This is a genomic window from Ruminococcus sp. (genome assembly GCF_016287535.1).
GTDB lineage: Bacteria > Bacillota > Clostridia > Oscillospirales > Ruminococcaceae > Ruminococcus.
The window spans coordinates 1-46,637 of the sequence record NZ_JAEFAJ010000026.1 but is presented as its reverse complement, the minus strand read 5'-3'; the positions used below and the strand labels follow the sequence as shown (position 1 = coordinate 46,637).

The 46,637-nt window shown below is 48.4% G+C and carries 42 protein-coding genes and 1 other RNA gene; 18 read left to right on the top strand and 25 right to left on the bottom strand.

Annotated features, from left to right (window positions below):
• The first annotated feature begins 446 nt into the window (after nt 1-446).
• On the top strand, nt 447-1,199 hold the full coding sequence (locus tag QZZ36_RS09980) for a DUF2461 family protein (RefSeq protein WP_295080903.1): 753 nt from the start codon (nt 447-449) through the stop codon (nt 1,197-1,199).
• A 198-nt stretch (nt 1,200-1,397) separates the two neighbouring features.
• On the opposite strand, the gene gpr is transcribed toward QZZ36_RS09980, so the two are convergent.
• Complete coding sequence (gene gpr / locus QZZ36_RS09975) at nt 1,398-2,246, bottom strand: GPR endopeptidase (protein WP_295080900.1); 849 nt, start codon at nt 2,244-2,246, stop codon at nt 1,398-1,400.
• 230 nt (nt 2,247-2,476) lie between these two features.
• Between gpr and rpsT the strand changes: the two genes are divergently transcribed.
• Nucleotides 2,477-2,737 (top strand): 30S ribosomal protein S20, encoded by a 261-nt coding sequence (gene rpsT, locus QZZ36_RS09970; RefSeq protein WP_295080897.1) that lies wholly within the window; start codon nt 2,477-2,479, stop codon nt 2,735-2,737.
• 183 nt (nt 2,738-2,920) lie between these two features.
• Here the strand turns inward: rpsT and QZZ36_RS09965 are convergent, their stop codons facing one another.
• The 6 genes from QZZ36_RS09965 to QZZ36_RS09940 form a co-directional block, all read right to left on the bottom strand.
• On the bottom strand, nt 2,921-3,124 hold the full coding sequence (locus tag QZZ36_RS09965; protein ID WP_295080894.1) for a hypothetical protein: 204 nt from the start codon (nt 3,122-3,124) through the stop codon (nt 2,921-2,923).
• 178 nt (nt 3,125-3,302) lie between these two features.
• Entirely contained in the window at nt 3,303-3,812 is a 510-nt protein-coding gene (locus tag QZZ36_RS09960) for a flavin reductase (RefSeq protein WP_295080889.1), read from the bottom strand.
• A gap of 95 nt (nt 3,813-3,907) precedes the next feature.
• Nucleotides 3,908-4,663, bottom strand: a complete 756-nt coding sequence (spo0A, locus tag QZZ36_RS09955) for a sporulation transcription factor Spo0A (protein ID WP_295080885.1) — start codon at nt 4,661-4,663, stop codon at nt 3,908-3,910.
• Between the two features lie 185 nt (nt 4,664-4,848).
• A complete protein-coding gene (locus QZZ36_RS09950) occupies nt 4,849-6,162 on the bottom strand; it encodes a hypothetical protein (RefSeq protein ID WP_295080881.1) in 1,314 nt (437 codons plus the stop codon).
• The gene (locus tag QZZ36_RS09945; protein WP_295080878.1) at nt 6,155-7,810 is read right to left on the bottom strand and encodes a glycosyl hydrolase; all 1,656 of its coding nucleotides are present in this window, start codon (nt 7,808-7,810) and stop codon (nt 6,155-6,157) included. The genes QZZ36_RS09950 and QZZ36_RS09945 overlap by 8 nt, the downstream gene beginning before the upstream one ends.
• Nucleotides 7,811-7,827: 17 nt before the next feature.
• A complete protein-coding gene (locus QZZ36_RS09940; RefSeq protein ID WP_295080874.1) occupies nt 7,828-10,146 on the bottom strand; it encodes a glycoside hydrolase family 95 protein in 2,319 nt (772 codons plus the stop codon).
• 325 nt (nt 10,147-10,471) lie between these two features.
• On the opposite strand from QZZ36_RS09940, the gene QZZ36_RS09935 reads away from it, so the two are divergent.
• Together QZZ36_RS09935 and QZZ36_RS09930 are read left to right on the top strand one after the other, a co-directional pair.
• Nucleotides 10,472-11,803, top strand: coding sequence for a hypothetical protein (locus tag QZZ36_RS09935; protein ID WP_295080870.1), 1,332 nt, complete (start codon nt 10,472-10,474; stop codon nt 11,801-11,803).
• Nucleotides 11,804-11,836: 33 nt separating this feature from the next.
• Entirely contained in the window at nt 11,837-13,105 is a 1,269-nt protein-coding gene (locus QZZ36_RS09930; protein WP_295080866.1) for a hypothetical protein, read from the top strand.
• 94 nt (nt 13,106-13,199) lie between these two features.
• Here the strand turns inward: QZZ36_RS09930 and thrS are convergent, their stop codons facing one another.
• From thrS to QZZ36_RS09915, 3 genes are all read right to left on the bottom strand, one after another.
• Nucleotides 13,200-15,146: a threonine--tRNA ligase gene (thrS, locus tag QZZ36_RS09925; protein WP_295080861.1), complete on the bottom strand. Its 1,947-nt coding sequence runs from the start codon at nt 15,144-15,146 to the stop codon at nt 13,200-13,202.
• Between the two features lie 117 nt (nt 15,147-15,263).
• On the bottom strand, nt 15,264-15,644 hold the full coding sequence (locus QZZ36_RS09920) for a hypothetical protein (RefSeq protein WP_295080858.1): 381 nt from the start codon (nt 15,642-15,644) through the stop codon (nt 15,264-15,266).
• 37 nt (nt 15,645-15,681) lie between these two features.
• On the bottom strand, nt 15,682-15,999 hold the full coding sequence (locus QZZ36_RS09915) for a hypothetical protein (RefSeq protein ID WP_295080855.1): 318 nt from the start codon (nt 15,997-15,999) through the stop codon (nt 15,682-15,684).
• 498 nt (nt 16,000-16,497) lie between these two features.
• Between QZZ36_RS09915 and QZZ36_RS09910 the strand changes: the two genes are divergently transcribed.
• From QZZ36_RS09910 to QZZ36_RS09865, 10 genes are all read left to right on the top strand, one after another.
• Nucleotides 16,498-17,418, top strand: a complete 921-nt coding sequence (locus QZZ36_RS09910; protein WP_295080852.1) for an adenylyl-sulfate kinase — start codon at nt 16,498-16,500, stop codon at nt 17,416-17,418.
• 51 nt (nt 17,419-17,469) lie between these two features.
• On the top strand, nt 17,470-19,641 hold the full coding sequence (gene ppk1 / locus QZZ36_RS09905; protein WP_295080848.1) for a polyphosphate kinase 1: 2,172 nt from the start codon (nt 17,470-17,472) through the stop codon (nt 19,639-19,641).
• A 215-nt stretch (nt 19,642-19,856) separates the two neighbouring features.
• Nucleotides 19,857-20,498 (top strand): CDP-alcohol phosphatidyltransferase family protein, encoded by a 642-nt coding sequence (locus QZZ36_RS09900; RefSeq protein ID WP_295080844.1) that lies wholly within the window; start codon nt 19,857-19,859, stop codon nt 20,496-20,498.
• A gap of 104 nt (nt 20,499-20,602) precedes the next feature.
• On the top strand, nt 20,603-21,085 hold the full coding sequence (locus tag QZZ36_RS09895; protein ID WP_295080840.1) for a hypothetical protein: 483 nt from the start codon (nt 20,603-20,605) through the stop codon (nt 21,083-21,085).
• Nucleotides 21,086-21,099: 14 nt separating this feature from the next.
• Nucleotides 21,100-22,044, top strand: coding sequence for a hypothetical protein (locus QZZ36_RS09890; protein WP_295080837.1), 945 nt, complete (start codon nt 21,100-21,102; stop codon nt 22,042-22,044).
• A gap of 171 nt (nt 22,045-22,215) precedes the next feature.
• Entirely contained in the window at nt 22,216-24,033 is a 1,818-nt protein-coding gene (iorA, locus tag QZZ36_RS09885) for an indolepyruvate ferredoxin oxidoreductase subunit alpha (protein ID WP_295080834.1), read from the top strand.
• Nucleotides 24,023-24,592, top strand: a complete 570-nt coding sequence (locus tag QZZ36_RS09880) for an indolepyruvate oxidoreductase subunit beta (protein WP_295080831.1) — start codon at nt 24,023-24,025, stop codon at nt 24,590-24,592. The genes iorA and QZZ36_RS09880 overlap by 11 nt, the downstream gene beginning before the upstream one ends.
• Nucleotides 24,593-24,710: 118 nt before the next feature.
• Nucleotides 24,711-25,946 (top strand): phenylacetate--CoA ligase, encoded by a 1,236-nt coding sequence (locus QZZ36_RS09875; protein WP_295080829.1) that lies wholly within the window; start codon nt 24,711-24,713, stop codon nt 25,944-25,946.
• Nucleotides 25,946-27,055: a hypothetical protein gene (locus QZZ36_RS09870; protein ID WP_295080825.1), complete on the top strand. Its 1,110-nt coding sequence runs from the start codon at nt 25,946-25,948 to the stop codon at nt 27,053-27,055. Before QZZ36_RS09875 ends, QZZ36_RS09870 begins: the two co-directional genes overlap by 1 nt.
• Before the next feature lies 1 nt (nt 27,056).
• The gene (locus QZZ36_RS09865) at nt 27,057-27,527 is read left to right on the top strand and encodes a DUF2726 domain-containing protein (RefSeq protein WP_295080822.1); all 471 of its coding nucleotides are present in this window, start codon (nt 27,057-27,059) and stop codon (nt 27,525-27,527) included.
• Between the two features lie 135 nt (nt 27,528-27,662).
• On the opposite strand, the gene QZZ36_RS09860 is transcribed toward QZZ36_RS09865, so the two are convergent.
• The 7 genes from QZZ36_RS09860 to QZZ36_RS09830 form a co-directional block, all read right to left on the bottom strand.
• Nucleotides 27,663-28,316 (bottom strand): YoaK family protein, encoded by a 654-nt coding sequence (locus QZZ36_RS09860; protein ID WP_295080819.1) that lies wholly within the window; start codon nt 28,314-28,316, stop codon nt 27,663-27,665.
• A gap of 59 nt (nt 28,317-28,375) precedes the next feature.
• A complete protein-coding gene (locus tag QZZ36_RS09855) occupies nt 28,376-29,782 on the bottom strand; it encodes a glycine--tRNA ligase (protein WP_295080817.1) in 1,407 nt (468 codons plus the stop codon).
• A 272-nt stretch (nt 29,783-30,054) separates the two neighbouring features.
• The gene (locus tag QZZ36_RS09850; RefSeq protein WP_295080815.1) at nt 30,055-30,237 is read right to left on the bottom strand and encodes a hypothetical protein; all 183 of its coding nucleotides are present in this window, start codon (nt 30,235-30,237) and stop codon (nt 30,055-30,057) included.
• 24 nt (nt 30,238-30,261) lie between these two features.
• On the bottom strand, nt 30,262-31,239 hold the full coding sequence (locus QZZ36_RS09845; protein ID WP_295080812.1) for a glycosyltransferase family 2 protein: 978 nt from the start codon (nt 31,237-31,239) through the stop codon (nt 30,262-30,264).
• 154 nt (nt 31,240-31,393) lie between these two features.
• Complete coding sequence (locus QZZ36_RS09840) at nt 31,394-32,731, bottom strand: aspartate kinase (RefSeq protein WP_295080809.1); 1,338 nt, start codon at nt 32,729-32,731, stop codon at nt 31,394-31,396.
• 261 nt (nt 32,732-32,992) lie between these two features.
• A complete protein-coding gene (locus QZZ36_RS09835; RefSeq protein ID WP_295080805.1) occupies nt 32,993-34,879 on the bottom strand; it encodes a glycoside hydrolase family 13 protein in 1,887 nt (628 codons plus the stop codon).
• Nucleotides 34,880-34,987: 108 nt separating this feature from the next.
• Nucleotides 34,988-37,396: a glycogen/starch/alpha-glucan phosphorylase gene (locus QZZ36_RS09830; protein ID WP_295080802.1), complete on the bottom strand. Its 2,409-nt coding sequence runs from the start codon at nt 37,394-37,396 to the stop codon at nt 34,988-34,990.
• A 465-nt stretch (nt 37,397-37,861) separates the two neighbouring features.
• On the opposite strand from QZZ36_RS09830, the gene QZZ36_RS09825 reads away from it, so the two are divergent.
• From QZZ36_RS09825 to QZZ36_RS09810, 4 genes are all read left to right on the top strand, one after another.
• Nucleotides 37,862-39,082 (top strand): hypothetical protein, encoded by a 1,221-nt coding sequence (locus QZZ36_RS09825; RefSeq protein ID WP_295080799.1) that lies wholly within the window; start codon nt 37,862-37,864, stop codon nt 39,080-39,082.
• 156 nt (nt 39,083-39,238) lie between these two features.
• Nucleotides 39,239-39,982, top strand: a complete 744-nt coding sequence (locus tag QZZ36_RS09820) for a zinc ribbon domain-containing protein (protein WP_295080796.1) — start codon at nt 39,239-39,241, stop codon at nt 39,980-39,982.
• Between the two features lie 145 nt (nt 39,983-40,127).
• A complete protein-coding gene (locus QZZ36_RS09815; protein WP_295080793.1) occupies nt 40,128-40,334 on the top strand; it encodes a hypothetical protein in 207 nt (68 codons plus the stop codon).
• 67 nt (nt 40,335-40,401) lie between these two features.
• Nucleotides 40,402-41,292, top strand: coding sequence for a YitT family protein (locus QZZ36_RS09810; RefSeq protein WP_295080790.1), 891 nt, complete (start codon nt 40,402-40,404; stop codon nt 41,290-41,292).
• Nucleotides 41,293-41,353: 61 nt separating this feature from the next.
• Here QZZ36_RS09810 and QZZ36_RS09805 read toward each other — a convergent pair whose 3' ends face one another.
• The 8 genes from QZZ36_RS09805 to ffs form a co-directional block, all read right to left on the bottom strand.
• Entirely contained in the window at nt 41,354-41,839 is a 486-nt protein-coding gene (locus QZZ36_RS09805) for a hypothetical protein (RefSeq protein WP_295080787.1), read from the bottom strand.
• A gap of 13 nt (nt 41,840-41,852) precedes the next feature.
• Nucleotides 41,853-42,152, bottom strand: a complete 300-nt coding sequence (locus QZZ36_RS09800; protein ID WP_295080784.1) for an AzlD domain-containing protein — start codon at nt 42,150-42,152, stop codon at nt 41,853-41,855.
• Entirely contained in the window at nt 42,149-42,856 is a 708-nt protein-coding gene (locus QZZ36_RS09795; protein WP_295080781.1) for an AzlC family ABC transporter permease, read from the bottom strand. The genes QZZ36_RS09800 and QZZ36_RS09795 overlap by 4 nt, the downstream gene beginning before the upstream one ends.
• 82 nt (nt 42,857-42,938) lie before the next feature.
• A complete protein-coding gene (recR, locus tag QZZ36_RS09790) occupies nt 42,939-43,541 on the bottom strand; it encodes a recombination mediator RecR (RefSeq protein WP_295080778.1) in 603 nt (200 codons plus the stop codon).
• A 6-nt stretch (nt 43,542-43,547) separates the two neighbouring features.
• Nucleotides 43,548-43,898, bottom strand: coding sequence for a YbaB/EbfC family nucleoid-associated protein (locus QZZ36_RS09785; RefSeq protein ID WP_295080775.1), 351 nt, complete (start codon nt 43,896-43,898; stop codon nt 43,548-43,550).
• Between the two features lie 98 nt (nt 43,899-43,996).
• A complete protein-coding gene (gene dnaX, locus QZZ36_RS09780) occupies nt 43,997-45,604 on the bottom strand; it encodes a DNA polymerase III subunit gamma/tau (protein ID WP_295080772.1) in 1,608 nt (535 codons plus the stop codon).
• A 17-nt stretch (nt 45,605-45,621) separates the two neighbouring features.
• Nucleotides 45,622-46,512 (bottom strand): hypothetical protein, encoded by an 891-nt coding sequence (locus QZZ36_RS09775; RefSeq protein WP_295080769.1) that lies wholly within the window; start codon nt 46,510-46,512, stop codon nt 45,622-45,624.
• A gap of 40 nt (nt 46,513-46,552) precedes the next feature.
• Nucleotides 46,553-46,637, bottom strand: an RNA gene (ffs, locus tag QZZ36_RS09770) — signal recognition particle sRNA small type; the annotation flags it as partial.

Below are 46,637 nucleotides of genomic sequence, written 5' to 3'. Positions count from 1 at the left end.
TTTACTTATTTTCCCCGTTTATCCACAGGGTTTTCAACTTTTACCTACTTCCAAAAAGTGTATTCTGCGTTGTTTTCCACCTTTTCAACATAGTTATCAACAATCGAACATATGAATCCACACTCTATTCAACACTATGTTGAAAGTTATTTCACCGTCTTGTGAAATAAAAGTAGGATTATATTGCTGTAAAAATCAGGTGTTATTTTGCTCACTTGAATAATATTGCAAACTGTGATATAATAAATCATAATTTTGCGGAGCAAAATTATGATTTATTTTAGAGTTGAGAATTGAGAGTTGACAGTTGTGGTGTATCGCCTGCGGCGATATAATTTAAATAATATGAGCGCAGCGAACTCATTAACTCTTAACTCTCCACTCTCAATTTTCAACTAAATCCAAATTTAGCTTTGCTAAATTTGGATTTATAGAAGGAGATATAAATGTTTGAAGGATTTTCGCAGGAGGCGCTGGAGTTCCTCCTTGGTATAAGGCATAACAACAATAAAGACTGGTTCGAGCCGCGTAAGGTGGTCTACACCGGAAAGATATATGAGCCGCTGAAGGCTCTCGGTGAGGAGCTTTTTGCGCCATTTTCCGATATCGACGGCATGATGTACAAGGTGGGAAGGATATACCGCGACGAGAATTTTGCGCCGTACCTCCACTACCGCGATACGATGTGGATATATATCCGCTATGACGCATGGTACTGGAACAAGACTCCCACCCTTTATTTCGAGCTTTCACCAGAGGGAGCTGAGTTCGGCTTCCGTATCTCAAAGCCCGAAGCCGCTGTTATGGAGCGTTTCCGCAGCGGACTTCTTGAGGACGCAGAGCCATTTCTCAACATGGTCGATGATCTTGTTGAAAAGTACGGGCTGACCCTCGGCGGTGAAGAATATAAGCGTAAAAAGTCCTGTCCTGTACCTGAGCTGGAGCGCTTTTTCGTGAAAAAGGGACTGAGCGTATATACTAAGGTCGGCGACCCGGCGGAGCTTTTCTCCCGAAAAATAGCGGAGCATACCGCCGAGGTCTTTCAGGCGGTGCAGCCTCTCAACGATTATTTCCATGAGATAGTTGAAATGGAGGAGCTTGCAAAGGCGCTTCTCAAAGAAGAAAAGGAGCAGCAGCTCGCCCAGCCAGAGCCTGAGATAAAAATGGTAAAAGCTCCCGATGTGGAATTCATGTGGTAGCGTGCTGAGCCCGCGCTGGCTTACCACGTTGTCGCTTGCAAGCTCGCTCACTATCACAAAAACCGATACCCGCACATCGCTTACGGCGCAATTTGTAGGGGCGCCCTTTGGGCGTCCGCAAAATCCGATGATTTTGGCATGGGCGCTGAAATGGCGTTCCTATAAATAATTAAATGAAGCCGACATAATAATTACGCATTAAAAAAGACCTCTCACGTCCTCAAAGCTGAGGGTGGGCTGCAAGGCGAGGTTTATCCCGAAGGCAAGTAGCTGAGAGGCTCTTTCCGTCAGGCGGTCGATATCACGGGGAGTCACCATCATATTGGGCAGCTCCCCGTTTATTCTTTTCCCCGTGAGACTTTTTACGATAGTATGCATATCCACAACTGTGGGAACTCCAACGGCGATAACGGGTATACCGAAAAGCTTTTCCGACAGCTCCTTACGCTCGTTGGAAACGCCGCTCCCCGGAGATATACCTGTATCGGTTATCTGTATGGTAGTGCCGAGACGGCTTATATCCGTGCAGGCGAGAGCGTCGATCGCAATAATGGCGGCAGGTCGGAGCTCCGCTGCTATAGCCCGGACTATCTCCGCAGTCTCGATACCGGTCTGTCCCATAACTCCCCCTGCAAAGGCGCTTACACGCCGCAGGGACGTGAGGAAGTGTTCCTCATCGCTGTCGAGCTCCTCCCTTAAATGCCGGGTGGCAAGTACCTTTGAAGCTGTCTGCGGACCTATGGCGTCGGGAGTTATGTCATTATTGCCAAGTCCAACCACGAGCACTTCTCCTTCGGGGAGAAGCGCTGAGAGCTCCTGTGCCAGCTCCTCTGCCATGAGCCTGTAATCCTCGGAAAAACGGCTGAGACTGCCGCCCTCAAGGGTTATATACCGTCCCTTGCCCTTGCCTATTGAAGCAAGACAGCTGTCATCGTCTATGATTATCTCGGTAATACTGAATATATCGCCTCTTGTCCGTATATGAACATTCTCTGTCATATCATCTTCCGTTATACTTTCAAGGGCAAGATCTGTCCGGATCTCCATGTATACCTCCGTATATTGTGCATTATGCTTTAATTGTGGAAAATATTTCTCAGGATTATTTCACTTTTAACTATTGCAAACAGTGTTGAAAAATGCTATAATTATATTTGTCTCAGTAGGGCAGCTGTGCGTTGCAGCTGTCAGGGAGTGAACTAAACCCGTGTTTGCTCCTATTATCTGTTAAATGCGGACGATTATTCGGTCTGCATAATTCAAGGAGGTGTAACAAAATGCCAAACATTAAGTCTGCAAAGAAGAGAGTAAAGGTCAATGCTACAAAGGCTGCTGCCAATAAGGCAAGAAAGTCCAATCTCAAGACTATTCTCAAGAAGGCTGATGCAGCTGTAACAAGCGGTGCTGCTGACAAGGCAGAGGCTATCAAGGTTGCTATCAAGAGAGTTGATCAGGCTTGCGCAAAGGGTCTTATGCACAAGAATAAGGCTGCAAGAAAGAAGTCACAGCTCGCTAAGAAGCTCAACTCTGCTGAATAAGGTCTTTTTTGATCATATAAGAATTAAATCCCCCTGCGGACAACTCACGGTCGGCAGGGGGCGTTTTTATTAAGTTGAGAGTTCGGAGTTGAGAATTGAGAATCATGCTATCTCCATTTATTTGTCCGAGGATGAAAAATATTCCGTAAAAAAAAGATCCCCCTAAGCTATAGGGGGATCTTTTCAGTTCATATTCGCTTTTTCGAGCTCCTTGAGGACGTGCTCCATGACCTCCTCGGGAGTGGGTACCTTGCCCTTGCCGATCTTGTTTATAGGCGCGTCGGGATCCTTGCAGGCTTCTGCTATGGACTTTTCTATCTCACGTCTTACTTCCTCTTCGGTCACTCCGTTCTTTTCAGCGACCTCTTTAAAAATGTTTTTCTTCATTAATATCCCTCCAATGAGTTTTTCCATAATGACTGATACAGTTCACTACGGATATGGAAATAGCTCAGTGTTAAAAAAATAACAGTAATACCCCATTGAGCATAAGAGCTCCTGACTGTGCGATATATTTTTATGCACAGTTATTTTATGATATTATCTTTACTTTATGCCGGTAATATCATTCCTTGACGTATACTCCGATAATTTCGGATATATACGCTCTGTGGTACGGATCAGAGGAAAAGAATTTTCCGGGGATACCGTCGTCGGTAAGAAATCCGCTTTCCTGCAGGTCGTAGCTGTAAAGCTTACGGCATACAAGAACGAGTTCAGCCTCTGCGAATGTCATGCAGCCGTCTATTTCAGCGGGAGTAAGACCTGTCTCCTTTGCCTTGTCGCAGTCTCTGCCCGAATGGGAGCCGCAGAAGGAAAGGGCATTTCTTTGTTCTTCGCTGAAAAAGCTTGCAGTAAAGCATTCATCTTTATCAATGAACTCATAAGTATAGCGGTTAGGTCTGATATAGCAGGTCAGTACATTTTTATTCCAAAGAACGCCGAGCTGACCCCATGAAGCGGTCATGGTATTGTATTTTTCCCTGTTTCCGCCTGTCAGGAGCATCCACTGTTTGCCTATCTTGTCGAAGGGATTGAATGAAAGCTCGCTGATATCGATTTTTCTTAATGCCATGATGATTCTCCTTTACTTTTATTCTGTCGCTGAGCAGAAAATACCTGCGCTTAGCGATATATATACAATCCGTCATCATCACAGCTTAAAGGATATCAGTGAGTTCTGAGAGCGCTTTTGTAGCGCAGACGGAGCTTATCCGTGATAAGTGCGATAAATTCCGAATTTGTAGGCTTGCCCTTTCCGGTATCTACTGTATAGCCGAAAAAGGAATTGAGGGTGTCGACGTTGCCTCTGTCCCATGCTATTTCTATAGCGTGGCGGATAGCGCGTTCAACACGAGATGAAGTGGTATCGTAGATACCTGCGACTGTGGGATAGAGCAGCTTTGTAACGCTGTCAAGCAGGGTCTTATCCTCTATGGAATAGAGTATAGCTGTTCTGAGGTAGTGGTATCCCTTGATATGAGCGGGAACGCCAAGCTGATGTATCATATCGGTGACTACAACCTCCATATCGTCGCTGAGACTGCTCACTCTGTCGCCGAGAGCTGAGTTTATAGCTGTACACAGGTCGTCGGCGCTGCATGGACGGAGCATGAAGCGTGAGGCTCCGTTTTCTGTCACCTGACGCTCGATGAACTCGTTGTCATAAGATGATGTTATGATGAAAACAGGCGGTTTTATGCCTGATTCCCTGACATTCTTCATCAGTGATATAACATCGCCGTTCTGTGATGAGATATCGAGGACGGCTGCGTCCGGGGGATCCTTTTTTATGGATTCAAGTATCACACCGCAGTCCTTGCGTCTTGTGTAAGCGTACATACCCTTTTCACGGAGCTTATTTGCAACGCTGACTCCTGTTTCAGCGGAATCGTCGCCGATAAGCACCTTTACTTTGTTATTCATATTTTATACCTCCTTTTGTTCCGCGGTTTCGACCGCTTAATAATGATATCACATCACAAAAGGGGCAGCAACGGGTTTTTTTAGGATATTACGCGGTTTTTGCGCCGGAAATGTAACAGTTCCGGACTGTTATAAAACGCCGTCGAATAAGGCTGTCGCATAAATATGAATACGCATGGAAAAGGTTATTTTTTCCGTTTTTTACCGGTGAGAACGTCGTCTGTCATATTTCTCACCTTTGTTCCCTCCGGGAAAAGCTTGTCGGCAAGCTTCTGAAGGACGTTCTTTTTGACCGGTTTTGTATGGACGGGCGCAAGCTTCGGCTCGCTTTCGGGTCTTCCCCATTTTTTACTGCCTTTATCGGAAAGAAAGGGGATTATTTTCTCCCTGTCGCCGATATAGCTGTGTTTTTCGAGGAATTCCAGTGCCAGCTGACAGCCTTCGCCGCCGTATTTCCCGATGAAATCGCCGAAATGATGATACAGCATCTTCTCAAAATCGAGCCTGCCGTCTATAATTTTCTGATTTTTCTCCATAGCCGCGATAAGCTCTGACTGCATATCCGACTGTGGCTCAAAGTCTTTGATAAAGCAGAGGGGACCGAGTATTATGAAGCCTATCATATACTCGTCGCCGCAGAAGTCGCTTTTCGGCACCTTGTTCTGGGGAGCGTCGAAGCCGTAGGCAGCGTACAGTGCAAATGAGCATCTCAGCGCCATGAACTGCTTTTCGTCTATGTCATACAGATGCTTCTCCTCTATGAAGCCTCTGAGCCTGCCCGACCTTACCATAAGAGGCAGCACCGGCTGGAGCAGCAGGGCTTTCATGCCGCGCTGTATTGGGGCTTCCACATCGTTTATCAGGTCGCCGCCTATATGGAGTATATTCTCTGCGCCGACTCCGGATTTTTTGATAACAAGGTCTATGAAGCCTGTTGCCGCGGAATCGGGGATATTATTCTCCGAGGGTATCACAAGGGAGCTGTATTCGCCGTAGCCGCAGTCGCAGAGCACCTTTACCACAACATCGCGGGGATAGTAGGAATCCGAGACCACTATGACCTTATTATGGCAGTATTTAGCCTTGTCAAAAAGGAGCTTGCCGGTTTTTCTCGGAAATGCGAAATGATGTACAAGGTCGCATTCCCTCATGATGAGCTTATCACGGCAGGACGGCGAAACGCCGCTGAGCTTCACGAATATGTCGTATATCTTTTCAAGGGTGACATTGCCCTTGAGAGCGTACTTTTTCTCTGCGGCCTTCTGCGCCTCTGTACGGAGCTCGGTAAAGGTCTTTTCGCCGGTATTGTACATGGCGAAGTCGTCCTCCATGAAGAGGAACAGGTCCTCAGGCTGAGAAAAGGGCATCAAAACAAGGGTGTCCCACATTCTGAAGCTTACCGCAGCGTGGTCGTTCCTTGAGACTTCGCGGAGCATTTTTTCGGTGAGTTCCTTCTGCACCTCGGAATCAGGTCTTACCGGGGTAAAATCGTCATTCATCCGCGTCCTCCTTTTTATCTGCTGTTCCGGGCTCGTCCAGTCCCCTGAGCTTTCTGTACTCGTCGAGGGTTATGGCTCCGTCGGAGTTGTAGGCTCTTATGAGGGCTTCCGTGTTGGTATATTCCTCGCTGTATTCGCCCTTATCGTCCTGTATGTACTTTCCGTACCACACTCCGAAGAAGGACCATACCGCATTATCGCGGAAAGCAGCGTCCATGTCGGGAACGCTTCCGCACTCGCTTATAGCTATTATCTTGTCGGTACCCACGAATTTCTGTACTGCCGCGAAGGCATCATAATATCTGTTTCCGTAGTCCTTTTCGTCGTTTATATAAAGGTCTACCGAGGCGATATCGAAGGTACGCTTGTCCACAAGGCTGCCTTCGCTCTGACCGTTCCATACCCAGATAAGGTTATCCAGATCGAAATACTTCGTGAAGCGTTCGTATATCAGTTTCCACAGCCACTTGTAGGGCTTGTCGCCCTGAGCGCCCCACCAGTACCAGCTGCCGCTGCCTTCGGGGAGTGGTCTCCAAAGTACGGGCACACCGCGGTTTTTAAGGGAGGTCAGCTGACCTGCCATATTGTCTATATCAAGTATTATGCCGTAACATTCCCTGGAAATAATTCCCTTGCTGTAGAGCTCGCGTATCTCTTCCTCGGTAAGCTCTGCAAGCTCCTCATTTGTAACGGCTTTTGAGATGTCGAAATCAGTATCCTCAGTGCGCATACCGCTTTTCGTATCCGACGGAGCTTTCCAGTACCAGCTTATAAAGGGTATGCCGCCGTTGAAATACCATTCCGCGGAAGCGTCTATTTCCCGGAAGGAATCGTCGAAGCTCTCATCGGGGACATCGAGCGTGGAGCACCGTACAACGGGATATTTGCCTGTAGTACGGTAAATGAGGTCGAGCTCGGAATTATTTCCGCCGTAGGCGTACTGACCTGTCAGCATATATTTTCCGTAATTCTCTGACAGGAAGCTCATTATCTCCTTTGCGGATTCCCCTGCGTTCTTGTTGACCGTGTCGCCCTTTGCGTCGTAGCTTATATCGCTGAGGGAGGTATTGTTCTCTATTTTCAGGTAATCAAGGCAGATATCGCCGTTCAGCGGCGTTATTTCCAGTTTCTGCCTGCCCTTTGTGAGAAAAACTCCGTATAGGGTTATATAAGTAAATTTGCCGTTGTCCGCGGACCTGAATACAGTCAGCTGTTTGTCTCCGAGAGTAATGCGGCAGTCCGCGGCTTTTCCGGAAGAAATATTGAAGGAAAGGTCATAGTGCTGATTTGTGGGGACATCTATCTCGAAAACGACGGAAGCCTTGCCCTCGCTGCCGAAGCCTGTGACATAGCCGTCACCGCTGAAATCCGGCATATCAGTAGCCGCTTTTGCGCCGCCCTTCAGCTCACCGTTTTCAGCTTCATAGAGGTTTCCGGACTCCTTTTTCTCTATTTCGGGAAAGGTGACGGGATAGTCCGGATATGTCTCCACTGGTACGGTAGTCGTCACCGCTGTGGTGGGATCCGAGACAGATTCCACGATTATCGGCACGGAAGCGGTCATCTTATTCTTTTTGTTACAGGCGGCAAAAGACGATAAAGCAGCCGCCGCTGCTGCTGCAAGAGCGATAGGTTTGCGAATGTCCATTTAATCCTCCTGGGAGATCATGCCTTGATAGTATAGGTACAGCCCCGTTCTGTGCTGAATATTACCAGACCGTCCTCTGTGCGCAGATCTACGGGAGCACCGTCGCAGGAAACGCTTACTGCGCAGTTTGCGCGTAGTCTGAGTTCGCCGCCGAGCTCAGAGGTTATCTCGGCACGGTTGAGTTTATTGGCAGTCCAGAAGATGTCGGCAGTAAAGCCTCCCTTTGCTTTCAGACCGCATACGTGACCGTTGTTCCATTCATCGGGAAGTGCGGGCAGGAGATTTATCTCTCCGCCGCAGCTCTGCATGAGAGCCTCAGCTATGGCGGCAGTTCCGCCGAAATTTCCCTCCAGCTGCAAAGCCGGCTTTGAAACGGTCATATTCGGATTTGTATAATGTGAGAGCAGGCGCATAAGGTTCTCGTAGACCATTCTGCCGTCGAAGAGCCTTGCCCACATATTTGTTACCCATGCGCTGCTGTAGCCTGTGTATCCTCCGCCGTGGATAAGCCTGCGGACGAGGGTAGCTCTTGCGGCGTCCGCGAGCTTGGGCGTTCTGACCGGAGAGATGAGACCTGCCGGATAAAGCGCGAAAAGCTGGGATATATGGGTATGTCCTATATCCTTTTCGTCGTAGTCCTCAGCCCATTCCATTATCTGTCCGTACTTGCCCACCTGCGGCTGAGGTAGCTTTTTCAGCATAGCCGTCAGCTTTGCGGCAAACGCCTCGTCCCTGCCGAGTATATGAGCAGCCTTTATGGCGGAGCAGAAAAGCACGGTGAGTATCTGCGAGTCCATTGCGGGACCCATGCACAGACTTGCTTCGGTGCCGTTTCCGTCGATGTAGGTATTTTCCGGGGAAACGGAAGGACCTGACACGAGTCTGCCGCTGCCGTCGTCAGTGAGATATTCGGTGAAGAACTCGGCAGCTTCCTTTAGTATATGGTATTTCTCGGCAAGGAAATCCGTGTCGAGGGTATATTCATAGTGTTCAAAGACGTGTATAGCCAGCCATGCGCCGCCCATAGGCCATATGCTTGAGGTGCAGCTTTCACCCTGCGGAGCCGAATCGCCCCATATATCGGTGTGGCTGTGGCACACGAAGCCCTTGTTTATGCCGTACATCTCCTTTGCTGTGACCCTGCCGTTTCCGCATACACGCTCCAGCAGGTCAAAAAGGGGCAGGTGGCATTCTGAAAGATTGCAGCTCTCCGCGGGCCAGTAGCTCATCTCGGTATTGAGGTTCAGGGAATAGCGGCTGCCGTTGGGAGGCGACATAAGGTCGTTCCAGAGTCCCTGAAGGTTTGCGGGCTGAGTGCCTGCACGGCTGCATGATATCATAAGGTACCTTCCGAAGTTGAAGTAGAGCTCGATGAGCTTGTTGTCGTTGATAAGTCTGCGGCAGTCGGTATTGTCCAGCTCGTCGCCCTTGATACGGTCAAGGCGTTCGGGAGTGGAAAGGAGGGTAAGCTCCTCGCCGCTGTTGTCATTGAGAGAGAGCTCCACTCTGTCGAAGAGCTCCTTGTAGTCGTTCACATGGCGGTAGTACAGCTCGTCAAAATCGCACTGCAAAGCCATTTCAGCGTCAAGCTTCGCGGAATCCTCATACATCTGGCTGTAGAAGCTGGTCCTTACCGAGAGTACCAGCATTACCTCGTCAGCGTCCTTGACGCATATCCTGCTGCCCACTGTTTTTATGCTTCCGCCTTTGGAGGAAGCGCCGAGGCAGGCTGCGAAGAAAATACCGTCGCGGCTTCCGGTGCCGCCGTTGAAGAGTATCATATTTTTACCGCAGGGGCGGTTGTCGTCGTAGCAGTCGTCCCGTCCGCCGAGACCGCATGAAAGGGATACCGAGCCCGGTTCGGAGGCGTGTATACGCACTACCATTACCTCGTCAGGTGCGGAGATGAAGTATTCCTTTGTGTATACCACGCCGTTCACAGAGAAAGAAGCGTCCGCAACGGCGCTGCCTATATCGAGACTGCGTGAATATTCACGGGCTTTTCCGTCTGCTTCGAGGGCGATATCGAGCTCGCCGAGCGGCATATAACGGCGCATATTCGGAGTAACGCCCTGCATCTTGTTCAGGGCAGCTTCCTCTGCTTCGGCTGTTCTGCCCTCTCTAAGAAGACCGCGCACCTCCCTGAAGCCGTCCGCTGCGTCCGGATTTATCCTGTGGCGGAGACCGCCCGACCAGACAGAGTCCTCATTGAGAACGATAGCTTCGTTCAGAGCTGTACCGTAGATCATTGCACCGATACGTCCGTTTCCGATAGGCAGAGCTTCGCTGAAGCTCTCTGCTGGAGAATCGTATTTCATTAAAGTTTCAGTACTCATATTAAATTGCTCCTATTGGATAAAGTCGTCGTCTGTGTATGGGTAGATATCTTGCATTATCATAATATTATACCACAAATTGCTGTTTTTTGCAAATTTGTGTACATTTGGCTCTGAAATTCCAAACAAATGACAAAATCATACTCTGACTGCATAAAGGATTTGGGGAAAATACATGAATCCATTGTGCAATTGTGATATTTTGCGTTTTAGGTTGACACATTTCGCAAAAAACAGTAAAATTAAAAGAAAGACCGGCTGAAAAAGGTTTCAATACAGATAATAGACAGACCACATATATATTATACGCTGAAGGGAGTATAAAATGAGACGTATCATAAGTTTATTTACCGTTTTTGTTTTTGCGGCAGCTTTATTTTCATGCAATGACAAGAAAGACGACATAACTCCGGAAAAGCCTGAAAACGTAGTAACGGAAAGCGCTTTTGAAAGCGGCGGCGATACGGTCGTCAGTGAAAACGCAGATATCGAAAACGCTTCGGAAGAGTCTGGGAGCGCTGCTGCCGAGGAGGGCACGTCTCAGAAAAGGATCATCAGTTCGGACGAATTCAGGAGTATAAATGTATCCACTGTGTTCACAGGCGAAAAAGCCGACTGTGAGATCAAGAGCTATGACCTGAGAGGCATGGATTTCGGCGAAAGGATACCGGTGTGCAACAGAGCCGAAAACGCGGAGAAGTTTTATGAGGGCATGAAGGGCGACCGTATTGTAGACCTTGACGATATGGAATACCGTGCGAGGGTGGACTGGCACGATTATTCTGATAAGCCTGAAAAGGGCTTTATGATAAACAGCTTTGCCGATAACGGAAAAATATATCTGCTTGTTGATTACGGACTGATAATTGATAACAGCAACAGCCACAAGGGCTGTTATGACTGGGCATTGTTCAGCTATGACACAGGGAGCGGCAGGACAGATGAGGTATACAGCTGGTCATCTGACGCTGTGGATAAGTACTGCAGCAATGTCATTTTAAGAGACAACGAGGTGTTCTGCTGTATAAGTCGCGGTGAAAAAGTATATGTAAATGTTATTGATCTCAGCTCAGGCAAGGAAAGAACGGTATTTGAAAAAGAAAGCGGCTCTGAGAGGTTTGCGCTGACAACAGGCAGCAGATTTTCTTTGATATTCGCAACAACAAGTACAGATACAGTATTTCTTGTTGAGACTATTGAGGAGCTTTCATATTCACACAAACAAAGAATGTATTATTACGACAGTGATAATGACTGCTTTGCGGAGGATTATATCCGTATCAATCCGTTTTTTAGCTCCGGCGGTACGATTTCCACTGATGAATATGAATTTAATGTATCGGAAGGCAGCATCGGCCTGATATACATGGAAAAGGATCGTCTGTATTTCTATGGCAATGACTGTATTGAGACCTATGACCTTGAAAAGAATGAGTGCTATATGAATTCGATGTCCGATATAGATTTTTTTTATGAGATAGGAGTAAAAGACGGAAAGATATTCCTTCTGGGCAGAGATTTAAAATGTCTCATACCGGAGCAGGGACTCATTTTTGACGTTCTTGACAGCGGGGAATATCAGATGAGTGAAGACAACGGCAGATTGGTTGTGACAGACTTTACATCAGGCTGTGAAAGGCTGTATGTGATAAAATAAGGAAAGTCTGTATTCAGGCTGAGAGGAGAAAAAATGAAGCGTATCATAAGTTTTTTTGCAGCAGCTGTACTTTTGACAGGACTGTTTTCATGCAGCGAGGATAAAAACAACATTATTCCGGAAAACACCGTGACGGAAAATGTTACCGAAAATACTTCCGAGATCTCTTCCGTCAGCGAAAATGTGTCTGAAAGCAGAAAGGAATATTATTCAGACAATTTCAGGGATATTACTGTCAGAACGATAATGTCATATGATGAACCGCCTTGCAGTATCGAGAGCTATGACCTGAAAAACCTTGATTTCGGCGAAAGGATCCCCATATGCAACAGAGCTGAATATGCGGATTTCTTTTTCAGAAATCAGGAGCATCTGCGATTTGAAAACGGGATATATACCCAGGTGCAGAGAACTGATCTTGTTACAGACCAGCCTGAAGAGGGCAGGATCATTGAATTCAGCGGCATTGACGGAAAGGTATATTTCATTGTGGAATATGGCAGTTCACCGCGTATCAGAAGTTTTTTTGAATGGTCGTTCTTCAGGTATGACCTGAACAGCAGCAAGCTTGAAGAACTTTACAGCTGGTCGTCTGATGATATAAACAAAGTCACCTGCAGTTTTGCTTTCAGGGATAATGAATTGTTTTACTGTGAAATAAACGGAGAGGATCTTTCTGTAAATATCGTTGACCTGAGTACAATGAAGGAAAGGACGGTATTTGAAAAAGGAATTGGAAATGCAGAGGCTTTTTTGCAAAGCATAAACAGCGTTTATGCAAACATTTTTGGCAGCGATTTGAAAGATGAGGTACTGCTTGAGATAATTGAATACACTTCAGGTGAAGTTGCAATTGACATCTATGCATATGACGGGCAAAGTGACAGTTTCAAGGGAACAGATGGCTCCATTGCGTCATATGAATTAAACGGAGAATATTATAAGCTCCACATGGAAGGATATGACTTCAATATTAAGGAAGACTGTGAAATTGGTTCACCGATATACAGCGATGACAGATACCTGATCTGCTACATGGGATATGGTATAGACACGTTCGATCTGGAGAAAAATATGCATTATACAAGTTCACTGGACGATTACAATATCAGAGAGATCCCTGTTGTTGTTGACGGAAAGATAATTATGAACTGCAATAGTGTGAAGCTCCTTCTGCCTGATTATGGTATTGTTTATACCGTGCTTGAAAAAGGAGAATACCGTCAGACTGTGATTCCGGACGGAGGAGTTGCCGTATTCGAAACCACCAAAGGAAAAGAGAAGCTTTATATCATAAAATAGTTTTTGTCCGGCAGCCGCTGCGAGGCTGTCATTGAAACAAAGAAAAGCCTGTATTGATTACAATACAGGCTTTATATTTTTATTATTCAGCTGTTTATCTTACCTTGTTTGCGATATCCTCAATGAGCTTTGCGATGAATTCGCCCGGAGTCATTGAACCGAGGTCGCCCTCACGTCTTGAGCTTACTGAAACAGTATTGCTCTCAACTTCCTTATCGCCTACAGTTACCCATACAGGGAGCTTTTCAAGTCTTGCGTCACGAACCTTCTTGCCGACCTTTTCTGCTCTGTCGTCGATAGTAGCACGTATGCCTGCGGCTTCAAGCTTTGACATGAGCTCGTTGCAGAAGTCAAGATGACGGTCAGCAACAGGAACGATACGGACCTGTTCGGGAGCCAGCCACAGAGGCATAGCGCCTGCGTATTTCTCTATCATGTAAGCGAGGGTACGCTCATAGCAGCCCAGTGATGTTCTGTGAATGATATAAGGAGTCTTCTTTGTGCCGTCAACGTCAACATATTCCATGCCGAAGCGCTGAGCGAGAAGCATATCTATCTGGATAGTAACGAGAGTGTCTTCCTTGCCGTATACGTTCTTGTACTGGATATCAAGCTTAGGACCGTAGAATGCAGCCTCGTCGATACCAATTGTGTATTCGAGTCCGAGGTGGTCGAGTATCTTGCCCATTACATCCTGAGCATGATCCCACTGCTCCTTTGTGCCCTCGTACTTGTTCTTCGGGTTTGCAGGATCCCACTGTGAGAAACGGAAGGTACAGTCCTCAAGGAGACCTACTGTGCCGAGCATATACTTTGCAAGTTCGAGACAGCCCCTGAATTCCTCTTCAAGCTGTTCGGGACGGAGCACAAGATGTCCCTCGGAGATAGTGAACTGACGAACACGGATAAGACCGTGCATCTCACCTGAGTCCTCCTTGCGGAACAGTGTTGAGGTCTCACCCAGACGCATAGGAAGATCACGGTAGGAGCGCTGTCTGTTGAGGAATACCTGATACTGGAAAGGACAGGTCATGGGACGGAGGGCAAAGCACTCCTTTTCCTCGTCGTAGGGGTCGCCCATGATGAACATACCGTCGAGGTAGTGATCCCAGTGACCTGATATCTTGAAGAATTCTCTCTTTGCGAAGAGAGGCGTCTTTGTGAGGAGATAGCCGTGCTTCTGTTCAACGTCCTCTACCCAGCGCTGGAGGAGCTGAACTACTCTTGCGCCCTTCGGAAGAAGTACGGGAAGTCCCTGACCGATAACGTCAACAGTTGTAAAGTATTCCAGCTCACGTCCAAGCTTGTTGTGGTCGCGGAGCTTTGCTTCTTCACGCTGTTTGAGGTCAGCCTCAAGGTCTGCTGCCTTGGGATATGCGGTAGCGTATACACGGCTGAGCATTTTGTTCTTCTCACTGCCGCGCCAGTAAGCGCCTGTACATGAGATGAGCTTGAAAGCCTTTACGGGAGCTGTTGTCATAAGGTGAGGACCTGCGCAGAGGTCGATGAACTCGCCCTGCTTGTAGAATGAGATAGGCTCGCCCTTGTCAGCGTGCTCCTCGCAGAGCTCGACCTTGTAGGGCTCGTCCATTTCCTTCAGCTTAGCGATAGCCTCGGCAGGTGAAAGCTCGAACTTTTCAAGCTCTATGCCATCCTTGACGATATTCTTCATTTCAGCCTCGATCTTTTCGAGCTCTTCGGGAGTGAAGGGCTTTTCAAGGTCGAAATCGTAGTAGAAGCCGTTGTCGATAGCAGGACCGATAGCAAGCTTTGCTGCGGGATAGAGTCTCTTTACAGCCTGTGCAAGTATATGGGAGGCTGTGTGCCAGAAGGTCTTTTTGCCGTCGATTGAGTCGAAGGTGCAGACCTCGAACTGACAGTCACTGTCGATAACGGTGCGGAGATCCTTTACCTCTCCGTTTATCTTTACGCAGCAGGCAGCCTTGTAAAGTCCCATACCTATGCCTTTTACGATCTCTGCGGCTGACTGTGCAGCCTCAATCTCACGGACACTGCCGTCGGGTAATGTTAATCTGATCATATTGATCTCTCCTTTTTGATGATATTTATGTGTGTTTATTATTTACTGAACAATTCGCCGCTGCGGGAATAATCATAGTCATCGGGGCGTATATCCTTACGGACTGGCATATCCATATCATTCGACCCAGCCAGTTATCTCGAAAAGCTCGCCGAAGAGCTCTACATGGGCGAATCCCTGCATAAAACCGTCGTCTGTGCCTGTATCGAAGCATACAACGGTATCCTCGTCGTCGATATCCACATATACGTTTTCGAGCCTGAGTATCTTAGCAAGCTCCTCTGCGTTTGAGCCTTCGTAGTAGCCCTCGTCGATAAGCATACCTGCAACGGTGCTTTTACTACCGTCCAGCTTTGCGAGTTTTTTTGCGATATCACTGAGCTTTTTCATGATAGTATCCTCGGCGTCGGTATAGAAGCGGACCGTCATGGTATTGTTCCAGAGCTTATAGGGCAGCTCGAAGGCTTCCTCCTGTTCGTTGTACCTGATATTGCTCACATTCTCACCTTCTTTGCAACAGAATTATTATAATTTATCAATAATATTCTTCCTCGTCTCCCTGAATAACAGCTCCGAGAGCTTCTGCTAACGGACGCATTATATCAGGAACGTCTTCGTTTCGGCAGGCAACGGTTATCATACCATCTTCAAGCATGAATACAGCATTACCATATGAATACATATTATCCATTCCCATACTCATTCTCATTGAAAGACCTGTTCTTGGATTTGTTATTGGAGGCTGACTGAATTTCTCAACGCCATCAATGCTGAGAAGTTCATCTGCTGTGATCGGATCATCAGCACCGTCTGTCCAGTCTGTTCCTCTAAAAATATGCAGATTATAAGCCATGATTTACCTCCTTAGAACAAAAAAGCCCCTTACGCCTATGAATAGGCACAAGGGACGATAATAACCGTGGTTCCACCCTGATTCACACGGAGAGAAGCTCCGTATCTCAAGTGCTCTGTAACGGGAGCTCCCGACGCTTATTGGGCGTACTCAGAGGCGGTATGCTGTAATATCCTGACCGTGCAGCCTCGCACCAGACGGCTGCTCTCTGAAACGGCTCCGGAAAAGCCTTCCTCATCGACGTTTTCGTAATATTGTACAATTATCTTAGCACAAATTTTACAATTTGTCAATAGGCAAAGACAGAATTTTTGAAATGCCCCTATTTCCCGCAACAGATTAAACATTCTGTTGAAAATGACGTTAAAAACTACAAATAACCGGGTTGAAATGCGTCGAAAAATGTGATATAATATTAATGTTGTAAAACAGTTTATTTACGAGAAGGAAAAAAATTACTTCCGTTTATTATTTTATTTTAAGATAAGGGAGATATAAATGAATATTGAGATAACAAGAATAAATCAGGGAATAGACAGCGATCCTGTCAGATATATAAAGTCCGTGAACGAGGATTACCTCTACAAGCTGAAAAAGATAGCGGACGATATCGCCGAGAACCGCAACGAAAAACCGGTAATACTCCTGTCGGGACCGTCGGGCTCCGGCAAGACCACTACCGCGATGATGATAGAAAAGCTCCTTGACGATATGGGACATGAGACGCATACCCTTTCGATGGACAACTGGTTCTGTCCGCTGACAGAGGCTGAAAAGGCTCTTGCGGCTGAGGGGAAAATGGACCTTGAATCGCCGCTGCGTGTTGACTGTGAGCTCCTTAACGAGCAGATAGAGGATATATGCGCCTGCCGTGAGATAGAGCTCCCTAAGTACAACTTCAAGACCTCCACACGCTGCGGCTCCGGAAAGATGTTCAAGCGCAACAAAGACGAGCTGGTAATATTCGAGGGTATCCATGCGCTGAATCCTGCGGTAATAACCGTGCCTGACAGCATGATAAGCAAGATATATGTCAGTGTCCGCACCAGGATATCTGATGAGGATATCCTCCTGCATCCGTCAAGGATACGTCTTATGCGCCGTATGATACGGGATAAGAACTTCCGCAAGCGCTCTCTCCGGGAGACTATGAATATGTTCCACAGCGTGGAAGCAGGCGAGAACAAGTACATAATGCCGTATAAGTACCGCTCCGACTATGATGTGGATACATTCATGTCCTATGAGCTGTCGGTATACCGCAACGACCTTCTGTCACAGCTTCAGGAGCTTACCGACGTTCCGGAGGTTTGCGAGTGCATAAAGGTGCTTGAAAAGCTTGTGCCGATAGAAAAAACAGATGTTACGCCGGATTCGCTGATATGCGAATTCATAGGCAACGGACAGTTCAAATACTGAGCCGTCAGACAACTCAGAAATCATGTATTGAAAAAAGATTGGAGACTATATATGGAATATCTCGAAAATCGGGAGCTTTCATGGCTTAAATTCAACAAGAGAGTCTTAGAGGAAGCGACAGACCCTGATACTCCGCTTCTTGAAAGACTGTCTTTTTCGGCTATATATCAGAGCAATCTGGACGAGTTCTTCATGGTCCGTGTAGGCTCTGTGACTGACAAGGCAAAGGAAAACGACGGGAAAAAGGACAAATTCTCCGGAATGACGCCCTCTCAGCAGCTTGACGCTGTGTTTACGGCTGTCCGCAGAATGCAGCCCTCTGTAGAGGAAGCACTGAAAAAGACCATGAGCGAGCTCGCGGCATACGGCTTCGAGCACGTAAGCTTCGACAAAGCCACAAAGGAAGAGCAGGCTTTCCTTGAAATGTACTTCAAACGCGAGCTGAAGCCGTTCATATCGGGAATAGTCGTCAATGACGCCCTGCCCTTTCCGTTCCTCAGGAACAAGGAGATATACGCGGTTGTGCAGCTCAGCGCGAAAAAGGGCGTATCTATCGGCATTATCCCTGCCAATACAAGCAGCTCTGAGAGGATAATCCACCTCAGCCCCGACGGAAAGCGCTTTATTCTTGAAGAGGAAGTCATACTCCGTTTTGCGCATCAGATGTTCAAGAACTACAAGGTCATAGACCGCGCCCTAATAAGAGTTACAAGGAGCGCCGATATAATGGCTTCCGGAAGAGGTCCGGAGTTCCGCAGACGCATGGAGGAGCTTGTTGACAAGCGCCAGCGCCTTGCTCCCGTGCGCCTTGAGATATCCGATGTTTTCAGCCGCGACGCCCTTGATTATATATGCAGGAAGCTCAAGCTGAAAAACGTCCGAGTGTTTACATCAAGGATACCCCTTGACCTTTCGTACCTCTATACCCTTCAGGAATACGATACTGATCCGCGGCTCCACTATGTGCCGCGCTCACCGCGCAAGCCTGCGGCTCTTTCAGATACAAGACCTGTTTTTCAGCAGGTGAAGTCGAAGGATATACTTCTGAGCTATCCATTTGAGTCCATAAATCTGTCGTTTATCAGGCTTTTGCAGGAGTCTGCCAACGACCCGAAGGTGGTCTCCGTAAAGATAACCCTTTACCGTCTCGCACGAAACAGCAAGATCATAGACGCTCTGTGTACCGCTGCCGAGCAGGGCAAGGAGGTACTCGTTATGATAGAGCTCCGCGCCCGTTTTGACGAGGAGAACAATATCGAGTGGTCGAAGCAGCTTCAGGAGGCAGGCGTAAAGGTCATATACGGTCCCAAGGAGTACAAGGCGCACTCAAAGCTGCTGCTCATCACAAGAAAGGCTCAGGGCGGCGGCTATGACTACGTTACCCAGATAGGAACGGGCAACTATAACGAAAAAACAGCTGCCCTTTATACCGATCTCATGCTCCTTACCGCCGACAGGGATATAGCTGCCGACGCAGAGGCTGTATTTGCGTCTCTTCTCAACGGCACATACATTGAAAACACAAGAAAGCTCCTTGTTTCGCCCCTTGCGCTGAGACCGCAGGTCCTCGCGCTCATGGACGAGCAGATAGAGCTTGCCGAGAACGGCGGCAGCGGCTATATCGCCGCAAAGATAAATTCCCTCAACGATCCTGCGGTCATTGCGAAGCTGATAGAGGCTTCGCAGGCAGGCGTAAAGGTGGAGCTCATAGTCCGCGGACTCTGCTGCCTTATAGCCGGAGTTCCTGGATTTACCGATAATATATCCATACGCAGCATAGTGGGACGCTTCCTCGAACACAGCCGTATCTTCATATTCGGAAAGGACGGCAGGTCTCAGAAGATATATATCGGCTCAGCCGATTACATGAGCAGGAATACTGTTCGCCGCGTGGAGGTGGCAGCTCCCGTTGAGGACGAAAGGCTGAAAAAGCGTATCCGGGATATGTTCCGCACCATGATGCGCGACAACATCAAGGCAAGGATAATGCTCAGCGACGGAGAGTACGTCCGGGAGAGACGAAGCCGCGAAAAGCCGCTGAATTCTCAGGAATACTTCTACGAAGAGGCTTACAGGCGTCTTGAGGACAAAAGCACAAAGCAGAAACAGCTTCGTGTAAACCTCGAAAAGAGCTCGGTGGGAAAGGCTGTGAAAAAGCCTGCCGTCAGAAAAACTGCTGCCAAGGCTCCCGCAAAGCGCGGAAGAAAGAAAAAGGGAGAGTGAGCTGGAAGTCTGCGTATTTATGATGACCGCCTGATGCGGTCACTGCCCGGAACTCCGCCATGGAAGCACGGTTCACTGCGCAAACGGGATATGCGCAGATTTTGGTATTTTTAAAATGATATAAAATACTTGAAAAAAAACATACTTTATGGTATAATGTATTCTATACCGCAACGGTATGTATTGCAGCAAAAAATCATTCGAGGTTTGAGTAAATGATTGGATATTATAACTATACGGTTATTCTTACATATTTGAGCCTCATTTCGTCGATAATGGGTATGTTCTTCGCAGCAGGCTTCGGCGGAATGAGACCTCATCCCGAATATGCCATAATCTGTCTTATGGTATCGGGATTATGTGATATGTTTGACGGTAAGGTCGCCCGTACAAAAAAAGACCGCACCGAAAGCGAAAAGAAATTCGGCATACAGATAGATTCGCTGTGCGATGTTATCTGCTTCGGAGTTCTTCCCGCGCTGATAGGCTATTCCGTTGGTATGCGGGACTGGATAGATCTGCCTATACTTGCGCTTTTTCCGCTTTGCGCTGTGATAAGGCTCGCCTACTTCAATGTAGCTGAGGAGGAAAGACAGTCAAAGACGTCCGAGAACCGCAAGGTCTACGAGGGACTGCCGGTCACCAGCGTGTCACTGATACTTCCGCTGATATACAGCTTCCATAAGGATATCGGTGAATGGTTCCCGGAGGTATACGGAGGAACTCTGCTCGTTATTGCCATTGCCTTTATAACCCGCTTCAAGGTCAAGAAGCCAAGCATGAAGACTATGCTGGGCTTTATCGGAGTGGGAGTTCTTGAGCTTATATGGATGCTCTACAAGACAAAAACCAAGTGACCTGACAGGCTGCTGCGTGATGCGGCAGCCTTTTTCAGCAAAAAAAGCCTTTACTTTATGCGGTTTATGCTGTATAATACCATTATACGGAAGGGAGACAGGATATGAAAAAAACGGCAATAATTGTAATGACTGTCATCATGCTCATATGCGTGACCGGCTGCGGTGCAAAGCGTGATCCGAAATATATCGGCAAGTGGGAAGCGGAGAATATGACCCTTAACGGCGAGACTACCGACAAGTTCGTCGGTATCCCCATAGGAGCGCTTTTCAGATTTGAGATAGCGGATAACGGCAGCGTCGTATGGCAGTCGGCAGTTGACAATAAGATCATACAGAACGCAAATACCGGCAAAGAGATAAAATGGAAGGAAAAAGAGGAAAATATCATTCTGTTCACGGTCAAGGACCTGAACGGAAATGACCCCGACGAGACTATGAACCTCTATTACAGTGACGGAAAGCTGTCTATCATTGAGGGTGGCTCGTCTATCAACCTTATAAAAGTCGAAGAATTCACGGAAATAGACCCCGAAGCTCTCAACAGCGCCGCAAGCGTGATACAGAACTTCGGAATAACGCAGTAACAAAAGGAGTATTTATGAAAAAGATTTTTTGTTTTTGTATTTCAGCCGTCCTGCTTGCGGGGACTTTCTGCGGCTGTACCCAAAAGAATGAAAAAAGCAGCTCACCTCAGCCAACTACGGAAGCTGTCACAGAGGAGGCAACATCAACGGAAGCTTCTTCCGAAAATACTGATAATTCGGCAGCGCCTTTCCTCGGCAAGTGGGAGGCATACAAGGTCTCGGTCAACGGAGAGACATACGAGACAGTCTATGCAGGCTATCCTATAAGCTCTATCGCAAAGCTTGTCATAAAGGAAGATAATACCGCGGAATATATTGATAACCTGAATCCGCGCGGCAAGGAGAGGAGCCTTGAATACAAATGGGGCGTGACCTCGGACAAGAACGGAAGCGATGTCCTTCACCTGCTGAGCCCCGACGACAAATTCGACTGTACGGTCAGTCAGGGTGAGATGACAATGGTGAACGCGGATATGGGCGATGAGACCGATATCTATTACCTGCTGCCGGTGAGCGAATTCACTGTCATTGAAAAGACTACTGAGGCAGGTCTTGACAAGGTGGATTACAGCCGCTTCATGGGAAAATGGGAAGCCTGCGAGATAACTATGGGTGAAGAGGTATACACCGAAAGCCTCGGAGATTATCCTGTAAATGTGTCCTTCCAGCTCGAAATGAACAAGGACAATACTGCTTCGATGAATATACTCAATGAAAAACAGCTGTATGAATGGGAACCTGAGAAAAAGACCCAGCTCTTCATGTGGAACGATATGGAGGGCTTCGCGTTGACCTTAAAGGACGGCAAGCTTGTCATTGACAACGAAAACAAGGAATATCCCTTCCTGCTGAAGATGGAAAAGGTTGATTCATTCACGGAATATGACTTTGACGCCGTTTCGGAAAATATCCCAGATGAGAATATTCTCCTTGAACCCGAAGAGGAAGCTACAACATGACCAAAAAGGATCGCCATGTGCGGTCCTTTTTATTTTTTCCGAGATTTTTGATTATTTCCTTTGACATTGGAGATATAGAATGATATAATGTTTTTATGTGGATTTTATCAGGAACGTCCCGTTTAATGGCATTATCCTCATGCCGGAGGGATATTGAAAAGGAGAGATATCATGCATAAGGAATTCTTGATGGGAAATGCCGCTATAGCAAGAGGAGCGCTCGCGGCAGGTCTGAATGTTGTTTCGGGCTATCCCGGTACTCCTTCTACAGAGGTGCTTGAGACTGCCGCAAAGATGAACGATGGTTCGGTATATGTTGAGTGGTCGGTAAACGAAAAGGCAGCTCTTGAACTCGGAGCAGGCGCTGCATACAGCGGAGCCCGTTCAATGGTGACTATGAAGCAGGTAGGTCTCAATGTGGCTTCGGACCCGCTCATGAGCCTTGCCTATATCGGAGTAAAGGGCGGTATGGTGATACTTGTTGCCGACGATCCGGGTCCCATATCCTCACAGACGGAGCAGGATACCCGTCATTTCGCTTCATACTCAAAGCTTCCCTGCTTCGACCCGTCATCGGTCCAGGAAGCCTACGAAATGATACAGGAGGCTTTCGAGTATTCCGAAAAAAACCATACTCCCGTACTTTTCAGACCTACCACAAGAGTCTGTCACGGCTACGCATCAATTGAAGTAAAGGACGAGAGCGAGTACAAGGTAAACAAGCCTGAGGGCTTTGTGAAGGACTCCTCAAAGTGGGTCATCTTCCCCCGTCTTTCCTATAACGCACATATACATATCGAGGAGAGAAATGTCGAGCTCTCGCAGGTATTCTCCGACTACAAGCGCAACATCATCACAGAGGCTGCCGATAAGGGCTGCCGGAAGGGTATCGCAACCCACGGCATAAGCTACACTTACACTATGGAAGCTCTCCGCGGAAAGTCCTCGCCGAGAGTGTTCAAGGTTTCAACGCCTTTCCCGTTTCCGGAGCAGGCAGCGGTGAAGTTCCTCGAAGGACTTGACGAGGTGCTCTGTATCGAGGAGCTTGACCCTATTATCGAGCGAGAGCTTATATATATCTGCGGAAAGTACCATCTGGATACGAAGATACTCGGCAAGCTCACACATAACGTAAAGACCGCGGGCGAAAATACCTGCGCTTCCGTAGCTGCGAATATTGCCGATTTCATGGGCTGGGAGAAGCCTGCCGCAGCTGAGACCGAAACGCCACCTGAGCTTCCCGTAAGACCGCCGGTGCTTTGTGCAGGCTGTCCTCACAGAGCCTCGTTCTTCGCCGTAAAGGAAGCGATGAAGGGCAAAAAGTCCGTTTTCTGCGGAGATATCGGCTGCTATACCCTCGGAAACGCAATGCCTCTCGATATGGTTGATACCTGCCTCTGCATGGGCGCAGGCGTGAACATAGCACAGGGTATCGGCAGGATAGAGCCTGATACCAACTGTTTCGCATTTGTGGGAGACTCCACGTTCTTTGCCTCCGCTATAACCGGAGCTGTGAACGCTGTATACAATCAGGCGGATATGACCCTTGTAGTCCTTGACAACTCCACCACGGCAATGACCGGTCATCAGCCTCACCCCGGCACAGGGCGCACAATGATGGGCGAGGTAGTCGAAAAGGTGAGCATACAGGAAGTGCTCAAGGGTGTGGGCGTAAAGACAGTGGAGACTGTAAATCCTCTTGAACTTAATAAGGCAGTCGACACGGTAAAGCGTGTAGCCGCTGAAAAGGGCTTAAAGGCTATCGTGTTCAAGTCGCCATGCGCTGTTCTGATAAAGGGCAATAAACCGGCAGTTATAGACCCGGACAAATGTGTGACCTGCAAAAAGTGCATAAATTCTCTCGGCTGTCCGGGCATCGTACTCAGGGACGGCATGGTCACTATCGAAAATTCGCTCTGTACGGGCTGCGGACTCTGTTCGCAGGTATGTCCTTTCGGAGCAATAGGAGGCGGCGGAGATGCAGAGTAATATCCTTATATGCGGCGTAGGAGGTCAGGGAATAGTCCTTACCTCTAAGCTCATAGCCGCAACTGCTATGGAGCATGATATCCCGGTAATGAGCGCCGAAACTATCGGTATGGCTCAGAAGGGCGGAAGCGTTTTCAGCTTCCTGAGACTGGGCGACGACATCTACTGTCCCATGTTCCCGGAAAAGACTGCTGATATAATAATCGGCTTCGAGCCTGCTGAGGCTGTCCGTATGCTGCCCTACCTGAAGGACGGCGGACAGGTGGTTGTGAATACCCACCCCATAATGCCTGTTACGGCAACTCTTAAAGGCTCTTCCTACACAGGACAGGAAATGATCGAGTATCTCAGGCGCAATGAGAAGGATCTCCTTCTTGTTGACGGCACAAAAGCCTGCGAGGAATTAGGCTCGCCCAAGGTGCTGAATATGATAATGCTGGGCGCCTCGGTCAGAAACGGCGTACTGCCCTTCTCGGTGGACGACATAGAGGAGACCATGAAAAAGACGGTAAAGCCCCAGTTCGTGGAGCTTAACAGCAAGGCGCTCCGCTATTGCTGAGTTCTCAGCAATAAGAAAGTAGAAATTAGAAAGTAAAAAGTAGAATTATCTGAACGTAACAAAAACTACTTTCTGCTTTCTGACAACTGATAACTGAAATTGAAAGGAAAGAATAAAAATGCAGATAACACAGGCACAGCTCGACCTCGTCAACGACCGTATCCGCGCTCTCGTTGAGGCAGGCAGCTTTTACGGAAAGAAGCTTGCAGAGGCAGGCATAACTCATGTTGAAACTCCTGAGGACTTCACAAAGCTCCCCTTCTCGGAGAAGAAGGACCTCCGTGACGCTTATCCGCTGGGACTTATGACTGCTCCAGAGGAGGAAATAGTACGTATACACTCGTCATCGGGAACTACAGGTACTCCTGTAATTATCCCCTACACAGCCAAGGACGTTGACGACTGGGCTATCATGTTCAAGCGCTGCTATGAGACAGCGGGAATAACGAATATGGACAGGATACAGATAACTCCCGGCTACGGTCTCTGGACAGCAGGTATCGGCTTTCAGAACGGCGCTGAGAAGCTGGGCGCAATGGTAATACCTATGGGTCCCGGAAACACCGACAAGCAGCTTGAGATGATGCAGGCTATGAAGAGCACCGTTCTCTGCTCCACTTCTTCCTACGCTCTTCTTCTCGCGGAGGAGATACAGAAGAGGGGTATCAAGGACAAGATACACCTCAAAAAAGGCGTTATCGGCTCGGAGCGCTGGAGCGACAAGATGCGTGAGCGTATCCATAATGAGCTTGGCATAGAGCTTTTCGATATCTACGGACTCACCGAGATATACGGTCCCGGAATCGGTATCAACTGCCCCGGTGAAAAGCCCATGCATTACTGGGACGACTTCCTCTACATAGAGATAATCGACCCCAAGACAGGCGAGAACGTCCCTGACGGCGAAATGGGCGAGATAGTAATAACTACTCTCGTGAAGGAGGGCGCTCCCCTTATCAGATACAGGACCCACGACCTTTCAAGGATAGTTCCCGGCAAGTGCAGGTGCGGACGCTGCTATCCGAGAATTGACGTTATCATGGGACGTACCGACGACATGATGAAGATCAAGGGAGTAAATGTATTCCCCAGCCAGATAGAAGAGGTACTGGGCTCCTTCAGCGAGATATCCAGCGAATATCAGATACGTATCTCTCACCTTGACGGAAAGGATACAATGCGTATCTACGTTGAATCCACAGGTGATGTGGACTTTGAAGCCCTCAGCAAAAAGATAGCTGAAAAGGTCAAGAGCAGGATAGGCTTCACACCTATAGTAAAGGTGGTAGAGGTAGGCGTTCTTCCGAGAAGCATGAAGAAGACTGCCCGTGTTATCGACGAGAGATTCGACTGATGAGAAAAAAAGTTATCACGGCTGCTGCGGGAGCGCTTATTGCCGCTTCCCTTGTAACAGCCTGTTCGGATCATAATACAGATTATCGCAGCGAGCCGGAAGAGGTGACTACCACTGAGGCTGTTACCACGGCTGAGACTGTCATAACTACCGCGGAGCCCTCAACAAAGCCGGAAAAGGTGATCCCAGGTGACTTCGGAAAGCCCTCGGAGGAGGCGGCGATGAACCGCCCTCAGTTCGTATATATAATGGACGACGGTTCATACGTATACGTTTCGGGGAAAAACGGTCAGAACGGCAAAGAGGACGTATATATCCGCGATGACCGCAAGGGTCATACCGAGGAGCTCTCTCTGCCTGCGAAGAGCATGATGCTTTATACCGACGGAAAAACGCTGTATTACTATGTTCCCGGTGAAGGAGTATGTGAGTACAGGGACGGAAAGAGTAAAAATCTCAGCAGGGAGACGGCTGTCAGTGAAAACAGCTCCCGTGAACGTGAGGATTTCTACTTTACAGAGGACAGTATATACTTCACCTGTCCCTCTGACAGCGGTACTGTCATAAAGTCTATGGACTATTCGGGAAAGCTCTCGGACAAGGAATACAATGTGGAATACAACAATGTCCGTATCGTCGGAACAGCGGAGGTAAGCGGAAAAACGTCGCTCATCTGCACATATCACAGGAGCATAAACGATTTTATCCGCATCATAGGCGATAACGGCGTGTTTACGGATATCAGCTCAGGCGGAAGTCCGTATATCGTCGGTGACAGACTGTACTACATAAAGGATCAGCGTCTCTGCCGCAATGACCTGTCAGGCATGGCAGAGGAGATATTGAGCGACAAGGGCTGCAAAAGCTACTGCTTTTTCGGAGACAGGCTCTATTATGCCAACACAGAGGCTGTATGCGCTATGGACAGGGACGGCAGGACAGAGAAGATACTCAGCGCCGGAGACCTTGACGGCACCGGTTATATAGAGGGCGTCTGCACAGTAAGCGGCAGGCTTTTTGTAAGCGGCGGAGCAGGCGCTTTCACACACAGTCTTGCGGAAATAGATGAAAACGGAAAAGTGACCGAGAAGATACATTCGGATAAATGATATGAAAGAGAACGAGTTATTTTTCATGCTGCTTCTGCTGTGCGGGATACTGCTGGCTGTATTGCTGTACAGGAGGCTCCGCAGACCGGATATAACCAAGCTGTTTACCGCGAAAACTATCCTTACCGACAGGGAGTACGAGTTTTACAAGCGGCTCAAACCTCTTGCGGACGAGTACGGGCTGAGCATATACACAAAGGTGCGGCTTGCCGATCTTATCGAGCCTAAGCCAAAGGAAGAGAACCCATACTGGATGGAGTGCTTCAATAAAATAAAGGCAAAGCATATCGACTTTGCCCTTGCAGATGAGGAAACGGCTATAGTTGCGCTTATAGAGCTTGACGACACCTCACACGCCCGTCCCGACCGTGTGGAGCGGGACGACTTTGTCAACGCCGTTCTTGAAAATACGGGGTATACCCTTTTGCGCACCTACGGCGAGCTTGATGTTATCGAGGAATACCTCGGTTGATATGTTATAACATAAAAAGGACTGCTGTTAGTCAGCTTCTCTTAACGGAAAAAGCGGGTTACCGGGCCTGAAAGTATGGGCTCGGTAATTTTATGCCACGTTCCGCCAGAGGGGGCTCCCCTTGCAGTCCTTTTGTCATATATCGACTTTTTTCCGTATCATCATAACGGCTGCCAACAGCAGAAGAACAGCCGATATCCATATGGTCCTTATGCCGAATATGGAAGAAACTACTCCGCCGAAGCCTGCGCCTATGGCAAAGAACAGGATTATACCGAAGAAATGCAGGGACTTGAACAATGCGTCCCTGTTCCTATCGCGCAGGTACTGGGAAAAGCTCTCCGTACCGCTTCTGAGGTTGCCGATACACATGGTGCTTGCATAGCCGTAGCCCCTGACCGTCCGGAAGGTCTGCACCTGCATGGCACAGGCGAAGGATACCAGCATATTAGCCGGCATATCAAGCTCTGAGGGAAGAAATCCCACAGCCGTGAGGACTATCATTTCTATGAGTATGATTATCTGCCGCCAGTGGAGAGACTTGCTGTCCTTGAACCTGTTTTCTATCCTCTCGGCTATGAATATGCCGAGGGCAAACGAGACAAGAGGACATAAATAATGCAGACCAGCGCCGAATTTTCCAAGCATGAAGTTCTGGCTCATCAGCACTACGTTTCCGGTCTGGGCGTTGGCAAAGACCCTTCCTCTGATATTATAGGTATATGCGTCCTGAAGTCCTCCCGAAAAGGACAGAAGAGCGCTCAGTGTAAAGCTCTCTGATGTCTGCATAGCTTCTCTCCTGACTAAAAAGCCATAGTACACAGGATACTATGGCTTTTTTATTATTCTCAGAATACCATTTTTGCTTCAAGGTAATCAACGAGGTCGTTGATATTTACTCTTTCCTGCTGCATAGTGTCACGGTCACGGACTGTTACACAGTTGTCCTTTTCGAGAGTATCGAAATCGTAAGTGATGCAGAAGGGAGTACCTATCTCGTCCTGACGGCGGTATCTCTTGCCGATAGTGCCTGCCTCGTCGAAGTCCACCATGAACTTCTTTGAGAGCATATCGTATACCTCCTCAGCCTTGGGCGAGAGCTTCTTTACGAGAGGAAGCACCGCAGCCTTGAAAGGAGCAAGAGCAGGGTGGAAGTGCATAACTGTTCTTGTTTCCTTCTTCTCGTTGCCGTCCTTGTCTGTGGAAACTATCTCCTCCTCGTCGTAAGCCTCTGTAACTACAGAGAGGAAGAGTCTCTCTACGCCCAGTGAAGGCTCGATAACGTAGGGGATATATTTCTCGTTGGTCTCAGGGTCAAAGTATTCAAGAGACTTTCCGCTTGTGTTGATATGCTGTGTGAGGTCGTAGTCTGTTCTGTCGGCAACACCCCAGAGCTCGCCCCAGCCGAAGGGGAAGAGGTACTCGAAGTCTGTAGTTGCCTTTGAGTAGAAGCAGAGCTCCTCCTTGTCGTGGTCGCGGAGACGGATATTCTCCTCCTTAAGACCGAGGGAGAGCAGGAAGTTCTTGCAGTAGCTTCTCCAGTAGTCGAACCACTCAAGGTCAGTGCCGGGCTTGCAGAAGAATTCAAGCTCCATCTGCTCGAACTCACGTACACGGAAGATGAAGTTTCCGGGAGTTATCTCGTTACGGAAGGACTTGCCCACCTGAGCAACGCCGAAGGGCACTTTTTTACGTGTAGTTCTCTGTATATTAGCGAAGTTTACGAAGATACCCTGCGCAGTTTCGGGACGGAGATAGAGCTCGGACTTGCTGTCCTCGGTAACGCCCTGGAATGTCTTGAACATAAGGTTGAACTGGCGGATATCAGTGAAGTTCTGCTTGCCGCAGTTAGGACAGGTGATGCCTTTTTCCTTTATGTAGTTCATCATCTGCTCGTTTGACCAGCCTGCAACATTTGTGCCGTCGAAGTCTTCGATGAGATTGTCTGCACGGTGACGGGTCTTGCACTCCTTACAGTCCATGAGGGGGTCTGAGAAGCCGCCGATATGTCCGGAAGCGACCCAGGTCTGAGGGTTCATGAGTATAGCTGAATCAAGACCCACGTTGTACTTGTTTTCCTGAACGAATTTCTTCATCCATGCTCTCTTGATGTTGTTTTTGAGCTCAACGCCGAGAGGACCGTAGTCCCATGTATTTGCAAGACCGCCGTAGATCTCGGAGCCGGGATATACAAAGCCCTTTGATTTACAAAGGTCAACGATCTTATCCATTACTTTTTCATTGTTTTTAAGCATAATGAGCAACCTCGCTTTTATTTATTAATAGTCACATTATATTGTACCGCATTGTCTGTAAAATGTCAAGACCTTTTAGTCCTTAGACTGTAGGGCTGCCTGTGGCAGTCCGCAAGTGATTAGTGCATAGATTTGTAGGGGCGTACATTGTGCGCCCGTGCCAGACAATGCAATCAACGTAAAACTTATGTAGGGACGAATTCCGCTCGCCCGTGTATACCTTTCATAAAAAATAACAAAACAGCGCAGATAAACTGCGCTGCCTTTTATTTCTATTGAAAATTGAAAAATGTCACGCCGGAAGCGAACAATGCAGCTCCGATAAGTATTGCCAGAAAGATGGCTTTCTTTATCTTGTGCTTGATCTTTATGAGTATTAACAGTACGATGACAAATAAGATAATAGCCCAGTATTGTGAGATAAATCCGGTTATACTGTTGATTATAGCGTCCATAATAAAAACTCCTTATCGTTAAAGTTATTTTTCTTCTGTTTTGCCGTCATCGTTCAGGAACTCCGCGACGATGTACCGCGGCCGCTGCTTTACCTCGGCGTATATCTTGCCGATGTACTCGCCTATGATACCGAGACAGAACAGCTGCAGACCGCCGATCAGCCATATGGAACACATGGTACTTGACCAGCCATGTACCGTGAATCCGGCTATCTTTGTGATAAACACCCATATGAAAGCAACTACGCTGGCAGCTGACATTATAAGACCGAGAGCGGTTATGAGTTTCAGCGGCTTGGTGCTGAATGAGGTTATACCGTTTACCGCAAAGGCAAGCATACGTTTCAGTGAGTATTTGCTCTCGCCTGCGGCTCTCTCATGGCGCTCGTAGTAGACCTTGCAGTTCTTGAAGCCGATAAGCGGCACCATGCCGCGGAGGAACAGGTTCACTTCCCGAAAGCCTGAAAGCTCCTGCATGACTCTTTTGCTCATAAGGCGGAAATCCGCGTGATTGTAGACCACGTCCGCGCCCATTACCCTCATGAACCTGTAAAAGCCTTTCGCGGTGGACTTCTTGAAGAACGAATCCGCGTCCCTTGCGCTTCTCACGCCGTATACCACCTGATTCCCCTCATAGTATTTCTTTACCATTTCGTCTATGGTGTTTATATCGTCCTGGAGGTCTGCGTCCATTGTTATGCACATATCGCAGATATCCTTGACTGTCATGAGACCCGCGAGTATCGCGTTCTGGTGACCGCTGTTGTGAGCGAGGTCGATGCCTGAGAAGAACTGCGGAGAAGTATCATGGAGCTCCTTGATTAAATCCCAGGTCATGTCCGATGAGCCGTCGTTTACGAAAACTATGCGGCTTTCATTTGATATGAGCCCTGACGAGATAAGATCGGTATATTTAGTTTTAAGCTGTTCCGCTGTTTCTCTGAGCACTTCCTGCTCGTTATAGCACGGGACTACCATATAAAGTATCTCAGGGGAATCCATAGCTTTTCCTTTCGTCGTATAAATTTTATTTAAGTATATCACAGCAGCCGGGATATGTCAATGTCAGCCGTCAGCCATTAGCCTTTAGCTCGTTAGACATCCGCAAAGCAAGGCTGATAAAATCAAAAGGCGCTCAATGAGCGCCTTTTTTATATCACTTCTTCTCGGAATTGATGAACATATCGTATATCCTGCGGATAGCCTCAGGGAGATCGTTCTCGCTTACGCCGATGATAACATTGAGCTCGCTGGAGCCCTGATCTATCATCTTTACGTTGATACGCGCATGAGCCATAGAAGCGAAGATACGCGCAACTGTACCCCTTGTGTTCTTCATTCTGCGTCCGACTACCGCAAGTAGAGCGATACCGTCCTCTATTTCGAGGTGGTCGGGAGAAACAGCCCTGCGGAGATCTGCAAGCACCTTGTCACGTACAGGGTTGAGTTTTTCTGTGCTGAGAGTAATGCTCATGGTGTCGATACCTGAGGGCATATGCTCGAAGGAAAGACCGTTGTCATAGAGGACCTTGAGCACCTTCATACCGAATCCGGTCTCGTTGTTCATCATGGCTTTTTCGATATTGATAGTGCTGAAGCCCTTCTTGCCGGCGATACCTGTGATAGTATGCTTTACGCTTTCCTTGCTGAAATCGAAATCGTCGCCCACTATCATAGTGCCTGCGTCCTCAGGGGAGTTGGTATTTCTTATGTTTATAGGTATACCTGCCGAGCGCACGGGGAATATAGCGTCCTCGTGGAGCACTGAGGCTCCCATGTAAGCGAGCTCGCGGAGCTCACGGTATGTGATCACTTCTATAACGTCGGGAGTATCGACTATTCTGGGGTCTGCAACGAGGAAGCCGGAAACGTCTGTCCAGTTCTCGTAGATATCAGCCTTTACCGCATTTGCGATTATAGAGCCGGTAACGTCCGAGCCGCCGCGTGAGAATGTCTTTATGAAGCCCTCTGTGGTCCTTCCGTAGAAACCGGGGATAACTGCGTTGTCAAGACCGCTGAGCTTTTCGCGTACAGCCTTTACGGTCTCGTCAAGGAGGAGCACTCCTTTCGTGTCGAATACGATTATATCAGCGGCATCAACAAAGGTGAAGCCGAGGTATTTAGCCAGCACCTTGCCGTTGAGATACTCTCCGCGGCTTGCTGCAAAGTCCTTTGAAGGGCGCTTTTTAAGCTCGTCCGCGATAGCGCTGAACTCCTCTTCAAGTGACATATCTATGCCCAGTTCGGAGATTATACCGTTGTATCTGTCCTTTATGATACCGAACTCCTTTGAGAAGTCCATGCCGCTGCCTGCCAGCTCTCCGCATTTATACAGCATATCCGTGATCTTTATATCATCGGAAAAGCGCTTTCCGGGAGCGGACGGAACAACGTACCTGCGCCTTGCGTCGCTCTTTATTATAGCCGCGACCTTTCTGAACTGATTAGCGTCCGCAAGGGAGCTTCCGCCGAACTTGACTACCTTATCATTCATATATATCATTCCTTTATAGCATTGATAATTTTTAAGCAATATCTATTATATGCTTTTTTGTCCCTGAAATCAATTGACATAAAGCCAAAAAACAGCCTTGCATAAAACTGTGTTTTTGGTGAATACGCTTGTACGCCGGTGACGGACAGTCAGGGGTGAGAAATATGCGGAGCTCAGCTCCGCATATCGCTGATATTTTTAGCTCCGAAGCTATGTATCCAGAGCTTTTGATCACTGTATCCGCTGCCGGTCCGCACAGGTTCATTTCACGAATTTTGCCTTGATGATAGTATATCCGTAGGGCTTTACCGTGATGGTATCGTCTATGAACTCGCCGTAGAACGGCTGTATGTCGGTGAAGCGCGACAGTATCTCACTGATATTGCCGAGCTGGACAGTATCGCCGCTCCTGTTTACGAATATGATATGATCCTGCTTCTGTCCCTGACGGGTAAAGCCGATAAGACGGCTGTCCTGTACCTCTTTTTCGTTGATAACGAAGTATATCCTTCCGTCGCGCATATTTGGTATGGACTTTCTTACGCGGCTGAGCTCGGAAACATATTCGATAAGGTCTGTATCCTCGTTTCCCCACGGGTAGCAGCGGCGGTTGAAGGGGTCCTTGTAGCCCTGAAGTCCTGCTTCGTCGCCGTAGTATATGCTCGGTACTCCGGGCAGGAAGAACTGGAGCGCCATCGCGGCTTTGAGCAGTTCCTTTCCGTGCTCGTACTGTTCGGGAGAGAGGTAGCGTTCCGCCATCCAGTCCTTGCTCTTTCCGGTGCAGTCATCGCCGCCGAGGCGGTTTATAGCGCGTTCGATATCGTGAGTGGACACAAAGTTCATTAGTACGTCCACAGTTGGCTTGGGATAGTGCTCGACTATGGTCATTATGGATTTTATGAATTCGCTTGGCTTGCCGCCCTTTAAGAAGTTCATTATAGCTTCACGGAAGGGGTAGTTCATTACTGAGTCGAGCTGATCGCCCAGGAGATAGCGGCGCTTGATGCCGTAGCTTTCCTTGTTTGTTGCGTCCTCCCATACCTCTCCGATGATGAGCTTGTTCTTGTCGTATTCCTTTACGCATTTTCTGAGGTTCGCAAGGAATTTGTCCGGGAGCTCGTCTGCAACGTCAAGACGGTATCCTGCCGCGCCCTGGTCGAGCCAGTAGCGGAGAACGCCCTCGTCGCCGCAGATATACTCGGTATAGTCCTCATTGTTCTCGAATACGTTGGGGAGAGTGTCTATGCCCCACCATGCTTCGTATGAGTCGGGGAAGTCTATGAAGCTGTACCAGTCGTAGTATTTGCTTTCCTTTGACTGATAAGCGCCGAGTTCGGGGTAGCGTCCGTACTTGTTGAAGTAAACGCTGTCAGCGCCGGTATGTGAGAATACGCCGTCAAGTATTATGCATATGCCATAGCTTTCAGCGGCCTTGCAGAGCTCAGCGAACTCCTCGTTAGTGCCGAGAAGCGGGTCTGCGTTCATATAGTTCGCGGTGTTGTACCTGTGGTTCTCGTGAGCCTCGAATATAGGATTGAGGTATATACAGGTCACACCGAGACCTTTGAGGTAAGGCAGCTTGGACTTTATTCCCTCGAAATCGCCGCCGAAGTAGTCGTTGTTCCATACGTGACCGTTCTCGTCGGGCTTGTAGAAGGGAGTGCCGCCCCAGTCGTCGCGGAGAACACGTCCCTCAGGTATATTCTCCTTGGGCTTGCCGCTGTTGCAGAAGCGGTCGGGGAATATCTGGTACATAACGCCGCCCTTGAGAAAATCGGGAGTAGAATATGTGCTGTTGTAGACGGTGAGCTGGAACATTTCTCCTTCATCAAAGCCGCCCTCGTGAATATTCACCTTCTTGATGTAGTGACGGTTTCCATCCTCTGTAAACGAGAAGTAATAGTAATGTACGTCGGTATACCTTGCTTCATACTCGGCAGAGTACGCAAAGCAGTCCTCTTCCTCCTCGGTCACGTTCATGGTTATGAAGCGCTCCTTGAAGCCTGTACGGAAAAGCACCAGCACCGGCGGATAGTCAGGGCGCATATCCTTTGGGAGCCTGATCGTGAAGCGGCAGGTCTCATACTGTCTTACCGCGCCGAAAATTGATTTGTAGCTGAGATCCCAGGTATCATAAAATGGTTTCATTAAAAACACTCCGTTTCCGGTATTTTTGAAAGAGGACGCAATATTCCGTTACTGATACGGGTATCGTTTTACCTGTGTCCCCTGTATGATCTGTTTCGGGAGATCGTCTTATCTGAGATGCCAGATATTGTCGGCATACTCTGCAACAGCGCGGTCTGCGGAGAATATTCCGGCTCCTGCGATGTTGTTGAGGGACATTTTAGCCCACTTCATCTTGTCGTTATAACATTCTGCCACGTAGTGCTGAGCCTTTCTGTAGCTGTCGAAATCGGCGAGCACCATATATGGATCGTTGTTCTTCAGTGAATTAGCCACATCGTTGAAGGTACAGCCGTTTATTCCGTGGTACATACGGTCGATGGCTTCGCGTATGCGCGGGTCGCAGTTGTAGCAGTCCATCGGGTTGTAGCCTCTGTATCTCAGTTCGTTTACCTGAGGAGTGGTCATGCCGAAGATTATGATGTTCTCGTCGCCGCAGGCTTCCTTTATCTCGATGTTTGCGCCGTCGAGAGTACCGAGGGTTACTGCGCCGTTGAGCATGAGCTTCATATTACCCGTACCCGAAGCCTCTGTTCCCGCAAGGGATATCTGCTCTGAAACATCTGAAGCAGGCATGAGGTGTTCGGAGAGTGTAACGCAGTAGTTCTCAAGGAATACTACTGAGAGCTTTTCGCTTATTTTGGGATTGCGCTTTATTTCCTCAGAGATAGCCCATATCATCTTGATTATCTGCTTTGCGAGGTAATATCCCGGAGCCGCCTTTGCCGCGAAGATATAAGTCTTGGGAGTATAGGGCGCGTCAGGGTCGTTGAGCAGGTAAGCGTAATCCGTGAGTATATTCATGACGTTCAGGTGCTGTCTCTTGTATTCGTGGAGACGCTTTACCTGTACGTCGAAAATGCTGTCTGTATTGAGGTCGATGCCGGATTCGTTCTTGACATACTTTGCGAAGGCTTCCTTGTTTTCCTTCTTGACAGCCATGAGCTTTGTGAGGACTTCCTCGTCGTTCTCGAATTTTCTGAAGTTTTCAAGCTCCGCGCCGTCCTTTATGAACTTTGGACCGATAGTCTCCGTGAGAAGATCGGTCAGAGCCGGATTTGACTGATACAGCCATCTTCTGTAGGCTATGCCGTTCGTGACGTTCTTGAATTTCTGAGGGGTATTCTCGAATTCCTCATGGAATACCGACTGCTTGATTATCTCCGAATGGAGCTTTGATACGCCGTTTACACTGTGTGAGGCGGCGACGCAGAGAGTTGCCATGTGTATCTGATTGTCCTTGACAATGGACATACGTGTGGTCTTTGCGCTGTCTCCGCCGTTCCATTCAAGAAGGGACTGGCAGTAGCGGTTGTTTATTTCGATGATAATTGAGAATATTCTCGGTATTACCTGTTTTACGAGGTTTACGTCCCATTTTTCGAGAGCCTCTGCCATGACTGTATGGTTGGTATAAGCAAAGGTCCTTGTGACGATATCCCATGATTTTTCCCAGCTGTAGCCGCAGTCATCGAGGAGTATCCTCATGAGCTCAGGGATAGCGAGGGTGGGGTGGGTATCGTTTATGTGGATAGCGACCTTGTCGGCGAGGTTTTCGAGAGTGCCGTAAACAGCCATATGTGAGCTTACGATATCGCCTATCGAAGCCGCGCAGAGGAAATACTGCTGGCGGAGACGGAGGCTCTTGCCTTCGAGGTGGTTATCGTTGGGGTAGAGCACCTTTGATATCGCGTTGGCTATGGAGTTCTGGGCGAGGGCTTCCTCATAGTTGCCGTTGTTGAACATTTCCATATTGAAGTTGGGCGCCTTTGCCGACCAGAGACGGAGCACAGATACGCCCTCGGAGCCGTAGCCTGATACGTACAGGTCGTAAGGCGTAGCAACTACGGTATTGTAGTTCACATGAGAGATATAGTGGTACTGATTGTCCCAGTATTCCTTCAGATCGCCTTCAAAGTGTACATCTACGGACAGCTCCGGCTTGGGGACGAGCCATACCGAGCCGCCGGGAAGCCAGTTGTCGGGGAGCTCTGTCTGCCAGCCGTCCTCCAGCTTCTGCTGGAAGATGCCGTATTCATAACAGATGGAATATCCCATCGCAGGGAAAGCCATAGTGGCGAGGCCGTCGAGGTAGCAGGCGGCAAGTCTGCCGAGACCGCCGTTTCCGAGACCCGCGTCGGGTTCCATTTCGTATATCTTGTCGAGATTTATGTCGTACTGCTTCAGCATATTTTTTATGCCGTCCGCAAGTTCGAGGTTGTATATGCTTGTTTTCAGGGAGCGTCCCATGAGGAACTCCATGGAAAGGTAATATATCTGCTTGCCGCCAACGGAGTTGGTATGATTTACAAAGCTCTGCCTCTTTGCACCAAGTATCTCTACGATCATTGACGACAGAACATGGTACACCTGCTTGTCTGAAGCTTCTTCGGGAGAAACGCTGTACAAAAGCTGGAGCTTTCTCGGAAACTCTTCCTTGATCTTGTCGATAAGAGGATTTACTTTTTTAGTAGCCATATAGTATCTCCAATCTGCCGCAGAACGGCGTTATTACTGCTTGTATAATATCCGCGCATTGTACTACAAGCTTTTAAAAACCGTGTAAAAGCGCTCTACAAGCAGTATACACATCAATTATACTATGAATTAAAATATATTTCAAGTGCATATTTCAACAAATATTTGTCAACTAAATTTATATATTGCAGACAGGCACTTAAAAACTTGTGTACGCATCTGAAAAAATAAATATTCATTGTGCATATTGCGTAAACGTAAAGAAATAACTAATGTAATTTGTGCATAAACTCCGAAAAAAATGCTGTGGAAATGATTTCTATATATTTAAAAAATAAAACTTAAAAAATGTTTGAAATTTGTAACAATGTGTGCTATAATAATTAAAGCGGTCATTTTTTTTAGCCGCAGAAATAAAGTGTAGAAACAAAAAGACAACAAAAGAAAATGAAAAGGTGATGTAAAATGGAAAAACAGAAACGATTCTCAATACTGAAATTAGTTATCATAGTGCTTAGTATATTACTGATCGTTACTTCGATCGTTATCAATATCGCATTCTCAGGCGGCAAGACGCCAAAGCTCTTCGGCAGATATGTCTATATCGTGAAACCCACAGACAATATGGGTTCAAGCGTTACCGAGGGGGCTGCCCTTCTTGCTGCACCGGCAGAAAAGACCTCCATTGCCAAGGGCGATATCGTGCTCTGCTATCCAGCGGACGCTCCCGAAACTCTCAAGGTACTCAGTATCTTCGATATAGTAACAGCCGATGACGGCACACAGAAGTTCATAACTGCCGACGCTTCAAGAGTTGGCAGCGAGGAGTCGATAACCAAGGACAAGATACTTGCTCTCTGTACAGGTCACAATCAGAGCGTGCTCATCGGTTCCTTCATAACCTTTGCGTCGAGCATAAAGGGCATAATGTCGCTTCTTGTACTTCCCTGTGTGCTCCTTGTGATATTCTTCATCGCAAAGATAGCTTCCGCAAAGGGCGAGGACGATGATGAATTCGGCTTCTATGAGTATGACGAGAAGGAAAAGGAAAGAGCAATGTCGGAGAACAGAAGAAATCTCCACGACAAGTCCGCGAATCCTCTCTTTGAGCCTTCTCAGGAGATACAGCCCAGCGACGAGCTTGAGCGCAAGAAGATGTCCATAGCTGAGAACTTCAGCCAGAAGAAGGTCAATCACGATTCTCCCTATCAGAAGGAAAAGGAGCGTACAATGCAGTTCAAGGCTCAGCGCAGCGCCGAAAGCACTTTCGCTGCCAAGAACGTGGGCGGTTCTTCATCTACAGCTCCTACAGCTGACGCACTCAGAGAGGAAATGCTCAGAAAGACTTCCGAGGCTGAGCGTACAGGTACATTCAGCGTAAAGAACGAAAATATTAATACCGGCAAGATACAGAAACCCGCAGCTCCGGAGGCTGTACCGGATAATACAGGTATCCTTTCAAAGACTCAGCTTGCGGAGATGTCAAGGAACGACGTTCCCAAGACAACTCCTCTGAGGAGCCAGTCAGCTCCTTCATCAGCTGCTCCTAAGGCAAAGAAGAGCAGCACTCCCGATATCTCGGATATAATCGACAAGAGCGAGCGCAACGAAAAGAAGAAATCGCCCTCGAATATGTCTGTGGATGACCTTATCAAAATGATAGAGGAAGAGAAGAAGAAGCTCTGAGCTTATCAATAGTAATTCAGACCGGCGGATCAGATCCGCCGGTTTTTCTGTCTTGCTGAATGCAGCGATTTTTACGTTTTTTGTGTGAAACTGTTGACAGAATTGTGATAATATGATAAAATGTATTATCATTATATTTTTAAGGAGGTCATCTTTATGTATTGCAAACACTGTGGCGCTCAGATACCGGACGGCTCTGAGACCTGTACGTCATGCGGAGGCGATCTCAAGCCAAAAACCGCTACTCTTTCAGCAGGCGGTGCTTCTGTCAAGGAGCTCGCAGGTTCCGTTACCGATATTGCCGCCCAAAAAACGTCAGGGCTGCCTCTCGTGCTTATCGCCAAGGTATGTGTACTGGTCGCGCTGATAGCATTTTTCCTTCCGTTCGTTTCTGTATCATGTACAAAGGACAAGTCCATTAAGGAAAACTACTCCGGATTCCGTATGATGTTCGGCATTGAGAAGAAGGACGACGATATCGCAAAGAATGCTGACAGCGATTCCAAGCCCAATGTATTCCTGCTCACTGCTTTTGCAGGTGGTATTGCGGTCACAGTTGTGCTCTTCCGCAATGATAACAAAAAGTCACTGAAAACAGCTTCTATCGTAAGCGCTGCTTCAGCTGCCGCAATGCTGCTGTTCAGGATGACCTTCCGCAGCTATTATGATATCCCGAAGGAATATGCTGAATACATAAAGGTAAATACCAAATTCGGATTAGTCCTGAGTATCCTGATGATGCTGGTGACTGCCGCGGCGTGCTACCTGGGGATAGCTAACGCCAAAACTGTGAACATCGGCGCAGCTCCGTCTGCACCTCCTTCAGTTTCGCCTGCACCCCCTGCACCGACTTCAGCTCCGCCTGAACCGCCTGCACAGCAGCCGCCGGAACAGCAATAAGATTATAACAGCCGCAGCATTTATGTGTTGCGGCTGTTTTGCGTCATATCCGGATAAGATGAAAAAAATAGCGCACAAATATTGCAATTGCAAAAAAAGTGTGCTACAATGGGTATATAAATTTTATCGAAAGAAGGTATCCCCTATGGAGATCAAAAAGGCAGTAGAATTCGTTGAGAAAAAAACAGGTATCGACCTCCCCGATGAGAAGATCGAAAAGACTGTTTCAAAGGTAGCAACAAAGGACAATATCGAAAAGGCTAAGGATATGGTCAGCAAGGTGGCTACCAAGGAGAACATCGAAAAGGTCAAGGACAAGGTCGGGGACATCGTCGAGAAGATCAAGAAGTGATCGTGCAAAGGGGCATTTTCGCATAGAAAATGCCCCTTTTTGTAAAACAGTTACAAAGGGGGCAAATATGAAGAAAATTCTTGAAATAATAAGAGAGATAAGTCCGTTCCGTCTGTTCATGCTGACTGTGGCGGGAATAGTCAACGCCTTCGGCATTACGCTTTTTCTCATGCCGGTAAAGCTCTATGACAGCGGCGTATCCGGCACCTCTATGCTGCTTGCGCAGGTGACTCCCGACGCTTTATCCCTTTCGTTTTTTCTGATACTGCTCAATATACCGCTTTTTCTGTACGGACTGAAAAAGCAGGGCAGAAACTTTACGTTTTCAGCCATATATACTGTAGCGGTGTACTCTGTGATGTCATGGCTCATAACTGACGTACTTCCAATAGACGTGAGCATAGCCTCGCCCCTTGCGGGTACGGACCTGCTGCTCTGCGCTCTGTTCGGCGGCGTGATATCCGGTATAGGCAGCGGCCTCGCCATACGCTTCGGCGGAGCTATGGACGGCATAGAGGTAATGGCTGTGATATTCTCAAAGCGCCTCGGACTGTCTGTGGGCTCCTTCGTCATGGTCTACAATGTTATCCTGTATATTATATGCGGAGCCGTGATACACAGCTGGATACTTCCTCTTTACTCGATCGTTACATACGGAGCCGCTCTGAAAACCGTGGATTACATAGTTGACGGTCTGCAGCGTGAAAAAGCGGCAATGATAATAACCGCGAAGCCCGATGATATAAAAAAGCAGCTCATGTCGGAATTCGGCTGCGGAATGACGCTGATAAAGGCAATGGGCGGCTACTCCGGCGAGGAGCGCACCGTGCTGTATTTTGTGGTGAACCGCTTTCAGGTCATGAAGATGAAGGGGATAGTGCAGAAAATAGACCCTCTCGCCTACATAACACTCACTGAGGTAGCGGATATCTTCTCCGTGAATCAGGACAGGACCTGAGAAAAGTTGAGAGTTGAGAATTGAGAGTTGAGAGTTTTGGTGCTGCCTGAGCGAAAAGCCCTTACAGGGGCTTCCTCTCGAACATGAGGACGGGATAGCCCTCGTAATAGGGCTTTACTATCTCAGGGTGTTCGTCGGCATAAGCAAAGATTATATCCGCAAGACCCTCCTTCAGCAGTCCCACCAGCTGTGAGAGCGGTCGGTGATAGAGCTCGTCGCATATGGAAGCGAAGGTTATAGCCCGTCTGCCGCCTACCTCCATTATACGGTAGGGCCATATACGGCAGTCGAAGGGCTTTTCGTCGCCCAGCATACAGCCCTTTTCCGTGAGGGCAGGGCACGAGAACAGCTCGTCTCCCCTGAGCTCGCCTACTCTGAATATGTAGCCGCCGTCCTTGGCAACGAATTCCGTACCGGGACGTGCGGCTTTTATTTTTTCGCAGAGCTCCGCGGTAAACACGGGAGTCTCCCACACGTCGTAGCGGTCGAAGATACAGCACAGCCTGCACTTTGCGCAGGCTTCGCTGCTGAGTATCTTTTTCAGCATAGTTCTGCTCCTTTCATATAAAAAGCCCAAGCAGGAAAGCCGCGCCGGAAGCCGCAAGTGCCACGACTATGAGCGGCATCTCGAAGAAAGCCAGCAGTACGGCTACAGCCGTGCCTGCAACGGCAGTCCATATGTTGTGGGTGGTATAGAATATGGCAGGTATGGTCATGGCAGACAGTACCGCATAGGGGATATAGTACAGAAAGCTCCTGAAAAAGCGGTTCTTTATCTTTTTGCGGAAGAAGGTGAAGGGCACCATTCTTATGAGGTATGTAACTCCTGCCATGACAATGATGTATGTGGCAAGGCTCATTGTTCAGCTTCCTCCTCTTCGTCCCTGACGGGGAATATGAGGGCTGCAAGGGCAGAGGCTGCGACTGCTGATATTATCATAGCGAAGCCCTCGCTTATCTGCGGAACGGTATACCTGAATATAACGCTGAGTGCCGCGGCAATGACTGCCACAAAGAGTATGCTGTGCTGCTTCTTCGCAGGGGGTATGACTATAGCTATGAACATTCCGTACAGGACTATCTCCATAGCCGTGCTGACAGATGCCGGCAGAAGCTCGCCGGCTGCCGCTCCGAGGGCGGTGCCGGTCACCCAGCCCACAGCGGATATGAATATCATGCCGTACATATAGGCAGGTGTAAGAGGCTCCTTCTGAGCGGAGCATACCGCGAATATCTCGTCGGTTATGCCGTATGAAGCGAGAAGCCTGTGGGGCGTGGTAAAGCGTCTGTCCAGTTTCTGGGAAAGTGACAGTGCCATAAGGGAATAGCGTATATTTATAGTCAGCTGCAGGAGTATCATTTCGATAATGGCTCCCCCGGCGACAATAACGTCAAGACCTGCCTTCTGTCCTGCGGAAGTAAGGTTTGAAGCGGATATGACCGAAGCCTGAAATACGGAAAGTCCTGCCTTGACCGCAAGGATCCCGAATCCGAAGGATACCGAGATATATCCCAGACATATCGGTATGCCGTGGGACATTCCGCGCAAAAAACTGTTTTTCAAATATATTCCTCCGATGTATCGCTCCGCTGTCGGTCCCGGAGCAATAGAATATTTTACGAAAAAACGGGCTTAATGCCCGTTTTTACATATCATTCCTGTTTTCAAGTGCCTTGAACAGCGTTACCTCGTCGGCGTATTCGAGGATACCTCCGACGGGGAGTCCGAATGCGAGACGTGTGACCTTTATACCCATTGGTTTGAGAAGTCCCGCGATGTACATTGCGGTAGCGTCGCCCTCTACAGTGGGATTGGTCGCCATTATGACCTCCTCCACGCCGCCTTCGGCTATCCTTGCGAGGAGCTCCTTCACCCGGAGCTTATCGGGAGTTATGCCGTCCATCGGTGAGAGAAGCCCGTGCAGCACATGATATACTCCGCCGTACTCTCTTGTACGCTCGAAGGCTGTGACGTCCTTGGGGTTCTCCACGACGCAGATAACGCTCCTGTCGCGTTCGGGGTCGTCGCATATAGGGCATATCTCCCGTTCTGTCAGGTTCTGGCAGCATTTGCAGCAGTGAACATTTTTCTTTGCGTCTATGAGCGCCTTTGCGAAGTCCTCGACAGCTTCCGTATCCATAGACATTACGTGGTATGCCAGTCTCTGTGCGGATTTCATGCCTATGCCGGGAAGAGAAGCGAACTTCTCCGCTAATATGACAAGCGGGAGCGCGTTGTGGTCAGCCATTGGCTATCAGAAAAGACCGGGGAGAGATACTCCGCCTGTGATCTTGCTCATTTCAGTCTCAGTTGTGGACTCAACATTGTTTATAGCCTCGTTTACAGCACTGATGATGAGATCCTGGAGCATATCTATATCCTCAGGGTCAACGACCTCAGGCTTGAGAGTGAGGGACTTGATAGTCTTCTTGCCTGTGATAACGACCTCGACAGCTCCGCCGCCTGCTGTGGCAGAGAATTCTCTTGCCTCGATATCTTCCTGGAGCTCAGTGATCTGATCCTGCATTTTCTGAGCCTGTTTTATCATCTGGTTCATGTTCTGAGCGCCGCCGCCGTTGATATTCTTTGGTATTCTTGCTTTCATTTTAAAATTCTCCTTTGAAAATATGGTTTCTTAGTTTTATAAATCAAGCAAAATTATTTTTGCTTATGAACTTATTTACGCGGAACGCCGGCAAGGCGTCACTGGTTCTCCACCGCAGTTTCTATATGGCTGTCCTGAGCCTTTTTTATAAGGCTTTCAGCGAGATTCTTCTGTTCCGTGACAGTAGTCGCGCATTTTGCCTTTATTATGAAGCGCTGTCCCAGTACATTTGCGATAGCGGTGCCGAGTGAAGCCGCGTTTTCCTTTACCTTGAACAGCTCCATGAAGAAGCGGTTCTGAGCGGTAATGAAGATACAGTTGCCTGCTGTGGCAGCGAATGAGCCGTCAAGGCTTCCCGCAACGGCAGGGTTTATGTTCCTGAATTCATCGAGGACCTCTCCCCAGCGGTCGCAGGGCTTGATATCCTCAGGCTTCAGCTTTTTAAGGTCTACACTGGGGATAAGCTTCTCGTCCGCAGGAGCGGCGCTTGCTTCGAGTATTTCGGGCTGTTCGGGTGCCGCAGGGACATTCTGCACAGCTCTCGGAGCGGAATTTATCTTATTCTCCAACTGTTTTATTTTATCATATATTTCGGAATTGTCAATACTTTCGGGAGTATTCTTTACATTTCCGCATAATTTTATGAGTGACATCTCGAATTCCACGCGCTTGTTCATAGCCCTCTGCATACGCTCGCGGCACTCCTGCAAAGCCGAGAGCCTGTCCATAACGGCGGGAAGGTCGTCTTTTTCAGCCAGCGCTTTAAGACGCGCAAGCTCGTCGGGCATACATACTATGAGCTTGTCTGCCGTTTCGGGAGAAGCCTTCAGCAGCATGATATTCCGGAGCTGCATTATCAGCTCCTCACAGAGCCTTGCAAGATCCTTGGACATATCGTACAGGGAAGCGGTTATGGAAAGAGCCTTTGCGGTGTCGGAGGCATAAACAGCGTCCAGCATATCGTAGAGGTAGTCTCTTCCGGCTATGCCTGCGGCATCCGATACAGCCGCCGCGTCGATCTTTTCAGCGCATACCGAGCACTGGTCAAGGAGAGATACAGCGTCACGCATACCGCCGTCGGCGAGCTTTGCTATCATTGCAGCGCCGTCCTCAGTTAGACTGATATCCTCCTGCTGAGCGATATAGCTTATGCGCTTTGCGATATCCTCAGGCTTTATCCTGCGGAAGTCGTAGCGCTGACAGCGTGATACTATGGTAGCCGGCACCTTCTGTATCTCGGTGGTGGCGAGTATGAACTTGATATACGGAGGCGGCTCCTCCATTATTTTCAGGAGAGCGTTGAAGGCTCCCTGTGAGAGCATATGCACCTCGTCAATGATGTATATCTTATAGGCTCCTCTTTCGGGAGTATACACCGCAGCGTCGCGGAGGTCGCGGATATTGTCCACGCCGTTGTTTGAAGCTGCGTCTATCTCTACGATATCAGTGAGGGAGTCGTTGTCTGCGTCGCGGCAGATGTCACATTCAAGGCAGGGATTGCCGTCCTTCATATTGCGGCAGTTCACAGCCTTTGCAAGTATACGGGCGCAGGTGGTCTTGCCTGTTCCGCGGGAGCCTGTGAAAAGGTATGCATGAGCAGTCTTACCGCTTATTATCTGATTTTTTAGAGCTTCCGTGGTGTATTCCTGGGATATGACGTCATCGAATGTCATGGGACGCCATTTGCGGTACAGAGCCTTGTACACAGCCTTTTCTCCTTTCGCTATTCTTCTTTTTTGTCGTTTTTCCTGAGTGCGATTATTCCGCGGTAGTAGTGCTTGAAATCGTCCGCGTTGTCGATATTGTTGAGTATCGCAAGGCGGTAGAGCTCCGCGCTTTTCTCGGTATTTCCGAGCATAGCCTGGGCTATTGCAGCTCCGCCCACAGCGCTTGCGTAGTTTTCGTGCTTTTCTATGGATTCGCCGAACCATTTAAGGGCAGTGAGCCCGTCGTCCATTTTCAGGTACATATTTCCGAGCTCGCAGCGTATCCTGTCACGGTACTTGTAGTCCTTGGTCATGAGCTCCTTGTAGAGAGCCTCAGCCTTTTCGTAGTTCCCGCTCCCCACGTGGCAGCGTGCCTCGAATATGGACATTTCCGGTATATAGAAGCCGTTTTCCTTTGCCTTCCAGTAGCAGAGTATCGCATTCGGGAAGGTATCGAGTATATGATAGCAGCGTCCACGGTAGAATTCGAGGATAGCCGTTTCCTGCTGAGACAGCTTGTCGCCGCTGTTTTCAAGGTCTGTGAACATCTCAAGAGCCATTCTGAAGTCGTTCTTGTGAAACAGCTCAAGAGCCTGTTCAAAGGTGATAGAGCTGCGTTTCAGACCGGTGAACGCCTTGCCTATTAGCTCCTCATCGTAAAGGTGGTAGAGCCTGCCCTTGTATTTGGCGATACTGTCCGCGGAAAAGGCAATAAGAAAGAACAGGAAGCTGAATAACAGCATTTCGATGATCTGAAGCCTGCTGACGCTTCCGCCCTTGTACTTTACCGCTTCGTATATCATTATGGCTGTCATCGAGACCGGAACAAAGGCAGCAGCCTTTATAACTGAACGCTTGATGCACAGCAGCACACGTTTTGTGCGCATTGCGAGAACAGAACGGAACATTTCACCCACCCCCGTGTCTAAAGAAAAATTCCGGAACATAGATGTGCAGGCTTGCTGCGGCACACAACACGCACCGCTTAATGCTGCTCGGTCTCCCGCCTGACATGGTTCACGGGGTCTTGTTG

What these genes read in the sequence shown, in the direction of transcription:
- QZZ36_RS09980 (WP_295080903.1), top strand. Translation starts at nt 447, where the DNA reads ATGTTTGAAGGATTTTCGCAGGAGGCGCTGGAGTTCCTCCTTGGTATA.
- gpr (WP_295080900.1), bottom strand. Translation starts at nt 2,246, where the DNA reads ATGGAGATCCGGACAGATCTTGCCCTTGAAAGTATAACGGAAGATGAT.
- rpsT (WP_295080897.1), top strand. Translation starts at nt 2,477, where the DNA reads ATGCCAAACATTAAGTCTGCAAAGAAGAGAGTAAAGGTCAATGCTACA.
- QZZ36_RS09965 (WP_295080894.1), bottom strand. Translation starts at nt 3,124, where the DNA reads ATGAAGAAAAACATTTTTAAAGAGGTCGCTGAAAAGAACGGAGTGACC.
- QZZ36_RS09960 (WP_295080889.1), bottom strand. Translation starts at nt 3,812, where the DNA reads ATGGCATTAAGAAAAATCGATATCAGCGAGCTTTCATTCAATCCCTTC.
- spo0A (WP_295080885.1), bottom strand. Translation starts at nt 4,663, where the DNA reads ATGAATAACAAAGTAAAGGTGCTTATCGGCGACGATTCCGCTGAAACA.
- QZZ36_RS09950 (WP_295080881.1), bottom strand. Translation starts at nt 6,162, where the DNA reads ATGAATGACGATTTTACCCCGGTAAGACCTGATTCCGAGGTGCAGAAG.
- QZZ36_RS09945 (WP_295080878.1), bottom strand. Translation starts at nt 7,810, where the DNA reads ATGGACATTCGCAAACCTATCGCTCTTGCAGCAGCAGCGGCGGCTGCT.
- QZZ36_RS09940 (WP_295080874.1), bottom strand. Translation starts at nt 10,146, where the DNA reads ATGAGTACTGAAACTTTAATGAAATACGATTCTCCAGCAGAGAGCTTC.
- QZZ36_RS09935 (WP_295080870.1), top strand. Translation starts at nt 10,472, where the DNA reads ATGAGACGTATCATAAGTTTATTTACCGTTTTTGTTTTTGCGGCAGCT.
- QZZ36_RS09930 (WP_295080866.1), top strand. Translation starts at nt 11,837, where the DNA reads ATGAAGCGTATCATAAGTTTTTTTGCAGCAGCTGTACTTTTGACAGGA.
- thrS (WP_295080861.1), bottom strand. Translation starts at nt 15,146, where the DNA reads ATGATCAGATTAACATTACCCGACGGCAGTGTCCGTGAGATTGAGGCT.
- QZZ36_RS09915 (WP_295080855.1), bottom strand. Translation starts at nt 15,999, where the DNA reads ATGGCTTATAATCTGCATATTTTTAGAGGAACAGACTGGACAGACGGT.
- QZZ36_RS09910 (WP_295080852.1), top strand. Translation starts at nt 16,498, where the DNA reads ATGAATATTGAGATAACAAGAATAAATCAGGGAATAGACAGCGATCCT.
- ppk1 (WP_295080848.1), top strand. Translation starts at nt 17,470, where the DNA reads ATGGAATATCTCGAAAATCGGGAGCTTTCATGGCTTAAATTCAACAAG.
- QZZ36_RS09900 (WP_295080844.1), top strand. Translation starts at nt 19,857, where the DNA reads ATGATTGGATATTATAACTATACGGTTATTCTTACATATTTGAGCCTC.
- QZZ36_RS09895 (WP_295080840.1), top strand. Translation starts at nt 20,603, where the DNA reads ATGAAAAAAACGGCAATAATTGTAATGACTGTCATCATGCTCATATGC.
- QZZ36_RS09890 (WP_295080837.1), top strand. Translation starts at nt 21,100, where the DNA reads ATGAAAAAGATTTTTTGTTTTTGTATTTCAGCCGTCCTGCTTGCGGGG.
- iorA (WP_295080834.1), top strand. Translation starts at nt 22,216, where the DNA reads ATGCATAAGGAATTCTTGATGGGAAATGCCGCTATAGCAAGAGGAGCG.
- QZZ36_RS09880 (WP_295080831.1), top strand. Translation starts at nt 24,023, where the DNA reads ATGCAGAGTAATATCCTTATATGCGGCGTAGGAGGTCAGGGAATAGTC.
- QZZ36_RS09875 (WP_295080829.1), top strand. Translation starts at nt 24,711, where the DNA reads ATGCAGATAACACAGGCACAGCTCGACCTCGTCAACGACCGTATCCGC.
- QZZ36_RS09870 (WP_295080825.1), top strand. Translation starts at nt 25,946, where the DNA reads ATGAGAAAAAAAGTTATCACGGCTGCTGCGGGAGCGCTTATTGCCGCT.
- QZZ36_RS09865 (WP_295080822.1), top strand. Translation starts at nt 27,057, where the DNA reads ATGAAAGAGAACGAGTTATTTTTCATGCTGCTTCTGCTGTGCGGGATA.
- QZZ36_RS09860 (WP_295080819.1), bottom strand. Translation starts at nt 28,316, where the DNA reads ATGCAGACATCAGAGAGCTTTACACTGAGCGCTCTTCTGTCCTTTTCG.
- QZZ36_RS09855 (WP_295080817.1), bottom strand. Translation starts at nt 29,782, where the DNA reads ATGCTTAAAAACAATGAAAAAGTAATGGATAAGATCGTTGACCTTTGT.
- QZZ36_RS09850 (WP_295080815.1), bottom strand. Translation starts at nt 30,237, where the DNA reads ATGGACGCTATAATCAACAGTATAACCGGATTTATCTCACAATACTGG.
- QZZ36_RS09845 (WP_295080812.1), bottom strand. Translation starts at nt 31,239, where the DNA reads ATGGATTCCCCTGAGATACTTTATATGGTAGTCCCGTGCTATAACGAG.
- QZZ36_RS09840 (WP_295080809.1), bottom strand. Translation starts at nt 32,731, where the DNA reads ATGAATGATAAGGTAGTCAAGTTCGGCGGAAGCTCCCTTGCGGACGCT.
- QZZ36_RS09835 (WP_295080805.1), bottom strand. Translation starts at nt 34,879, where the DNA reads ATGAAACCATTTTATGATACCTGGGATCTCAGCTACAAATCAATTTTC.
- QZZ36_RS09830 (WP_295080802.1), bottom strand. Translation starts at nt 37,396, where the DNA reads ATGGCTACTAAAAAAGTAAATCCTCTTATCGACAAGATCAAGGAAGAG.
- QZZ36_RS09825 (WP_295080799.1), top strand. Translation starts at nt 37,862, where the DNA reads ATGGAAAAACAGAAACGATTCTCAATACTGAAATTAGTTATCATAGTG.
- QZZ36_RS09820 (WP_295080796.1), top strand. Translation starts at nt 39,239, where the DNA reads ATGTATTGCAAACACTGTGGCGCTCAGATACCGGACGGCTCTGAGACC.
- QZZ36_RS09815 (WP_295080793.1), top strand. Translation starts at nt 40,128, where the DNA reads ATGGAGATCAAAAAGGCAGTAGAATTCGTTGAGAAAAAAACAGGTATC.
- QZZ36_RS09810 (WP_295080790.1), top strand. Translation starts at nt 40,402, where the DNA reads ATGAAGAAAATTCTTGAAATAATAAGAGAGATAAGTCCGTTCCGTCTG.
- QZZ36_RS09805 (WP_295080787.1), bottom strand. Translation starts at nt 41,839, where the DNA reads ATGCTGAAAAAGATACTCAGCAGCGAAGCCTGCGCAAAGTGCAGGCTG.
- QZZ36_RS09800 (WP_295080784.1), bottom strand. Translation starts at nt 42,152, where the DNA reads ATGAGCCTTGCCACATACATCATTGTCATGGCAGGAGTTACATACCTC.
- recR (WP_295080778.1), bottom strand. Translation starts at nt 43,541, where the DNA reads ATGGCTGACCACAACGCGCTCCCGCTTGTCATATTAGCGGAGAAGTTC.
- QZZ36_RS09785 (WP_295080775.1), bottom strand. Translation starts at nt 43,898, where the DNA reads ATGAAAGCAAGAATACCAAAGAATATCAACGGCGGCGGCGCTCAGAAC.
- QZZ36_RS09775 (WP_295080769.1), bottom strand. Translation starts at nt 46,512, where the DNA reads ATGTTCCGTTCTGTTCTCGCAATGCGCACAAAACGTGTGCTGCTGTGC.